The organism is Deltaproteobacteria bacterium (assembly GCA_011773515.1).
In the GTDB taxonomy this organism is placed as follows: domain Bacteria; phylum Desulfobacterota; class Deferrimicrobia; order J040; family J040; genus WVXK01.
In genome coordinates this window covers 51,362-109,032 of sequence record WVXK01000023.1, presented here as the reverse complement: position 1 = coordinate 109,032, position 57,671 = coordinate 51,362, and the positions used below count along the sequence as shown (strand labels likewise).

The following is a 57,671-nucleotide window of genomic DNA, read 5'->3' as shown; positions in this document are numbered from 1 at the left end:
GATATGTATCTTAAACTGAGTGAGGTCACCAGCTTTTCCCACCTGAAAAAAGTCCTCTACTGCTACAGAATTCACGGGGACAACACGTCCGTCCTCGACTATCAACTGCAGTCTGAAAATCACTTACGGGTAGTTCGAGAGGCTCTCGACAGGAGAAGGTTATCATGGGAACACAAAGTAGACCCCACAAATAAGAGGAAAATTGTCCTGTCATAACCGGTCAGGAGGGTCAGATTTAAATACATCGAAATTTTTTGATCATAACGCTGACAAGATTATTCCTTCTTCCTCGTGAGATGATCTTGTTTCACAGGGTGGAGCTTGGCGCATCGTTTCAGAAGACATCAACTGGGGCCTCAGATATTCTTATGAGTCAGGGGTAAATCGGTAAATCCATGAACACGAACGGAAGGGATTCTTAAAATGCGGGGAAGAATCTATCCCCTGTCTGCTGAAGTGGCTATTTACATTGTTTGTGAAAAGGAGTTCTATGGGGTTCAACGGTATCTTCTGAAACCATCCACCTTACCTCTAAGGCTGAGTAAATTATATCTCGATCTGCCCGGATCTGAAAGAAAATAGCGTATCATTCCCATGATATTTTTGAGGGAATCGATGGCTGACTGCCTGAGAAGACTGGCGTTGTTGTAACGCTTCCAATGTTTTTTAACACAGGCTCCATAACCTCTGTTATATCTGTATGCCCGCTCGGCAGCACTGACATCGTAAAGGGTCAGAGGATTATTATGGACCACGAATGTTCCCTGGTGATAATAGCCGTGAAACTCTTTGTAGAGCACCCTGAGAACGTAATCGAGGTCTTCTGCAGCTTCGAACTCTCCACCGAGGCCGAGCTGTACATCGAAAGGTCCGGTATTATCTATGACCTTTCTCCTGTATATCACGCTCGAGGCCGTTGTCAGTAAGTTTGCGTTCCTCTCGGTTATAAATATATCCCTTTCATCTTTGCTGGAAGACGATTCACATTCCAGCAAGGGTAGGCTGATGAAATCTGTGTCCCCATCCTTCTCAAAGCGGGCCACAACTTTTTCAAAGAACGCTTCAGGGATGGTCGCGTCGTCATCGGGGAAAAATATGAGTTCCCCTTTTGAGGCCTCAATCCCCCTGTTTCTGCACAGACTGAGATTGTTACTATCTGACTTGATGATCTGAGTTGCAGGGGCTATTTCAGGAAAAAGATTGATTGTCTGATTAACCTTATCATCTCTGTTCTGATCTATAATGATAATTTCCATATCGGAGCATGTCTGATTTTGAAGTGAGCGGAGTAGATTTTTTAGAAGGGCTTCTCTATTGTATGTTGCAATGACAACTGAAAATTTCATATGGTTTTAGCCGATAAACTTTATTAGAGAATATACACCGGGACCAGGTTTAATGAAAGAAGGGATAAAAAATATCGTTGTCTTTCACCTAGGATGGCTCGGCGATTCCGTAATGACGATCCCAGTTATGGCGCGGCTGAGGCACGAATTTAGAGATGCTAAGATAGTGAGAGTCATAAATAGCAAAATGGAAAGGTTTTTTTCTGGTTGTCCCTATGCAGATAAATTCATCCCTTATGTTCGACAAGGGAATAAAGTAAAAAGTGGCTACAGGCTGCTGAGAGTCATCAGGGAGCTTTCTCCCGATCTCTTCGTGAATCTCCACACGCCCGATTTTCAAAGGCCCTTATCGCAGTATATCCGGGACAATTTTTTCGCATATTTGACGGGGGCGACGATCAGGGCGGCTTACTCTTATTCCATTGATTCCAGGTTTCTCTCCAATCCAATCTCCTATAGCACATTTGGAAAAGAGAGGATGGATCGGGAGATGCTCAAGGTTATCGAGCCAATAACGAAAAATAGGGGTGACGCACCTATTCAATTCTGGCTCGATGCAGCTGACAGAGAGGAGGGTATGGCCAGGATTGAAGATGGTTTTTCCGCGATAGGGCATGCAGCTCCGGAGGAATATTTCTGCGTTTCACCATTTGGAAAAAGAAGCACGAAAGAATGGGAATTCAGGGAAATGGCGGATCTTTGCGAATCCGTGTCCCAACATACGGGATCTACCCCTGTATTTCTGGGGGGGACAAATGATACGGGTAAAATGAAGGCCCTTTCTAAGCACATGAGGGGGAAATATGTAACCTTCGTCGGCCAGACAGATATCAAGACCGCTGCGGCTATTATCGAGAGAGCGAAGGTTATGGTTACGGTAGATTCGGGCCTCATGCATCTCGCAGCACTCCTCGGTGTTCCCGTCGTTGCTATTTTTGGACCCGGAAACCCTGTTCGTTGGCATCCCATCCCCTTGGGTACCGTCAGGATTTTTTCGGGAGGAGCAGACTGTGCTCCCTGCTTCCTCGATGATTGTTCGGATAAGACCTGTTTTGACACAATAGACCGTCCCGAGGTAACGAAATCCGTAATTGATATCATGGAAGGATAGAGGAGGGGCGTTGAGAATCATCTACCTATCAAAGACTAGTATTCTCGGCCCTGCAAGCAGATACCGTATATATCAGTTTAGGGACTGGTTCGAAAAGAGGGGTCATGAAATCAAGATTATTCCTGCTTTTTCCGATTCATATCTCCTCGCTGAAGGAAAAAATGGATTCACGAAATATCTACTGAAGGGAATTCTGGGAATCAAAGCTTTTTTTAAAAGAATAATCGATTTTCGACACGTTATTAACGCTGATATCGTGGCCATTGAGAGGGAATATTTTCCGTGTTTACCGCCGGTGTTCGAAATTTTGATAAGAGTTCTGAAGGGAGGGTATATTCTCGAATTCGATGATGCGATTTTCCTTTCCCGCGGTAGAAGGATGAAATACCCTGCCACGATAAAGATGGCAACTAAGGTGATTATCGGCAACAGATACCTGGAAGATTATGCGAGGAGGTTCAATGAAAAAACAGCCCTTGTTCCAACCTGTGTGGATACGAAAAAATATGTACAGAAGAAAAACCATGCTGTAGATGGAAGGTTGAAAATAGGGTGGATCGGGCTGCCCTATAATTTCCATCATGTCGATATTGTAACGGCTGCGTTCAAGAGAATATTTTCTGAGTATCGTTGTGAGTTGGTGATCGTGTCGGCAAGAAAACCCGCAAACAAAGTGCCTACGACATTTGTGAAATGGGATCTTGATAGTGAGGCCGAGACCCTGAGCTCTTTCGATATCGGCATTATGCCCCTCGTGGATAACCCCTTTTCCCGCGGAAAATGTGGTCTGAAGATACTCCAGTATATGGCCGCGGGTGTTCCCGTCGTAGCATCTCCCGTCGGCGTGAACCGTGAGATAATATCCGACGGGGTCAATGGGTTTCTCGCGAATTCAAATAAGGAGTGGTACGAAAAGTTGAAGGTGCTCATCGAGGATGAAGAGCTGCGCGCGCGATTGGGGAGTGAGGGAAGGAGAACCGTTGAAAAAGGGTACGACCTGGAGAAAATCGGCGACCGGCTTGTCTCGATTTACACGGAGGGGATGAAGTGACCCTGTCGCCGACAATACTGTTCTTTACCTTTATCATATCCTTTCTCGTTTCCTTCTACACCACCCCCGTCGCACGCGATGCGGCAAAGCGTTTCGGTGTGGTGGATGCACCCGATGAACTGCTGAAGACGCATAGAGAAGCGATCCCCTATTTCGGGGGTCTTTCCATTTACCTGTCCTTCCTCATCGGTATTTCTCTCGTATACAGGTTCGACTCCAACATCCTGGGGATACTGCTCGGAGGGAGCATTATCGTTTTGGTCGGCCTGATCGATGATCTCGGCCGTCTCAGCCCGGGTGCAAAGCTGACGGGTGAGTTCATAGCCATATACGTCCTCATCAAATCGGGAATAAGGGTCGAGATAGTCTTTATCCCCGCCTTTCTCCAGGTGCTCTTGACTTTCTTGTGGATGTTACTGTTGATCAACGCCTTCAACATCATAGATGTCATGGATGGGCTATCGGTAGGGATCGGCTCTATTTGCGCCATGTTCATGTTCATCGTCTCAGCGATAAACGGGAACATGGGAATCTGTGTCCTTTCCCTGGCCCTGGCGGGTGCGTGTTTGGGTTTTCTGCCGTATAATTTCAACCCTGCCTCCATATTCATGGGGGATTGTGGAAGCCTGCTGCTCGGCTTTTTACTCGGTGCTTTTTCAATGATAGGTCAGTATGCAACCCATAATTACTTGGCTGTTATCGTGCCCGCTATCATATTCGGCGTACCTCTCTTTGACACGTTCTTTGTGTCCTACATCCGGCTCAGGAGAAGCGAGTCGATATTCAAAGGCAGCAAGGATCACTTTGCCCTCCGCCTGAGAAAATGGAGGCTGAGCGTGAGGCAGACGGTGCTGTTTAGCTACGGAGCATCGATCATATGCGGCATCTTTGGGATTGCGATAATGCTTTCCGGCATCTTTATGGCGCTGTTCTTTCTGTTTTTAAACGCGATGGTATTCGCCGGTACGGCCCTATGGTTGAAAAAGATAGACATGACCCTCTGATGAAGGCAAAACTCGTTCATATCATAACCCTGCTGGAACTCGGCGGGGCCCAGGAAAATACGCTCATCAACTGTGAAATGGCTGACCGGGACCTCTTCGAGGTGCATCTGATTTCCGGAAAAGGGGGCATGCTCGACGGAAGGGCGGAAAGAATCGAAGGGCTCACCTTTTATCAGGTAAAAGAGCTCGTCCGGGAGATCAAACCGCTCTGGGATGCCGTGTCCCTGCTCAAGATTTTCCGCATCTTGAGGAAGCTGAAAAAGATGTCTCCCAAACAACCGGTTATCGTTCATACACACAGCTCGAAAGCAGGCATAGTGGGAAGGGTTGCCGCGGCTATGGCAGGGTGTGAGATTATCATCCATACGGTTCACGGTTTCGGTTTCAACCCCCTCCAATCATCCCTGGCAAGGCGGATCTTTATTATGGTGGAACGGATTGTAGGGCGTATCACCGATTACTTCGTCCTCGTTTCCGAAGACAATGGTAGGCGGGGCATTGGACTCGGGATATTTGACGCGGGCAAGACAGTGCTGATCAGATCCGGTTTCAACACGGAGGAATTTGGAAACCCCTCACGGGAGAGGGGCAGGGAGATTCTGGGTCTCGAGGATGATAAGTTTACCGTGGGGATGGTGGCCTGTTTCAAGCCTCAAAAATCCCCGCTTGATTTTGTGAAGATGGCAAATGTGCTGAAAGAGAAAGGATACGACTTCAGATACGTGATGGTTGGAGATGGTGAAATGGGCTCCGAGATCATGAAAAATATCCTGGACTTGGGTCTCGGGAATAATTTTTTATTGCCGGGGTGGGTGGAAAACATCCGGGATGTGATCGCTGCCTTTGATGCCCTGGTTTTGACCTCACTGTGGGAGGGGCTTCCGAAGGTTATTCCTCAGGCTCTGATTGCCGGCGTTCCTGTCGTTTCCACTGCGGTGGACGGCACGGCAGAGGTGGTCGAGGATGGGGTAAACGGCTTTCTTATCGATGTGCGTTCTCCCTCTGAGGCAGCGGAAAGAATCATCCGTGCGCGTGAAGGTGAGATAAAGAGGGAAGCCCTCGAAAAGGGGAAGGAGGATCTTATCAGCGAGTTTTCAGAGAAGGAGATGGTGAGAAAACACCGGGAACTCTACCGGAAGCTCCTCGAGGCAGGGGCATGGAAAGCCTAACCTCTCTTTTCTTTTTTCTTCTCGGTACGGTGATGGGCAGTTTTTACAACGTGATTATTCACCGGCTGCCTGAGGGCAGGTCGATCGTCAGACCCCCTTCATCGTGCCCGTCGTGTGAAAGCAAGATCCAGGCAAGGGACAACGTTCCAATTCTCAGTTATCTGCTTCTCAAGGGCAGATGCAGGAACTGCGGAGTTCGAATTTCCTCCAGGTACCCCTTTGTGGAACTGTGCACCGGTCTCATTTTTTTTCTCGCCTACCGGTTCGACGGAATAACCTTTCTCCTCCTGAGGGATCTTCTTTTTTACTCCATCCTGTTCGTGGTGACCTTCATCGATATCGACAAGAGAATTATTCCGGACACCCTGAGCCTGGGAGGTCTTGTGGCGGGCTTTTTCATCGTCTCTTTTCTCCTTGGCAAGGGATGGAAATTTTCGGCAACCGGGATAGTCGTTGGGGGTGGAATTCTCTATTTCACGGCACTTATCTACGAAGGAATAACCAAGAGAGAGGGCCTTGGCGGTGGAGATATAAAACTGCTCGGGATGGTTGGTGCGTTTACAGGTTACAAGGGGGCAATTTTAACTATTTTCATCGGGTCGGTGATTGGCACGCTGTTCGGCGTGTACCTCATGGTGAAAGAAAAGGGCGACTTGAAAACGGCCGTTCCTTTTGGCCCTTTCCTGGCCGGGGGAGCGGTTATTTCCGATATCATCCTCCGGAGCTTCGCCATCCAATTTTTTTCCTTCTAGCGCTAATCGAGGATAAGGGAAACGGGATTTCCGTCTTTGTGGATTACCCAGGTATCGAGAGTGCTGTCAGAGTCCAGGTTCCCCTCCGCTTTTCCCGTGAAGTCATGCTGCGATGCCTCAACGGTGATCGTGTAATAGTCATACACTATGGGATCGAAGTCAAGCACGGTGGAATCGTCGGTATAGCTGTCGTGTTCTGAGAAATAAATATACTCGGCCTTGGCAAGCTGTTTCAGTGCAATTTTTGCCTGGACCCTTTTTGCCTTCTTTGTCAGCGCAGAGTACGTGGTCACTGCCAGCGTTGCAAGTATTCCCGTTATCACGAGCACGATCGACAGCTCGATGATGGTGAATCCCTTTTTTGATTTTTCTCCCCGAAATCTCAAGATCATTTTTGGCCCTTCAGCATTGATCGCACCGTATCCAGCTCATCGAGCACTTCCTTATCGGCCTGCGACTCCAGGATGGATCTTTTGATCTTTTCGATCTGTTTTTCAATGTCAGCCGCATCTATAGAAAAAGGGCGGTTCCTTCCTGCCTCCATTTCTTGCGAGAGCTCCTCGAGCAGCGATGCCGTTTCCTTGAAATAATCTTTTTTCCTCAACCGTATTCTTTCCGGGTAGTTTCCGGAAATAATGTTCCTCAGCTCGGAGTTCAATCGCTGAATGGGTCCCGCGATTCTGTGAGAAAAAATTACGGTGTACACCACCGCCGCAAGCATTACGACCAATGCCATCGGCCACACCCTGCTTTTCAGGATCAGAAACTCCTGTGCCGGCTGGATGAGCTCTTCGGCGGGCGCATGGCTCAAGAGTTTGATCGACGATGGAATGAATACGGCACAGGTGGTCAGGAAGATGAAGGCGAGGAAAATAGCAAGAAACCTGACAGTGATCCCCATCTGGATCTCCCTGTCTATGTAAAACTTCTTTCTTCGGTTTTTCCCTCTCTGTGGTTTCATGGCTCCTCCGCTTTAGCTCTTTCTGAGTTCATCGACAAGTCTGGGCGTAAAATACAGTAACGTTTAGATCTTATAAGGTAGGCTGGTTCTGCAACCCCTTTTCCTGCTTGATGCAGGTGAGTCGAATTTGTAGAATACTCTGGAGCAGAACTGTTTATGTTTCGTTTTGGTCTTCTTTCATCAAGGGGGCTATATAGATTTGCCGGGCATTAAGGAAAGCGGAAAGACCCTCGGTATAAGGAAGGGTATCCCTGTTGCCCTCGCCATCATCTTTTCAACGGCTCTTTTGTTCCAGCTCTTGCTTTTCAGTTACGCAACCGGTTTGATGTGGCGGAATTACACGGCCGGGTTCCTTACCCTCCTCACAGAATCACTCAACTCGTCGGTTCATGAGATATTCAGGGCCGAAGGCGATGCGGGAGTTTTGCTCTTTTCGGAACAGATTGGCAGTTCCTATCCGGGTTTTAGAGGCAGGAAAATTCCGGCTGATACCGTGCTCGGGGAAAGCCAAGCGCCATGGCTGAAAGATAGTGAAAAGAGGGCTCTCTTTGCAGGGCGCGCAATCTCGCGCTCCCGGGGGAAAAGAGGTGAGATCCTCATACCCGTTTTCCTGTCGGAGGGGGCAGGGCAGATATACGCCTTTGAATTCGATTTGCAGGGACCCGGAGATTTTAGCAGAGTGGGTTCGATCGTGGGGGCAACATCTTTTCTGTATGTCCTCGTTCTTTTCTTCTTTGCCTATTTTGTTTTCAGAAAAAAAATTGCCCTTCCCCTGTCCGATCTCATCGAGGTGGTTGGGAAAATTGAAGGGGGGGACAGGGACACGCGGGTCAGGGACATGCCGCCAAATGAACTGGGACGGTTTGGGGAAGCCCTGAACAATGCACTTGACCTGCTGGAGGGACATCGAAGGGACCTGGAGGAAATGGTTGATGCCCTGGAGAAAACGAACGAAGAGTTGAAGCTGTCCCGTGCCCAGGTTATCCGGGCTGAAAAAATGGCTACGATAGGGAGGCTTTCCTCGGGGATAGCGCATGAGGTGGGAAATCCCCTCATGGCAATCAAGGGATATGTTGCACACATGTTGAGAAATACCGAGTTAAGCGACGAGCAGAGAGATTGTCTCGGGAGGGTTCATGATGAATCGGGGAGAATCGAAGGGATATTGAGGGAACTCCTTGCCCACTCCCGTATCGGCGTCCGTAAAGTCGAGGAGGCTGATGTCATCGAGATTATCGGGGACATCATTCGATCGCTCTCCTACAGGAAGATTTTCGAAAGAATCACGATTGATAAGAAATTTGATGACGTGCCAAAAGCTTCCATCGACCCCGGCAAGCTCAGGCAGGTTCTCTTGAACCTCTTCATGAACGGGGTAGACGCGATGCCCGGGGGTGGGACGCTGACCATTCGAACCTATCTTGAAAAGAGAGAAGCCGGAAAAGAATCGGTTCAGCAGGTCAGGAGAAGGAGGACCGATCCCCCCGAGATTAACTATGCACGTATGAGGATGAACAGGGGGATTCGCAAGGAGAGATGGGCAGACCGCTTCGTCGTTGTTGAAATTGCTGACACGGGGACAGGAATCAAAGAGGAGGAGAAGGATAAAATCTTCGATCCTTTCTTTACGACGAAGGATCCAGGAAAAGGAACGGGGCTCGGATTATCGGTTACCACGGCCATCCTTGATTCCTACGACGGGTATGTATCTTTCGAGAGCGCCGAAGGGAAGGGATCCCTGTTCCGGGTTTACCTGCCAATATCTGCGAAGCGGTGACCTTGCAGGGAAACTACTTTTTGCTGAATTTTTACGAAGGAAAGCGGGGGGTGAAAATTGAAGTACAAAATTCTTGTCATGGATGATGAGGTGAACGTGCGGGATGTCCTGAAAAGGGTTCTTGAAAAGGAAGGCTTCCAAGTAAGGACTGCGGAGAACGGGAAAGAGGGTCTTGCAATCCTCGAGTCTGATCCCTGCGACCTTGTGCTGGCAGATATAAAAATGCCCGAGATGGACGGAATGGAGTTCCTTGAAAATGCAAAAGAAAGAGGCATAAAGTCTATCATCATAATGATGTCTGCATTTGGAACGATCAAGACCGTTATCAAGGCAGTCAAGAAAGGGGCGTACTACTATGTTTCGAAGCCTTTCGACATAGATGAAATCCTCGTCATCATCAAGAAAGCCCTCGACGAGAGGGCGCTGCGGGAGGAGAACGAGAGACTGAAGAGGGAACTGGAGAGGAAATACTCCTTTGAAGGGATTATCGGGAGAAGCAAACCGATGGAAGAGGTCTTTTCCCTCGTCGAGAAAGGCAGGGATTATGATGTTTCGGTATTGATCACCGGAGAGTCGGGTACGGGGAAGGAGCTGGTGGCGAGAGCGCTCCACTTCAGTGGTGAAAGAAAGAGGGGCGTTTTCGTTCCCGTAAATTGTGCCGCGCTTCCTGAGAACCTTATCGAAACGGAGCTCTTCGGATACAAGAAGGGGGCTTTTACCGATGCCCAGCACGACAAGAAGGGCCTCATCGAGGAGGCGGACGGGGGAACCCTGTTCCTCGATGAAATTCCGGAGCTGTCGATGCCTGTTCAGGCGAAGCTGCTCAGATTTCTTCAGGAGGGGGAAATACGACGTGTGGGGGATACAGAAAGCCGTTCAGTTGACGTAAGGGTGATTGCTGCAACGTCAAAGAAGTTAAATGAGGAGGTTGCGAGGGGCAGTTTCCGGGAAGATCTCTTTTACAGGCTCAACAAGCTAGTAATTCATATGCCCCCACTCAGGGAACGAAAGGAAGATATAATTACCCTGGTCGAACATTTCGTTAACATTTTCTCTCAAAAAGTCGATAAGAAAATAAAAGGATTCTCCGAGGAGGCGTTCAGGTTGATGACCGAATACGATTGGCCGGGAAATGTAAGGGAGCTGGAAAACGTTGTCGAGCGAGCCGTTGTCATGGCAGAAACGGAGATCATAACCCCGAAATATCTGGAGGGTCCTGGCGAACAGATAAAAAAAGAAAGTGTCGTTACTTTTATGGATTTTGATCCTGAAAAGATAACGTTGAAGGAGGCCATTAAAGAGCTTGAGATGGACATGATCAAAAAGGCCCTGAGGAAGACGGAAGGAAGAAAACCCCTTGCGGCAAAAATCCTCGGAATATCGCATCCTGCACTTTTGTATAAAATTAAAGAATATGATATAAATTGATTAAAATTATGTATAAATTACACATCACTTAAAAAAAACTTGACATAAAATCTAAGAAGGTTAAGATTTTCTAAAAAGAAACCGATTAAGGTAAAAAGTGGGGAAAATGAAAAGAGAAATGGAAAGTCAAAAATATAGTGAAAAGAACAACGTAAAGAAGATACGGGAGAGCCAACTCATGAGTAAGGCAGAACTCGCGAGACGGGCGAGCGTGTCGGTGCTCACCATAGACAGGATCGAAAAGGGTATGCGGTGCAGAATGGATACCAAGCGGAAAATAATACTTGCCCTCGGATTGAAGCTCTCCGATAAGAATAAGGTTTTTGGCTTTGATGAAGAAGAATAGGTGGTGAACGATGAATCTATTCGGAAAAAAAGAGCTTGTGGGATTGGACATCGGATCGTCGAGTATCAAGATCATGAAGTTGAAGGAGATGGGAGTTTCGTTTCAGGTTCAGAAATTCGGTGTTTTTCCCCTCTCTCCGGATACCGTCGTCGATGGGGCGATCATGGACCACAGCACGGTGGTGGAAACGATAAAGAACGGCTTTGCCGATCTCGGTATTCGGGACAAATACGTTGCGGCGTCGATTGAAGGACATTCAGTTATCATAAAAAAGGTTGTTCTGCCGACGACAACCCCTGAGGACCTCGAAGAATCAATTCAGTGGGAGGTAGAGCAGTACATACCCTTTGAAGTCAAGGATGTGAAGATAGATTTTCAGGTCATCGGGCCACTGCGGGACGATCCAACCCGGATGGACGTTTTGCTCGTTGCCGCGAAAAACGATCTCGTTGAGGAATACGTGTCGGTGATAAGAGAGGCAGGGCTCGTCCCATCGATAATCGGTGTGGATTCAATAGCCGTTGGGAACGCGTTCGAGGCCTGCTCGGGAATCTCGGACGAGCAACTTCCCATGGTGGTCAATCTGGGCTCCTCCTTCATGAACATCATCATTCTCGATGAGGGCATCCCTCTCTTTACCCGGGATGTGTCGATGGGCGGGTCCATGTACAACAATGAAATTCAGCGGCAGTTTGGCGTTTCATACAGTGTTGCAGAGAATATGAAAAAGGGAGAGGAGCTGGAGGATTTCAACCCGGAGCGGGTGGATGCCGTTGTAAAGAATGTGTCCAGCATCATAGCGACAGAAGTGCAAAGGTCCTACAACTTCTACGCAGCCACGTATCCCGATAAGCTGGTGACGAAGGTTTTCCTGGCAGGAGGGGCTGCCCGGGCCAGGCACCTGAAGGAATTAATTGAGGAAAAGCTCTCCATTTCTGCGGAAATATTTGATCCCCTCGAAGGACTCATGATCGATGAATCATCGGTTAATCCAGATTACGTGAAAAACTTCGGTACGGCGGCAACAGTTGTCACGGGGTTGTCAATGAGAAAACCAGGAGACAAGTAATGATAAAGATCAATCTCATAAGACAGAAGCGCAAAAGGAAGAAGAAGATCAATGTCGACCTTGTCTTCTTTCTCTCAATCATCGCTTTCATACTTCTTTTGTTCTCCTTTCACAAAACAGTTCTCGTCGCAAAGGTGTCCCGTCTCGAGGATGATATAAAGAAAGCCAAGCAGGAAATAGCCCAACTTCAAAAACAGATCGGGGAAGTTGAAAAGTTCAAGCAAAAGAAAAAAGAGCTCCAGAAAAAAGTGAATATCGTGGCAAATCTCCAGAGGGGGAGGAAGGCGCCTGTTATTGTCATGGATACCCTCGCCCGGACAGTTCCTGAAAAGGCGTGGATTTCGAGGCTGAATTATTCTGGACGGTCCATGGAGATACAGGGCTACGCTCTCAACAACTACGTGGTAGCCGACTTCATGAACAATCTCGGGGCCACAGAAAAATTCGGAAAAATAGAGCTCCAGTCAGCCGAGAGGAAGGTAGTGAGGGGCGTCCGGATGATGCTTTTTAAAATCAGAGTGGAATTGAAAGCTTAAATACAAGGGTGAACTATGGCGCTTAGAGACAAGCTATCCTTGAAAGGCGTAGGGACAAAGCAGAAGGCGGTGCTTTACGGTTTGGTGGTTGTGGCAGTTCTCGTCGGCTACTATTACCTTTACTACACGCCGGTAAAAACCCAAATAGATGCCCTCCAGCAGCAGAAAGTGACCCTTGAGGGAAAAATCAAGGAACAGAGAATTATTGCCAAGGATCTCGAGACCTTTAAAAAAGAGGTGGTAAAGCTGGAGGTACAGCTCAATGAGCTGCTCGAACAGCTTCCGAACTCTTCTGAAATACCGAAGCTCTTGAGGAATATATCCGATGTTGGAAAAGAAAGCGGCTTGGATTTCCTGAAATTCGCACCGAAAGGGGAGGTGCCGAGAGAGTTTTATGCGGAAATACCGGTCGATATATCCGTCAACGGAGGTTTCCACGATTTCGGGATGTTCCTTGACCGGGTGAGCAGGCTGTCGAGAATCGTGAATGTATCCGACGTGCTCTTTGACAGGCCGGTTATCTCGAGGGACAAAGCTGTCATGACGATCAACTGCACCGCGAGGACTTTCAGATTCCTTAAGGAGAAAAAGCCTGAAAAATGAAAGGATTATCACGGATGAAATGTAAACGTATGGCAAGTTCGGGGATCTTTGTATTTATTCTGTTGATCGTAGCTTTTTCCCTGACTTTCACCGGCTGTTCTGGGGAGCAGGGGAAGACGCAGAAAGTTTCCCGGGTAGTCAAGAAAGTCCAGAAGCAAGTTAAGGAGCCGAAAACGGAGGAGCCTGTTTCAGAAAAAGAGCCGGTTGAAGACACATTTGCCGGTTATACCGCTACGGGGCTGAAGGACCCGTTTTTGCCCTTTTTGAAGGAAGAGGCCGTTGCGGTAAAGAGGAAAGGAGCCCTTACCCCTCTTGAGAAGTTTGACCTGGGAGAACTGAAAATTGTGGGGGTTCTGATGAAAAGCAATGAGACACTGGCTCTCATCGAAGATAATGAGGGAAAGGGTTACACGGTGAAAAAGGGAGTGAAGGTAGGCAAAAACGGCGGTGTTATTTCGCAGATTACCGACAAAGAAATTGTCGTTATCGAAGAATACTTTGATATAACGGGAAGGAAAGTTACGAGGGAAAAGAGACTAACGCTCCCACTTCCAGGAGGAGAATAGGTATGGATCATAAGAACTTGATGAAAGACCTGGTCAAGAAAGCTTTACTGCTCATCGTCCTTTTAACACTCCTTGTGTTCCTGGGAGTGAAGGTTTATGCGGCTGACGACGCGGGTGGTAAAGATATGCAGGAAAAGGCGGAGACGACACTGCTCAAGGAGATAATGATCGACAAGACCGCTTATTTCACCAATATTCGGGCAAGTATACAGGGGGAATTGAAAAATTACAATGCTTTCAAGATTTCTGATCCCTTTCGCATAATACTGGATTTGTGGGGCGTAAAGAACCTTATCGGGAAGGAACAGATTGCTGTCAACACACCGCAAGTGCAAGGTATCAAGATCGCGGAGCAGGAAGATAAAGTGAGATTAATGATCGAAACGGCCAAAGACCTTCCCCTTCCGTTTCTCGTCACCACCGAAAACGGGGATATCGTCGTTTCAGTGGGGGGTGGCGCAGAGGAAAAGGTTACCAGTCTTGATAGGGGAGTGGAGCCATCTCCCGCCGTTCCTGAAATTACGGGGATAGATCTCGAAGATTTTCCAGAAAAGTCAAACGTGGTGATTAGCTACTCGAAAAAACCTGTCATAGAGAAGAAAGGATCTGATGGGCTCGCAATCGTTACCGTAAAGAAGGTCAAAATCGCCGAAAACCTTCTCCGCCATCTCGATGCGACCAAATTCGACATTCCCGTAAAAATGGTTGATGCAAACAGGGATGGGGATGATGTGTCAGTCAAGGTCGCATACGAGAGGGGACATCAATACGATGTAAACGAGGGGGATGAGAGGCTCGTACTTTCTTTCGCCAAGGAGAAAAAGGTCGAGAAAAAAGGGTACAGAGTGGCCGAGTACAGGGCCGTCAAAAAGAGTGAAATGGAGGCACGGGCGGCTCCCTCCAGCCCCGTTGTTGGAGAAGTTGCCCCCTTCGTGACTATCGATAGCATGGAGCAGAAAGTCTACAGGGGGCAGAGGATTTCCCTCGACTTCAAAGATGCTGATATTCATAACGTGCTGAGGATCATAGCCGAGGTGAGCAACCTGAATATCATTACCTCCGACGAGGTCAAAGGGAAGGTTACGCTGCGGCTGGTCAATATTCCCTGGGACCAGGTTTTGGATATCGTTCTGAAAACCAAAGGCCTCGGCGCGAAGCTCGAAGGGAATGTTCTGAGAATTGCCCCGATCAGCAAATTGAGGGAAGAGGAAAAGGAGGTTCTTCAGAGCATCAAGAATAAGGAGGAACTCGAGGAACTGGTCATCGAAACGATCCCGGTAAACTTCGCTAACGTGAAAGAACTCGAAGATCAGATCAAGGAAGTTATGTCCGCGCGAGGAAAGGCAAAGGTTGATGAGCGGACCAACACCCTGGTCATAAAGGACATACCCAAAAACATTGAGAAGGTAAGAGATCTGGTTAAAAAGCTCGACACACCCACACCCCAGGTTCTCATAGAGGCAAGAATAGTCGAGGTAAGCACCCAGTTTACCAGAGAGCTGGGCGTTCAGTGGGGCGCCGCATACCAGAGCCAGCCTGACGGGATCTTTGTTTCCGGCATTCAGGATGATACGGGGACGCTGTTCCCTGACGCCCAGACACCGAACCCCAATTTCCCCACTTATGCGGTCAACCTTCCGGCAGCGGTGGGCCAGGGCTCTGGTGGGGGTATAGCCTTCGGCATATTGCGGGGCGATTTCAGGCTCGACCTTTCCCTCTCTGCTCTCGAGACAACGGGGAACGGCAAGATCATTTCAAGCCCCAAGATAGTGACGACAACAAATAACGAGGCCATAATACAGCAAGGAGTAAAAATACCCTACTCAACCGTTTCCGCTTCGGGTACACAGACGGAATTTGTCGACGCGGCGCTGAAACTCAAAGTCACACCGCATATCACGCCTGACAAGACGATCGTTATGGAACTCAATGCGGCAAACGATACCCCAGATTTCGGGAACGCCGTAAACGGGGTGCCATCAATATCGAGCCGCGAGGCAGACACACAGGTGCTGATACAAGACGGGGAGACCGCTGTCATAGGCGGCATCCTGCAGATTCAAAGGACCGAAAGTATTGATGCCGTCCCATGGTTTCACAAGATTCCCCTCCTGGGCTGGTTCTTTAAAAAGGAGACGGAGAGAAACGATAATACGGAGCTTCTGATATTTATCACACCAAAGATCATTGAGAACAGTCAGGAGATCTGATTCTTTTGTCTTTTTCACGAAAAGCACCTGGTGCTCGTTCCAGGTGCTTTTTTTTATTCATGAGCTTTTGAGGGAGTGTCCATGGTGAGATTCCTCACAGCCGGCGAGTCCCATGGCAAGGGGGTAACGGTAATCGTCGAGGGATTCCCCAGCGGGGTTCCGGTTGAGAGAAAGTTTGTGGACAGGGAACTCAAAAGGAGAATGTCCGGTTATGGCAGAGGGGGCAGGATGGGTATCGAAGCTGACACTGCCGAATTTACCTCGGGAGTCAGGTTCGGAATGACCCTGGGATCACCCATTTGCATTCACGTAAAGAACAAGGACTTCAAGAACTGGAAAAGGATCATGGCGCCTTTCGGGAAAGGTCCGGGTGACAAAGACATAGTGATCAATCCCCGGCCCGGCCATGCCGACCTCCCGGGAGTTTTGAAGAGAGGAGCAAAAGATGTCAGGGACGTTCTTGAGAGGGCATCGGCCAGAGAGACAGTGGCAAGGGTTGCTGCAGGCGCGCTGGCAAAATTGCTCCTGGCTCAGTTCGATATATGGGTAATGAGCTACGTCACATCTGTGGGGACGGTCAGGTCTCGGAGGAGGGTTTTCAGGGAGGGCTTGCTGGAAAAAGAGCCGGATAGAGATCCCTTGAGGATGATCGATTCAAAAAAGTCCCAAGAGGCGATGGAACTCATTCGTGGATCGGCGAAACGAGGAGACAGCGTCGGTGGTACCTTTGAGGTCCTGGGATTTGGAATACCCCCCGGACTTGGAGACTATACGCAATGGGACAGGCGTCTGGACGGAAAGCTCGCCATGGCTCTCATGTCGATACCGGCAATAAAAGGGATAGAAATAGGAGATGCCTTCGAATCTTCGCGAAGAGGAGGAGGACGCGTACATGACAGGATATTTGCCAAACCGGGAAAACATCTGTTTTTTGAGAGATACAGGCTGCCATTTATGAGAAAGACAAACAATGCAGGCGGGCTGGAAGGGGGGATGACCAACGGGGAAGACCTCATCCTTCGCTGTTACATGAAACCGATACCCACTCTCACCGTTCCTCTGGAATCAGTTTCAATTCGGGATTATTCCCAGACTGCCGCGGTAAAGGAAAGGAGTGATATCTGCGCAGTGCCCGCTGCTTCAGTGATCGGCGAGTCGATGGTTGCCCTGGTCCTCGCCGGGAGCCTGCTGGGAAAATTTGGGGGAGACTTTCTCGAAGACACCATAAAAGGGTATGAGTCGTACCTTGGAAGGATATGCGAGAAAAGTTAAGGGGTCTTGTCATCACAGGTTTCATGGGGACGGGGAAGACGTCTGTGGGAAGGTCGGTGTCACGAAAGCTGAAGATGGAATTCGTGGACTTGGATGGGGAGATAGAAAAAGAGGCGGGTATGAAGATCGTCCATATTTTTTCGAAAATGGGGGAGCCCGCCTTCAGGGATATGGAGAGCAGAATGCTTGGAAAGGTCCTGAAAGTCCCCGGCAGAGTCGTTTCAACCGGCGGAGGAACGATTCTCGATCCTCAAAACCTGAAGTTGATGAAATCATACGGTATGGTAATCTGTTTATGGGCAAGCCCAGCCGAGGTGCAGGAGAGGATCGAAACCTGCGAAGACCGCCCTCTCGTGAAGGGCGAGAACAAACTGGCCAAGATTTCGGAGTTGCTGGAGAAGAGGAAAGCTTACTATCTATCTGCAGACATATCAGTTCAGACTGATGGCAAAAGCATAGAGGAGATATCAGAGGAGATCGCCTCTCACTGGAGGGCAGCTGTTGACCGTTGAAAGAACGATAAATGTAGAGCTGGGAGAAAAATCCTACGACATCTTCACAGGGAACGACCTCGGAAAATTTATCGAAGAGTGGATGTTACGGGTTTATGCGAACAAGAAAGCGTTCCTGATAATCGACGCCGCCTTTTACGAGATCTATAAAGATGATGTGGAACAGATCTTCAAGAATATCGACTGCCACATTTTCCCCCTCGAGGCCTCAGAAGAGAGGAAAAACCACGATAATGCCCGTGCTGTATACGAGTTTCTTCTCGATAAAGAGTGCGACAGGAGGTCGCTGATCGTGTCTTTCGGTGGAGGGGTGACAGGGGACATTGTCGGCTTCTGTGCCGCCACCTTTATGAGAGGTGTAGATTATATCCAGATACCCACGACACTTCTTGCCCAGGTCGACAGCAGTGTTGGCGGGAAAACGGGCATAAATTTCAAGGACGCCAAGAATGTCATCGGGTCATTTTTCCAACCCCGGGCGGTTTTTATCGACATCAAGTACCTGTCGACTCTCGACGACAGAAATTTTCTGGCGGGACTGGCTGAAGTTTTGAAAGTGGGTTTCATCGGGGACGGTGAAATCATCAGATTGCTCAGGGGAAAAAAGCTCGAAGATATCCGTTCACATACACCGCTTTTGATGGATGTCATATCGCGGAGCATTCAATATAAAATTGCCGTCGTCGAGGCAGATGAAAAGGAGTCATGGCAGAGAAAAGTGCTTAATTTCGGGCACACCATCGGCCACGGCATCGAGGAGGCCACGTCCTACACGCGACTGCTCCACGGCGAGGCTGTTGCTGCCGGCATGGCGATTGAAGCTCAGATCAGCCTGACCGTGGGGGCCTGTGCAGAGGAGATACGCAATATCGTGATAGGTGTGCTGGAGAATCTCAGGTACGAGATACTTCCCGAGAATGTCGATTATTCAAACGTGTTTGCCCTGTTCATGAGAGACAAGAAGAGGGCGCTCGATACGTTGGATGTTCCCGTATTGACCGATATAGGAAGGTCTGAAATCCGCACGTTTCAACTGAAGGATTACGAGAAGTATGCTGTCGAGTCCCTGAATTTCCTCCAAAGCTTCATGGAGGCAAAGGTGAGAAGCAAGGTAGAGGGAGAAATATATGAGGATCTGGACGTTCTCGAGTCAAGCGGAAGATTCAACGATGCCGAAAATCTTGTAAAGAGGCTTCTTGACAGGGACCCAACAGATGAGAAGTTGAACCTTACCCTGGCGAGGTTGTATTCGAGGCAGGGAAAAAATGTGGCGGCCCTGAGGATCCTGGATGAGATTATCCAACTCAATCCCGGGAATAAAGAAGCAATAGCAATGCGAAGGGAATATGAGGCGATCGAGGATCGGATGCAACCTGAGGGAGTGGGCGGCGAGGTGGAGACAATCCCTTCCGAGACGATTGTCAAGATAGGGGAGGATGTCTATAAGATAGAGGGTATCGAGGATGATGAATATGGTGAGGGCGAGGGAGAGGAAGAGCTCGGAGAACCATATGTCGTCGCCGAGGAGCCTGCTTTAGAGGTGAGGGAAGAGGCTCTCCCCGCCCCCGAGGAAGTTGCTGAGGATGAAGTTCCGGTTTACACGACCGCAATGGCGGAAGTACTGCTGAGGGAAGGAAAGAGGGATAAATCGCTCGAGGTTCTCGAGAAAATTTTAAAAGATGACCCCGGAAACGAAGGTGCAATCCGTTTGAGGGATAAAATCGATTCTCTTCACAAAAAGGAGGGGATGCTGAATAGATATGCTGAGGCTCTCAATGGTTTTCTCCAAAAAATTGTGGAGGCATACAGATGATTTTTCATGACATTGTAAGCAGGATAGCTGAAGGGGAAAAAAGGGTTCAATTAATCGCCGTGAGCGCGTTTGACGGGCTGATTATAGAGGAATGGAAAAACGGACGGATGAATCTGGACCTTTCTGCGATTGCAGCAGAGATTGCTTTTCTCCTGAAGGAGCTGTCAAGAATATCTGTTGAAAATTCCCTTTCGAGCGTCGAAGAACTCTGTTTCGGGGGAAGCGATTATTACGTGCACGTTCTTGTCATAGAGAATGAATATTTTCTCTTCGTCGTCACGTCCGAAGTTTCCTTGACGGGGAAGACAAGGTTTTATCTCAAATCTGTCGCGCCCGCGCTTCGAGAAACACTCTGACAACGCGCTGCTCTCCATACAGGGAGGATTCAATGAAAATATTGTTCATCAGTGGGCCGAATATTAACCTCACGGGTACGAGGGAAGTAGAGGTTTATGGAGAGACATCCTATGAGAATATGATGCAAAAGGTAACCGGTCTCCTGACAAAGCAGGGCGTTGAGATTGAGTTTTTTCAGTCCAACCACGAAGGGGACATTGTCGATAAGATTCAGTCTGCTCAGGACATTGCTGATGGAATAGTTATCAATCCCGGAGCGTACACCCACACGAGCGTGGCCATAAGGGATGCACTCATTGCAACGGGGGTTTTAGCGGTTGAGGTCCATATCTCGAATGTTTACGCTCGGGAAGAATTTAGAAAAGCTTCGATGATCGAGGATGTGGTGAGAGGCAAAATCTGTGGTTTCGGGTGGTACTCATACTATCTCGGGGCTCTTGCACTGATGAATGCCATAAAAGGGACGTAACGTGTTCGATTATAAAAGCAGACAGGTGCAACTGATCAAAAAGTTGAAAAGGGGAAAGAAAATCCCCTTCCTGATCACATCTCTGACTGACATTCGGTACCTTACCGGTTTTTCAGGGACCGATGCAATCCTTCTGTGTTCAGGAGAGGGTGTACATTTTGGCACCGACGGCAGGTATGCGCTTCAGGCGGGTTCGGAGGTGGTTGCTGATGGGAAGGTTATTTACGAAAGGAAGAGGGACTTCATAAGGAAGGTATTAAAAAAGGGGAAGGATGTCTATTTCGACAGGGAAAGGCTTTCCTACAGCATGTACAATCTCATCCAAAAGTGGGGTTACCGCTTGCAGCCGACAGTCTCTCCTCTTGTGCGGATGAGAATGATCAAGGAGCAGCGGGAGATTGATATCATCGAACAGGCGGTAATAATCTCGTCGACGGCTTTTTTGACATCCCTTAGATATTTGAACAGCGAAACAACAGAAAATACCCTGGCCGCAACAATCGAATTTGAAATGAAGAAGCGGGGAGCCGAGGGTTCATCTTTTCCCCCGATTGTAGCGTTCGGCGATAAATCCGCCATGCCGCATGCAACGCCCGATGCGTCGAAGCTTGATGGGGCGCAGATTATGCTGTTCGATTACGGGTGCAGATTTCAAGGATATTGCTCGGACGAGACAGTAACCCTATTGAGAAAAGATAAGAAGGTTGACAGGGAACTTCGGAGGGTGATGACTGTTGTCGGGCGCGCTAAAGAGGAAGCCTTTAAACAGTTGGCACCGGGCGTCAAATGCAGGGATATCGATCTGACGGTGAGGAGCTTTATCGACAGCAGCGGATATGGAAGGCACTTCGTCCACTCGACAGGTCATGGGGTGGGAATGGAAATACACGAGCCGCCGCACATTTCCCGTTACTCAAAGGATGTGTTGAAACCTGGAATGGTTATTACAATAGAACCGGGTATTTACATTCCTGGAAAAGGTGGTGTAAGATTGGAAGACCTTGTTAAAATCACCGAGAACGGTTTTGAAAAAATATCTTACCTGCCAAAGAATGGCAGAGACTTATTCGCTTAACGAGGGCTCTTAACGTGTACTCGACGTCAGATTTTCGAAGAGGGCTCAAGATAGAGTTTGAGGGCTACCCCTGTGTGATTCTCGAGTTCCTCCATGTCAAGCCGGGAAAGGGGGGGGCCTTTGTCAGGACAAAGCTGAAAAACTTGAGGACCGGAGCCGTGGTGGACCATACGTTCCGCTCCGGTGAAAAGGTTGGCGTCCCGGACCTGGTAGAGAAGGAAATGCAGTTTATGTACGAGATGGAGGAAGACTATTATTTCATGGATACTTCCAGTTACGAGCAGATATTTCTCAACGGCGACCACGTTGGTGATGCCCGGAAATTTTTGAAGGAAGGAATGCTCCTGAAGATACAATTTTACAGGGGAGATCCGATAGGAGTCGAGGTCCCCATTTTCGTTGAGTTGAAAATAGAAAAGACTGCCCCGGGTTTGAAGGGAGACACGGTATCAGGCGGGACGAAACCTGCAGAGCTTGAATCGGGGACGGTTATTCAGGTGCCCCTTTTTCTGAATGAGGGGGACGTCATAAAGGTTGATACGAGAACGGGTGAATACATAGAAAGAGTATAAATGCGAGGGAAATATGAATCTGAAAGAAATCAAGGATCTTATCAATTTAATCAAGGGTTCCGATATCGTTGAGCTCGAGTATAAAAAAGGGCAGAGCTCGGTGAGGTTGAGCAGGAGGAGTGCTGCCCCCTCTCAACAGATTCCGGCAGAAACGGTCGTTCAGGCTCCTCGGGAAGCCACAGCGCCGGAGAAAAAGGAGATACCGAAGGTCGCAGAAAATATAAAGGAAATAGTTTCTCCCATGGTAGGCACTTTTTACCGTGCACCGGCACCGGATGCGGCTCCTTTTGTTGAGGTGGGTTCGATCGTAACGAGGGGGCAGGTCCTGTGTATCATAGAGGCCATGAAGATTATGAATCAGATCGAGTCCGACGCGACGGGGAGGGTGGTGGCAATTCTTGTGGAGAATGGGGAAGCCGTTGAGTTTGGCCATCCAATGTTTCACATAGCCGTCGACTGAGAGGAAATCGGATACTATGATACGAAAAGTGCTCATAGCAAACCGGGGAGAAATTGCTCTCAGGATTATTCGAACGTGCAAAGAGAGCGGCATTCAGAGCGTCCTGGTATATTCCACGGCCGACAGAGACAGTCTTCCGGTACAGATGGCCGACCAGGCGATATGTATCGGACCACCGGAGAGCAAAGATAGTTATCTGAACGTTCCCTCCCTTTTGTCTGCTATCGAGGTCACCGATGCAGATGCAGTACACCCCGGTTATGGATTTCTTGCAGAAAACGCTGCATTTGCAGAGATTTGTGAGAACTACGGGGTCAACTTTATTGGACCCCCCTCGTCCGTAATTCGCTTGATGGGAAACAAGATTGAGGCCAGAAAGGCTGTGGCCTCTGCGGATGTTCCCATATTGCCGGGCAGTGAGGGGCCGGTAGTGGAAGAAGAGGAAGGCCTCGAAGTAGCCAAGAAAATTGGATTTCCCGTGATAATAAAAGCCGCGGCAGGCGGGGGCGGACGGGGTATGAAGATCGTTCATTCCTCGGCAACGTTCATCAACGCATTTTTGACGGCACAATCAGAGGCCCTTGCGGCTTTTGGCCTCCCCGATGTGTACATAGAGAAGTATTTTGAAAATGCAAGGCATGTGGAGGTACAGGTTCTGGCAGATTCATCGGGAAACACAATTCATCTCGGTGACCGCGATTGTTCGGTCCAGAGGCGACATCAAAAGCTTCTCGAGGAAGCCATGGCTCCCGGAATCCCCGCACGGGTGAGAAAAAAGATGCATTCCTCCGCAGTTGAGGTCGCGGAGGCCGTGGGGTATGTAAGCGCTGGAACGGTAGAGTTCCTCTATGTTCCGGGAAAAAACTTTTACTTTCTCGAGATGAACACGAGGATACAGGTCGAGCATCCGGTAACGGAAATGATTACGGGTGTTGACCTGATCAAAGAGCAGCTGAAAATAGCTGACGGGAAGAAACTCAAAATAAAACAGGATGACGTCCAGTTCCGGGGCCACGCAATCGAGTGCAGGATAAACGCAGAGGACCCGAAAAAATTCATGCCGTCCCCCGGTTTGGTAAAAACCTGTTATCTGCCGGGCGGATATGGTGTGAGAGTCGATTCGGCGGTGATCAATGGATATATCATCCCTGCCACCTATGATTCTCTCATAGCAAAGGTGATAAGCTGGGGAGAGGACAGAAAAGAAGCTATTGCAAGAATGAGACGGGCCCTTGATGAGATTGTGTTCGAAGGGGTGCAGACAACCGTTTCCTTTCATAAAAAAATCCTCAACGATCCGGATTTTGTCGAGGGAAAATTGAGCACCAGGTTTATCGAAAAGTTCGGGGGTAGCTGAAGTGATCAGGTGGTTATACGATTTTGGTCTGTCGCCTGAAGAAAATGTGCACAAGGATTTTTCTCTTTTCGAGTCATTCGACGGATTAGACGTGCCTTTTCTGGTCAGGGTCCATACGTTCAGTCATTACTGTGCGACTTTGGGTTATCTTTCTCCTCTGAATGACTTCACGTTACCATTATCAACGAATGAGGGAATTTCCCTTTTGAGACGCGTGTCGGGAGGTTCAATAGCTTTCCATGGTGAAGATCTCTGTTTGTCGTTTTTCCTCAGGACAAAAGTATCCCCTGTTTGCGTGTATCACTCCTGTGTTACGAAAATCAGATCCATTATCACGACTGTTATCGAGAAGGGGAGCGGCATCTCCCTGAGCGAGGGAAAACCAGCAGATCATAGCAATGCTCGTGGTGGTTATTGCATCGAAAGCGGGGACAAATTTGATGTTTTTCTGGAGGGGATAAAATTCGCGGGGTTTGCAGGTCGCGTGCGAAGGAACAGGCTTCTCATACATCTCCAGATAAATTCATCGGGATGGAAACCTGCTGTGCTCAACCATCTGTTGGAAAGAGGCCATACGGTGCCCGATGGGCACTCGACTGTGAAAAAGTTTGTTTTTTCGGAAAGTTTCTTAGAAAATATTAAAGATGAAATCCAACGGGAATTTTCAGCGTTTCTTTTCCAAGAGGGATCGTATTCAGAATGTCTGACGGGATAGGTGAACGGGATTGAGTATATTTGACAATATCAAGAAGAGATTCAAGCCGGTTGACGAAATAAAGGAGCTCAGAGAGAAGATAAACAGTTCTCCTCACAATCCCACATTGCATCAGAAGCTTGCTGAACGTCTCATAAAAAAAGGGGAATACTCGGAGGCAATTTCAGAGTATTATACTGCCGCGGCGCTTTTTGAGAAGGGAGGGTTCGGGTTAAAATCTATAGCCGTTTTGAAACAGTGCCTGAAGATAGACCCCTCCAACCTGGAAACCGAGAAGCAGTTGATCTCAGCTCTAATGAGCAACGGTCTTACCGGTGATGCCATTTATGAATTCAAGAAAATTATGGATGATAAGGGTTTTTTCCACGATCAAGAGTCGAGGCTGGATTTTATAAAGTTTTGCATCGAAGTTTTCGGCGATATTCCGGAAATTCATACCTTCGTTATCAGAGATTGTCTTGCAGAGAAAAACAGCCTGGGAATAATTTCCTCTATCGAAAAAACGGTTCCAAACATTTTATCCAACAGGCAGCTGGAGAACTTTCATTCCTTCCTGGAAGGGGTAGCCGAGCAGCAGGATGACACATCGAGCATATGGGAGGTCTACGCTCTTTCATTGTTATCATCGGGGTTCAGGGAAAAAGGGTTATCGGTACTTGGAAAAATAGAAGATGACGCCGATCTGGAGGACGGCACGAAAAAGGTGATTGAAGAGGTGAAGCATTACTTTGAGGAGAAAGAGTCGGATGCGAATTTTCCGAGATATTTCTCAACGGTTTTGGAATACCTGGAGACCTTGAGGCATGAGGAGGAGGAGCGTGAGAAGCTCGAGCCCGTAAAGGAAGAAGATGAAAAACCGTCTGAGGAGAAAGAGGAAGACATAGGAGAAGTTCTCAATAAGCTGAGAGAGAAAGTGGATACGGAAATAGGTGATGAGGATTTGAATGCACGCTATAACCTGGGCATTGCCTTCAAAGAGATGGGTCTTTTCGACGAATCCATAAGAGAGTTTGTTATTGCAAGCAGAGATCCCGATCTATATTTTCCCTCCATGCTGTTGCTCAAGGATTGTTATGAGAGCATAGAGAAATTCGAAGATGCCATTTCAATTTTAGATGAGCTGATGGAGAAAGGGGAGAAGGACGAGCGGGCGCAGCTTGATCTCATTTACCAGAAGGCTTCTATTCTCGATCGAACGGGGCAGGGCGAGGAAGCGAAGAAGATGTATATGCAGATATATGAGGTCGATGAGACCTTTCGGGATGTGGCAGAAAGGTTGAAAAACAGCTGACGTGAAGCGAGATTGTTTTTTTGCTGCTTCTGTGGTATAAACCAAAATGGGCGGGCGTAATTCAGTGGTAGAATGCAAGCTTCCCAAGCTTGACGTCGCGGGTTCGACTCCCGTCGCCCGCTCCAGACTTATCAACCTCTCTCTCAGACACTTTTACCTGGCGGTCGCTCCTGACCGGGCAAAGCTGTAATGTCGAGATTGCAAAAGATACTTCTCCTCGGCCTCATTACCCTGACCGGCATTATACTGATACTTTTTATTCTCCTTTTTCTTCAAAGAGAGACTCTTTTTGCCAGACTGGTCTATTCCGCGAACCGGTATCTCCATTCAAGCGGATATTCTCTGAGTTATGAAGAAGCAAGAATCGAATTGTTACCACCGAGGTTATACCTTGAGGGAGTTCTCGTTACAGACCTGGAATCGGGCAATCCCGTTTTTGCTGCTAATAAATCCTATCTGTCTGTGAAGCCCTTGAATTTGATTATTCCCGGAGCATCGCCCCTGAGTCTAAAGCTCGAACAGTTCCGGGGAGTAGCAGAAAGGAAAATCCTGGACCTGATCGCCGGTTCACCGGAGCGACGGGGTGAAAAAAAGAGAAAAAGAGCAACGATTCCAACTCTCACACTGACGGATGGTTATTTTGAGTTTATCGGCCCCTGGAAAAACATCAACCAGGCAAAGCTTTCTGTAAAGTCACTCTATTACAGCGGCAATATCTGGGAAGGGTTGGGGGTTATCTACACATCCGGAAAAGAGGGGATTGCGGCCACCATCAATCGAGGAGGCAAGGATTACCCCGTCAAGATATCATCACTGCATGTAAACTCCCACATTTTGACCGATAAAGTTGACATTAAAAAATTGCGACTGGAGTCACCTTATGGCAATCTGTCGGTCCGTGGTCGCTATGACATGAACAGGGATGAACTGGAAGGTCACATAACGGGCGATATAGATCCAGAAAAGATCGTGCAGGATTATCAACTGGGGAATTTTGATAACATTGTCCGCAGCGGCAGGGTTTCCTTTTCCGGCAGGGCTCTGTTGAGCAAGGGAAGGATCAGTTTTTCCGTCGATACGGAATTTTTTGATTTGTCTGTCAGAGGAATCGAGTGCACCGCCTTCGCAAGGTGTATTTACGACAACGGGAGGTTCTCGGTAAGCAAACTTTCCCTGCGTGCGCCCTTCGGAAAATTGACCGGAGATGTGCAATTTGACATAACGAGCTTCCAGGGTAAAGGAGAGTTCGAAATAATCGATTTTTATCCCGGCAATTTGACGGACATCTTATTCAAGGATTCATTAATTGGCGCAGAGGGGAAAGGGAAAGGGCGTATTGTTCTCTCAGCACCTGAAAAGGGAACGGTGATACTTCAGTCGGCACTCCAGATGGAGGGAGGATTCAGTCTGGTGCTGAGAGAGATGGAGGAGAGGATTACCTGGGCCGAACCCGTTGCACTCAACAACCTTTCTGTGATAACCGATATTTTTCAAAATCCCAGTATCGATGTGCGGGAACTTACCATTGCTGATGAAGAAAACGTGATCTCACTGAAGGGAAGCCTCGACATGAAAGAGAGGATTGCCGGTATCAAGGGGGATATCGACATCACGAGGGTAAAATCACTCGGCTTGAGAGGTATTTTTGCGAGGTCAGGTGCCATCAGGGGTGATTTTTCCATTTCCGGAAATCTTTCCAACCCGCTCATAGAGTCGAGTTTTTCCCTCAGAGAATTCTCATTCAGGGAGCTTCCGCCGGGAAATATTTTTTTAAAAGCTTCGGGAGTTCTGGGAGGGAGCATATCGGTTATCGCAGATTACACGTCGACTATTGGGAGCATGTTGTTTGCCGGCACTTACTTCCCCGACAAGGAACTGTACTTTACGGGAAGCCTCAAAGCTGAAAATGTTGATGTTGGGGCCTTTACTTCGGATAATTTTCTGGAAAAAGAAATACACGACTCATTGGTAAAGCGCTTTTCCATTGTATTTCCCGTTGCGGGGAATGTCTCCTTCGATGGAAATCTCCTACTCGGCAAGGATACCGTCAATGCCAGGGGAGAGTTGTCATCGGATCAACTTCGCTCTTCCAGGATGAATTTGCAGGAAGTGAGAGGGAATGTCGGGTACGATGACGGCCTGCTTACCATAAGGGATATTTCCTTCAAGGCCTTCGGGGGGGGATTTCGGGCTCGGGGGAGCGTCGGGAAAGACCAGGTAGAGTTGCTCGGCAATTTTTCCGATATCGACCCGGTTACCCTGAACAGATTGATTTCCGATGAAACAGAGTTGGTAAAAGGAGAGACTCTCGATGGGGCATTTATTTTCAAATATAGCGGCGATGAGGTAGAGTTGCTGGATTTCCACCTTTCATCCGAGCGGATATCTATCCAGGATGCAGACCTTACCGGTCTCATTTTGGATGGGACGAAGAAGGGGCATGTTCTCTCTTTTTCACTTTCCACCTCCAATAAGCTCGTGAATCTCGATTTGGATTATGACCTCGAGGTACAGAATATTGTTTGCAACATAGCTTTCGATAACTTCCCGATAAAGTTCTCGGATAAACCATATGATGAAAGGCTGGGATTCTTCGGCATCAATATTTCCGGTTCCGCAGCGGTCGGTGTGAAAAGCATCTTTGATATTTCGGAATCGCCATGGGACATTTTTTTCAAAGCCAAATCGCTGAAAATGGATTTCAAAGCCACTCCCGTTTTCTCTCGATATGAGAGGGACCTGCCTGAATATCACGTGGAGGGGCAGAAGCGTGATGGAGGTGTGGTATGGGAGATAAGGTCCGCAAAATCAGGGCAACCTCTTATCGCCCGTGTAGAGAAGAGAAAAGATGGTCTGTTTTTATCAATCGGAGGACAGGTCAGTTCCGGTTTGTTTCCCCTGGTATTGCCATCGAGCATACTTGCCGAAGTCGAATCTGATCTTTTGATTGAATTTGAAGGCCCCCTTGTTTCTTTTCCGAAAGGGGGAACGGGCAGGGCTGTGCTGAGCAATTTAAATCTCGCGTTTCCCGGGGAGAATGTTACGGGTGAAAAGATCGTTGTCCGTTTCGAGGAAGAGAAGTTCATATTTGACGGTGCGTCTCTATCAGCCAACAACAATGTGTTCTCCCTCTCGGGGAGGGTTGGGTTGAACGGTTTCGCTGACCTCCTATTAACGGGTGAGTACGATGCCGGTCTCGTCCACACAATCGTCTCGGGCGTATTCGAAAAAATAAACGGCAAGGTTGCGGGTGGAATTCAGATAAGGGGCACGTTCCCGGATGTGGAGGTGTCGGGTCAGGGGTTAGGTAAGGATTTATTCATCAAATTCGTTGGATTCAAGCACCCCCTGGAGGATGTAACAGCAGGACTGACGTTCTTCAAGGACAGGATACTGTTCGACTCGATCAGCGCCACTTTGGGGGGTGGAGAGCTCGAGGGTTCGGGTGAGGTAAACATCCGAAAGGATGTCCCGGTAAATCTTTCGTTTAACGCGGATTTCTATGGCGTCAACCTTGCATATCCGTCGGAGTTGCCCTCGAGGCTCGACGGAGCAATCGAGTTGCTGGGACCGGTAACCGGGTTGTTTTTGCGCGGAGAGATCTACGTTGACAGGGCTGTCTACACGGAGCCGATATATCCGGAGGAAATTCTCGTTGATGTGAAAAAGAACATTGAAAAGTTCAATGCCCCCGTTGGAAAAGCCTTTGCAATAAATCTGGATATAGAATGTATTTCCGACGGGACTATATTTATCAAGAATAATATTGCAGAAGCTATTGCCGGAGGAAGCTTCCGTTTGCTCGGGGACACTACCCGGCCGGTAATTATAGGCACCTTCGAAGCTATCGAGGGAGAGGTCGAGTTCAGGGGAACAGAGTATACCATCGAAAGGCTTATCGTGGATTTCGACAACCCCCTCTCCAACAACCCAAACATCGATGCCTTTTCGCGGGCAGAAAAGGGAGAGTACACTATTTTTGTGGAAGTCACGGGAAGGCTCGATGACTATCTGGTTGAGCTCTATTCTGAACCTCCTCTCTCCAAGAATGATATCGTAAGCCTCCTTTCTCTTGGCGTCACCACAGAGGAGTATGCTGAGAACGGATCGTCGGTTACAACGGCAGGTCTCGCAACCGTTGCCCTTTCTCCCCTCAAGACTCAGATAGAGGAGGGGATCAGGACGTTTACCGGCTTCGAGAGATTTTCGGTTGAGTCGAACTACTCGCCTATTACGGGCGTGGTAGAGCCTACGGTCGTAATTGGAAAAACACTGGGAGACAGTTTTTCGATCGATTTTTCCACATCCCTTGTGGGATCGGGAAGAACGAATGTTATAGGCGAATTCCGTCTCATCAAGGATCTCTATTTCAGGGGTGACTGGACGGGCGGGGGCACCGCCAGTGAGGGAGACGTGGGGGGTGAGTTACGGGTCAAGAAACGTTTTCACGGCCTCACGGAATTAGGTGAAAAACTGTTCGGCGGTGAGCGCTGGTGAGGTGGAAGAAGGTTCGACTTCTCATACCAGCTGTTTCCACATTCATGTTGTTTTTTTCCGGCCACCCTGCTCTCTCTTCTGAGAACATACTGGGTAAGAGGGCGAGAAGCATTAAATTCGCCGTAGATTCCCCCTTTGAAATTTCCTATCTGGAACTGGGAACGCTCATCGCGGTCAGGCAGGGCCAAATCATAACGGAAGAGAACCTGAGAAAATCACTGAGCGGTTTGAACTCAAAGGGTATCTTCAAGAGGATATCTGTATTTGGTGAATCCGAAGGGGATGAGGCTGATATGGTTTTTTTCCTCGAGCCATCCGTTTCGATTGCATCGATACAGGTAAAGGGGGTGAAATATTTCTCCGGGAAAGAAGTCATCGCAAAATTGAGGCTGAGGGAAGGAAAGCTGCTCACGAAAGTAGAGACGGAGGATCTGAAGAGGAGTCTGGAAAACCTCTACAGGGAGAATGGATTTTATAATACGAAGGCAGATGTCAAGGTTGCCTGCAGCATGCAAGACGGAAGAGGACAGGTTGCTATCCAGGTCGACGAAGGTGACAGGCCGATATTGAACTTTGCTGATATTCGCGGAAACGAAAACATGAGTGATGAGGAGGTGATGGAGAGGCTCGGCATTATAACTGGCCAGTCGGTAAACCTCAAAAAAATCCGGGAGAAAGTGGGCAGGCTCATAAACGCATACAAGAAACGTGGTTTTCTCCTGGTGAGAATAAGCGAGCCGGAGCTGATCAAAGGTGAAGGCGGGATCAAGCTTGCGGTCAACATTGATGAGGGAGAGCGATATGTCATCGAGTTCGTGGGCAACAGAAACTATAGCGCGGCAAAATTGAAACGTGTTTCGGGTATTTTTACCGAAACGGTAAATTATGAGGGTGGGATCATCGAGGCCCTGAAGGATAATATCAGTTCGTTCTACATAGACAAGGCATATCCCTTTGTTCGGGTGGACGTCGACTTTTCAAAAGATCAGAGGAGGATCACCGTTCGAATCGAGGAAGGGAAAAAGGGGGTTATTGATAGTATCGATTTCAGCGGCAACAAAAACGTGGGCCGGAAAGACTTGATCGATGTAATGGACACATCGGAGCGCGGCTTTTTTTCCTTTCTTACCGGCTCGGGAATTTACAGGGAGGAAACAATCAACAGTGATCTGGAGAATTTGAGGGGATACTACCAGTCGAAGGGTTTTCCAAATGCAAGGTTTTCCATAGGTGAGGTAAGAAGCATCGAGGAGGGAAAGTTAAATCTCCAGATTGACGTGCGGGAGGGAAGCCGGTATATCGTCAAAAATATCGAAATGAAAGGAGTATCTTTTTTTGCAACCCGGGAGGTCTGGCGGGTACTGAAGAACCGTCCTGAAGTTCCGATCGATTACGTGGCCGCATTTGCCGATGCCTGGAAAATTCAGAAAATGTATTTTGATGCGGGATTTCATGACTGCAAGGTAACGGTATCGTTTAAAACCGACGAAGAGGCGCTTCATATCGATATCGTCTATACGATTACCGAGGGGAACCAGTTCACCCTCGGAAATATCGTGATAACAGGAAACGTAAAAGTATCTTCAGACGTGGTTCTCAGGGAACTTCCCGTCCTGATCGGGGATGTTATCGGCGAATCTGCACTGATAGATTTTCAGCAGCGTCTTTACAGGACGGGGCTTTTCAGGAGCGTGAAGACAAGGAAAATAATGAATCGGGAGGACAAAAAGATCAATCTCCTCATGGAGATTGAGGAAGCGGACGCCCTCGTCCTGGAAGCCGGTGCCGGCTGGGGCACCGATACGGGATACAGGGGAAGCGCAGGAGCCACGCACAAGAATATCGATGGCCTGGGGCGTAAAATCAGCGGCAATCTCATTGTTTCCGAAAAGGAGAGCAAATTTACCCTGGACTTAACGGAACCCTGGTTTCTCGGTTTGAACATAGAGGGAGGGATTAATTTCACGATCCAGAACACCGAAGAAGAGAGTTTCACACTGGAAAAAATTTCTCTCGGTGGCTCTCTCACGAGAAAATTCTGGGAAAGGTCCTCAACTGCTTTTGAGATAACCTTCAACAGGGAACGGACAAAAGATGTTTCTCCGGGTGCCATAATATCTCCCGAGGACGTAAGGGATGACAGATCGATCCTCTTCAGGTCAATTTTCGTTCTCGACCAGAGAGATGACCCATTCAATCCCCGTGGCGGCACGTTTAATTCGCTCGTTGGTGAGCTGTCACCGGACGTCATCGGCTCCCAGCTGGAATATTTCAAGATTACGGCTCAATCGGTGGGGTACTTCAAGCTGAAAAAACGCATCATATTTACGCTTTCGGGAAGGGGAGGTTTTGGAGAGTCACTTGACGGGGGCGAGTTGCCAATAGATAAAAGGTTTTTTCTCGGAGGGAGAACCACGGTAAGGGGGTTTGAGGAAGAAAGGCTGGGCCCGATAGGTGTAGATGGTTCTCCTGTGGGAGGGGATTCCATGATAAACCTGAATTCCGAGGCAAGATACTATTTGACGGACAGCCTGATATTTGCCCTGTTCTTTGATGCCGGAAGCGTCTGGCTCAGAAACATCGATGCGTTCGGATTCGATTTGCGGGAAACAGCAGGTTACTCGATTAAATACGTAACGCCGGTGGGTCCCGTGTCGTTTGACCATGGATTCAAGCTTGACAAAAAAAGGGGTGAATCAAAATCTGAGATTCATTTTACGATAGGGGCGGCCTTTTGATGGAATGCAGTCAGGCGACTGCTTGAATTTCCTCTTCCCTTTTTGTGACTACCGTTCCCGCGATCCGGTCGCCGAGTCTCTGCCTGTTGGGATGCATTATGGCAAACATCCCCTCCACGATGATTGCAACCGGCACGAGAAAATAGAAGATGAAGAGGATATTTCGGAATGAGGAATCGACGAAGCCTATTTTGCGTCCATCGACATGGGAGACTTTTAGGCCCAGAATTTTCTTCCCGATGCTCTGACCGCTGAAAAGTCCGTCTCTGAAAAGAATGTAAATCATGGCGATGAAATGACCGAGCCCCCCGAGCCCATAGAAAATGGCGATGTAAACAATCATGTCGATGATGAATGCAAGAAGCCTCGTGGTCATTTCGGCAGAATGTATGGTGTCCTGCATGGCCCTATCCGATCTTGTTTATCAGTGGGTAAATATACTCGAAATAGTTGTTTGAGGTCAATACATAAAAGCGATAATTCATCGACGATGATCAAATGGACACCCGTGGTCAAAGGTTATAATTATTCTATTACGGATTGACAAAAGGCTCCCTTTCAGTGAATAAATGAGGTGATGTGAAACGCATCATGTTGCAGGCAGGGAACATGTATCTTTTCATCTTCATACTGAACTCGCTTCTCTTCTTACTGCTGATGTATGTGTATTTCAGGTATTCCCGTCTCAGGAAAACGGTAAAGGGGCACATTGGAAGGATTCACGGGAAGGATATCACGGGGCGTGAAGCTCAGGGTGAAAAAGATGCCCTCGAGGAAAGTCTGCTCAAGATTGAAAGGAATATCGACGAGATAGATGTCGTTATCGATGAGAACAGGAAGCTGAAAGAGGAAGCGGGGAAAATAACAAAAGAATTAACGGAAACGAAAGAACACCTGACGTATAAAATTTCAGAGTTACACGCTCTTTTCGAAATATTGGCCTCAATAAGCCTGCTCACCGAGAGCGGAAACCTGTACGAATCTATCCCTGAATCGATGAAGCGGTACCTCGGTATCGAGGAGGTGGCAATTTTCCTGTTTGTTGACGAGAAAGATGGGCTTGTTTCGGTGAGCTACTCAAAGGGCCTCGAGGCGATTTTCAAGGATCGTGTGATAAAGAAGAACGAAGGGATTGTGGGCAGGGTCTACAGCACGGGCGAATCCCTTTATATTCCCGACATAAAGCAGACGTCGGAACAGATTCAGATGAGAAAGCACTTAAGAGACATCCGTTCGGTTATCGCCGTTCCTCTCAAAAAAAGGGACAGGACGATTGGGGTCTTTTACATCAGTCATAAGGACGAGAATGCTTTCGATCCAGAAACTCTCGGAACGGTGAAGACGCTCGTTCGCACCATATCTATCGCCATCGAGAATACAGAGCTGTACCAGTATGCCAAGATGATGGCGGAGAGAGACTCGCTCACTTTGCTTTACAACCATGGAACGTTTCACTCCCGGCTCGATTATGAACTCGAACGGGCGGCACGGTACCGCCGTAACCTCACACTTATCATGCTCGACATAGATGCTTTCAAACTCGTGAACGACAATTTCGGCCACGTTACGGGAGACAGGATCCTGAAAATGGTTGCAGGTGTTATAAATGCCCATACACGTAAAACGGATATCGCTGCACGCTACGGGGGGGATGAGTTTGCTATTCTGCTCCCCGAAACGGACCATGACGCGGCTTTTCAAATAGCCAGGCGAATCTGTTCGGGTCTAAAAAATTTACAGGTCGACACCGGCAGGGGGGGAGACATCACCGTTACGGCCAGTTTCGGCATAGCCTCTTGCACACACGACTCATCGGATAGAAATAATATTGTTCATATTGCTGACTCCCTCATGTACACTGCGAAGAACGCGGGATACGGGGAGATTGTGACGAAAGTTATATAATCAGCGAAGATGGGTATCCCTTTGACCCAGGCCAAAAGAAATAAGCACACCTATATTTCCTCGGAAGTCCCATCAACCGAAGAGATTGATAATATCAAGAAAGCGAGAACAAGAGTGGTTCTCGTCATTAAAACGAGATGGGCCATTCTGGGGATATTGCTTCTCTATGGCTTGTATGCGACCTTTTTCTATACGCTGGAAGGACTGTCTGAACTCTCGCCAATTGAAAAAGCGGTTCCCGTTGCCGCGTTTATCATTGCCGTGGCGTATAATGCCTTTTGCCACTATTCTTACCGATGGTTCATGAATTTCCGTTACCTGAACCTGATCCAGATAATGATTGACCTCGTCTTTGTTACCATCATTGTCCATTTCAGCGGAGGGGTTGTTTCCTGGTTCTGGGTAATGTATTTCGTCCTCATCGTTGAAGCAGTATTTCTCGGGGAGAGGATTTACGATGCCTGGACGGTGGGTATCGGTGCATCGATCCTTTACGGGTGTCTCCTGGTTGCCGAGTTTTCCGGGATTATCCCTTCGGTGCAGATGCCTTTTGTCAACAATCTCCTGCAACAAAACTTCCAGTACGGGATGATCAAGTGGGCATGGGTTTCGGTGGTATGCCTGTCGGTGTCGGGGATTGGGTATTACATGATGAGGGAATTGAGAGGAGAAGAAGAGATAATGAGGAAAATGAATATCGTCGATCATCTAACCGGACTCTATAAAGGCTGGCACTTAGACATTCGTCTCAACTCCGAGATTCAAAGGGCAAAGAGGTATGGAAGAATATTTTCCCTCCTCATTCTCGATGTCGATGATTTCAAAAAGCTCAACGATACCTATGGCTACGAGGCTGGTGACATCCTCCTTGCCGGTGTTGCTGAATTGATCAAAAAAAATATCAGGAGAAGCGATTCCATCCGGAAGTATGATATAGATATCCCCTGCCGGATGGAAGGAGGGAGGTTTGCGGTTATTCTTCCGGAAGCATCATCGGTTCAGGCGGGGGTTATTGCTGAGAGACTCCGAACTGGTATCGAGTCTTGCGATTTCGAGGGGAAAAGTGCTACGGTGAGTGCCGCGATCGCTTCGTTTCCGGACCACGGCACAGATATGAATTCCCTCAAAAAAGCGGCAAGCGACGCGATGTCCCACGCCAAAAAAAAGGGGAAAAACAGGGTTATCCTGGCGAATGCTTGAATGGGATAGGGTGGGAGAAGCTGCCAAACGAACCGGTTCCTACTTTGCATTGTCAGCGTCGCCATGGTATGGAGAATATGAAGGTAGATCAGAGGTTGATCTCCTGGTGCCGGCTCTATCCCTTCGGCGGGTTTATCCCCGGTGTTTCCCATGAGGTTGAAAATAATCTGAGTGTTGCCCTGGGATATTCCGAGCTCGCAAGAAGTAATCCAATGGATGAACTAAGCTGGCTTAAATTACTTAATAATAATAGTTAAATGCACAGGCAAGATATCCCGGATAAAGAAAAAACATTCCTGTTTTGCCGGGGGACAGGAAGAGGATACACTGTTTGAAATAAAAGAGACCATACATGAAATCATAACATTTGCGGGGTACCAGCTAAGAAAGAATGGTGTCGGACTAAAAATAGGCCTTCCCGATGAGGAGCTGTTCTTGCACGGCAGGCGGAAAGATTTTGCCCTCATGTTGCTCAATGTCATGGTCAATGCCTCCGAATCGATGGCTGATGGGGTTGGGTGCCAGACTCTTGCAGTCAGCCGTGATACAGATGGTACAATAGAAATAACCGTCTCGGATGTGGGGGTGGGCGTACGAGCCGAACTATGAGAGATGATCTTCAAGGCCGGGTTTACAACGAAGGGGGAAAGTTACAGGCTCGGTCTCGGCTTGCCCGACTCACGCCAGTTAGCCAAACAATTCGGGGCGTCGATATATGTCAGTTGAGAATCTAAGAAGGGTGCGCAGTTTACAATCGCGATCCTTAAAAACCGGTGAGCAAAGACAATAGCAGGTTGGTAAACAGGACATGAGCAAACAAGACTATCCTTCCTACAGGTCGTTTGGAAAGGATGAACTTTCCCTGAGGGGACAGATGCTTTATCAGCGACTGACGAGTTGCTCCCTCTGCCCCCGGGATTGCCGCGTCAATCGATTGGAGGGTGAACTGGGTTTTTGCAGGACGGGAGAGAGCGCAATTGTATCTTCTTTTGGTCCCCATTTCGGGGAAGAGTCCCCTCTGGTTGGCAGACATGGGTCCGGAACGGTATTTTTTGCCAATTGCAACCTCGGATGTATATTCTGCCAGAATTACGACATATCCCACCTTGGTAGGGGAACCCCGGTGGACGCGTCCGAACTGGCTTCCATATTCCTGAAGATACAGAACTATGGATGTCACAATCTCAACCTGGTAACGCCCACACACGTTATTCCCCAGGTAATAAATGCTCTTGAAATCGCTCTGGAAAAAGGTTTTTCCCTTCCCGTTGTCTATAATTGCGGCGGTTATGAGTATGTTGAGTCGATCAGGGTGCTCGATGGAATCATCGATATATACATGCCCGATTTCAAGTTCATGGACGACGACATAGCCTTCAACCTGACAGGTGCCAGAGATTATTCGACACATGCCAGAGAATCGGTAAAGGAGATGCACAGGCAGGTAGGGGATCTGAAACTGAGCAGGGAAGGCATCGCATTGAAGGGACTCTTGGTAAGGCATCTTCTCCTGCCAGAATTTCTTTCCGGGACAGAAAAAGTGCTCGAATTTATATCAGATGAGATAAGCCCGAACACCTATCTTAACCTTATGGATCAATATTATCCCTGTTACCTTGCGAGAAGCCATGAAAATTTGTCGAGGCGCATAACCCCCGAAGAATGGAGAAGGGCTGTTGGCCTCGCCAGAAGTTTGGGCCTTGCAAGACTAGACGGGGAAGTGTGAAAAAGGCCAGCCTCTTTTCTCACAGCGGAAAATTCACTGTTGATTTTAATTTTTATTCGTTTAATATAGTAAAAAAAATATGAGGACTGGCATGGCAGATCTCATTCGCCTGGATGAAATTGTGAAGAAGCTGAAGGAGAAGAAGAGGAGAGAAGGTGAGTTCAGGTATGTATATAGAAAGTCCGCCCTCGAAATGACCGAAGTTGAGAAGGGTGAGCTAATAGATGACATAGACGAGATTACCACCTGCCTCATAGAGGAAGTGGAGGAACTGAAGAAAAAAATGATTGACATGGAAAAACTCAACACCGCGTATATCGACCTGATGAGAAAACTTGTCGAGCTGATCGTGATATCGGACGAGAAAGAGAGCGACCGGGTCCTCGTCCAGATACGCGAGTGGATAGCAGAGGAGAAGAGGAAGTCAGAAAATTAAAAAGTCCCCCCGCCCACATTCCAGCTAAAAACCAGAATGTTTGGCCAAAGACACAAGCAAGATTTGTTTATCCGGAAGCTGTTTCAAGAATTTGGTGCCGAAGGCGGGACTCGAACCCGCACGGGGACAATTCCCCACCAGACCCTGAATCTGGCGTGTCTGCCAGTTCCACCACTTCGGCACAATTAAACCCGGATTATCTATAATAATAGCATGACCATCATTGTCAATTTGTTTGTTTTGATACGAGGGGAGACTTTTTAACTGATGGCGGTGGATTTGGACCAGAGAAAAGAAAACATCCATTAAAGACAGGTTTGCAGACGCTGAGGATCGAATGAGGAGAAGCAGAAAAAAAAGAAGTGGCAGGCGGGCGGCGAGGGAAAGAATGAAGAGGGGGATTTTTCAGGCCTTGAAACGGGTTGAAGGAAAAACCCTTGCAGTGAAAGAACTCTCAGAAATTATGGGCGACGACCATTTGACGCCGGAAATAATCGGGTCCCTTGTTGCTGAGCTGATAGATGAAGGGAAGGTGAGGCGTGCGGGAAAGGGGAGGCTTGCAGCAGTGTCGCCTTCCGTGCGTTTCGAGGGGAGGTTACAGATGCACCCTTCCGGTTTTGGTTTCGTGACCGTTGACGGTCTCGACAAAGATGTCTTTATCCCGAAAGGGAAGATTGGCAATGCCTTTCACAATGACCTCGTGGAAGTGAAGGTGGACAGGGCCCGCATGGCCACGCGGGTTTCAGGGCGGATAACAGAGGTAATAGAGAGGGGAATGAAAAAGGTCGTAGGCAGGTATTCTCGCGGCAGGGGCGGGCCGGTACTGAAGGTTGAGGACAAGAAGTTCTCCTACCACTTCGATGTTTTTTCCACCTCCGTAAAGGGTGTCAGGGAAGGAGACGTGGTTGAAGGGGTGATTGAGGGAAAGGCCAAACGGGGTCACAAAAGGGGTGTCAGGGTCGTGAGGAAAATCGGACAGGTTCCCGATGTAGAAGCGATTACCCTGTCGACTATACATCTTTACGGGATGGAAAGGGATTTTGACAGCAAGGCGCTGCGGCAAACCTCATCCCTCCCTGCCCGTGTTCGCTCAAAAACGCGTGGAAGAGTCGACCTCACCGGTTGCCCCTTTGTAACGATCGACGGCATTACCGCCCGCGATTTCGACGATGCCGTGTGTCTGGTAAAGGATGGCGAGAATTTCCGGCTTCTTGTTTCGATCGCAGATGTGAGCGAATACGTCAAGTATGATACACCCCTTGACAGGGAAGCAATGAACCGGGGGGTGAGCGTCTACTTTCCCGACAGGGTTATACCGATGCTGCCCGAGAGATTGAGCTCAGACTTGTGCAGTCTCAGGGAAAAGGTCAACAGGCTGACAGTGACCGTTGATGCTCGAATAAACAGGCAGGGAGAAGTCGTGGCCGTTGATTTTTATCCCTCGGTAATCCGGAGCAGGAAAAGACTCACCTATGAATACGTGCAGAGCTTTCTGGACAACACGGAAGGAACCCACCTTCACGATGAACTCGGGGAGATGCTCGTTATGATGAAGGGGCTCGCAGAGGTGCTATACAGAAAACGGGTCAGGGAGGGCTCACTGGATTTCGATCTTCCCGAATCCCAGGTGCTCATTTCCCTTGTCGGGGACATCGAAAAGGTAGTGGAGGAAGAGCGTCTTTTTTCGCACAGGATAATAGAGGAATTTATGCTTCTTGCAAATGTGCTGGTTGCAGAGTACCTTGACGGGAAAAATTTGAAGATCCTCTACAGGGTGCATGAGCGCCCCGATCCCGTCAAGATGAAACAGTTTTTTAAATTTTCTTCAAATTTCGACAGAGATCTCTCAATCCAAATGACCGTAAATGATGCTTCCATCCAGAAAATGCTCGATTATGTAAGAGATAAAACATACGGGAAGATATTTAACCGTGTTTTGCTGAGAAGCTTTAAGCTGGCACGATATTCGCCGGTGAACCAGGGGCACTTCGGTCTTGGGTTCGAAAAATACACCCACTTTACATCCCCTATCAGAAGGTATCCGGACCTTATGGTCCACCGCGTCCTGAAGTATGCACTCGGGGAAACGTCATGCGAAGATTACCCTGCCAGCATCGCGGGAAATCTTGATCAGATTGCCGATTTCCTGTCAAAAAGGGAGAAGGAATCGGAACAGGCGGAAAGAGACGTGATCGATAAATTGAAGGCTCTTTATATGGTCGGTCGAGTGGGGGAGCGGTTTAACGGGTTGATCACTTCGGTGCACCCCTTCGGGTTTTTTATCGATTTAGAAGATGTTTTTGTCGAAGGGCTCGTTCATATCGGCGATCTGCCGGATGATATATATTTCATGGATGGGGCAGGGTTCTCGCTCAAAGGACGATATTTCGGAAAAACTTTTTCAGTGGGAAACAGGGTGACCATCGTGGTAAAAGAGAGTGATCCTCTCAAAGGGAGGGTCGATTTCCTTTTGGTTGAAAAAGGTGTTCAAAAAAAATAAAATGAGACGAAAATAGGATGAATTTCGGGGGAAAAATGAAAGCCAAAATTCTCATAGCAGAGGATAGCTTAACGATACAAAGAGTATTTGAACTCGCTTTTCTTCGGAGCGGATACCAGGTTACCTACATCGATAGGGGAGAAGACTTGAAAGGCATGGCCCGTGAGCTGAATCCGGAACTCATCATCTGTGACCTGACCCTTCCTGATGTTGATGGGTACGAGGCGGTGTCGGAACTAAAGAAGGAACAGAGCCTGTCATCGATACCGATTATTCTCCTGGCCGGCTCGATCGAGCCCTTCGATGAGGATCTTTTCCGGAGTTCCGGTGCCGATGGGGTTATTTTCAAGCCCTTCGATTCTCAGGAACTACTCGACAAAGTGGGGGAGCTGTTGAGGGATAAAGTGGAGGCTGCAGAAGAGGAAAAAACAGAAAGACGGGAAGCCGTCGAGGAAGGGTGGGATTTTTCTGACGTGTTTGAAGAGGTGGAGCTCGATGGTGCAGGCGTGGAAAAGAGCCCATCGGAGGAGCCCTTTGTCACCGAACTGATTACCGAATCTGATTTGCCCGATGTGGAGAGCTTTGAGGACTATGACATCGGAGAGGATGAGCTGGGAAAAGAAGAATTCTTTGAGGAAAAGCCGTTGGATGAAGTGAGGGCCGCCGGGGATGAGGAAGAAAGGGATGAAGAGGCCCGGGAATATGAATTCGATGAAGTCATGGGTGGTCTGGAGATGGAGGTGCAGCAGGAACTCAGCGGTGAAGGAGAGGTTGTTATGGAGGCCGGGGAAGAAAGAATGGCCCCGGTTGAAGACTTTGCTGATCTCAGCGATGCTGACCCATACGTGCGGGAAGCTGCTGAAAATGATGATGGAGAGAAACCCCTTCCCGAACCTGTCTCTCCGGGTGGGGAGGAAGAGGAAGTGACGAAGATGGATGAAGAGGACAAGATGATGGAAGAAATTGTTCGAGACGTGGACGAGTTTCCAATTTCATCTGGCTATGATCTCGAAGCACACGGGATTTTAAAGAAAGCAGCCCCACAGAAGGCAGAACCGATCGGTTCCCGTGAAAAATATGAGGAGAAATTGAGAGAAGCGTTTTCCTCGGACGAGTTCAGCGGCGAACTCAAGAATCTCGTTTCCGGCACCACGGAAAAAATTCTCTGGGAAGTGCTCCCCGAGATCATGGAAAACCTGAAGAGCGAAATAATCTCTGTGATCAAAGAGGTTTCAGCATCCGTCGTTCCGGAAGTGGCCGGCCAAATAATCCAGGAAGAGATAAAGCGAATCAGGGAAGAAATCGAGCACACAGATTAAAATCTTTGCGCCTGATTAAATCCAGCAAAACGAAGAGGTGTTAGCGGCGATGGCAAATTCCGCATTCGAGAAAGTTTACGACCCTGCTGCCGTGGAAGAGAAATGGGGGAAGTTCTGGTTGGCCGAGGAGCTGTTCAGGGCCAGGGTCGATTCAGAAAAAAGTGCTTTCTCAATCGTCATTCCTCCGCCGAATGTTACCGGCTCACTTCATATGGGCCATGCCCTCAACGTCACGCTGCAGGATATACTCGTGAGATATAAGAATATGAAGGGTTTCAACACGCTCTGGCTTCCCGGTACCGACCACGCGGGGATTGCCACCCAGAACGTTGTCGAGAAGCTGCTGGCAGATGAGGGATTGGATAGGGAGACGATGGGGAGGGAAAAGTTCCTTGAGAGAGTGTGGCAGTGGAAGGAGCAAAGCGGCGACACCATCACCAACCAGCTGAAGCGCCTCGGGGCCTCCTGTGACTGGTCGAGAGAGCGATTCACGATGGATCAGGGATTATCACGTGCCGTGAGGCACGCTTTCGTGCTGCTCTTTAAAAAGGGACTCATATACCGGTCCAATTACATGACGAGCTGGTGTCCACGATGTCATACAGCTCTGTCGGACCTTGAAGTGGATTTCAAGACGGTGCACGGAAAGCTCTATTACATAAGGTATCCGGGAGAACAGGGGGCAGATGTGCTCGTTGCCACGACGAGGCCGGAAACGATGCTCGGAGACACGGCAGTTGCTGTCAATCCTTCTGACGAGAGGTTTGCAGGATGGGATGGAAAGAAGGTAAGTCTTCCCCTGACGGGAAGAACAATCCCCATCATCTCGGATAAGATGGTAGATCCTGAATTCGGAACGGGGGCAGTTAAAATTACCCCCGCTCATGATTTTAACGATTTTGAGGTTGCCAGAATTCATAACCTTCCATTTGTCAAGGTGATCAACGAAAATGGCAGCATGTCAGAGGATGCGGGCGAAAGTTACAGAGGGCTCGACAGAATAGAGTGCAGAAAGGCCGTCATAAAAGACCTCGAGGCGAGAGGGCTTCTTGACAGGGTAGAAGATTACACGCACAACGTGGGATGCTGTTATCGTTGCGAGACTGTCGTTGAACCCACGGTGAGCCTGCAATGGTTTGTGCGGGTGGCTCCTCTTGCCGAAAGGGCGATTGATGCAGTGAAGAGAGACCGGACCTCCATCATCCCGGAGATGTGGGAGAAGACATATTTCGAATGGATGTACAACATAAAAGACTGGTGTATATCCCGGCAGATTTGGTGGGGCCACAGAATTCCCGCATGGCATTGCCAAGAGTGCGGGGCAGTCACGGTGGAGCTTGAGGATCCTGAGAGGTGCGGGCAGTGCAAAAGTATGCGTTTGACCCAGGAGGAGGACGTTCTCGATACCTGGTTCAGTTCTGCCCTCTGGCCCTTTTCGACCCTCGGATGGCCCGACAGGACGAGGGAACTGGAAGTTTACTATCCCACGAGCGTTCTCGTGACGGCTTTTGACATCCTCTTTTTCTGGGTTGCCAGGATGATGATGATGGGCCTCGAGTTCATGGATGATGTTCCCTTCAGGCATGTGTTCATCCACGCCCTCGTGAGGGACGTCGAGGGGTACAAGATGAGCAAGACGCGGGGTAACGTGATCGACCCTCTTGAAGTCATGGAAAAGTATGGAACCGATGCCTTCAGGTTTACGCTAACGGCTCTCGCAGCACAGGGAAGGGATATCAAGATGTCGGAGGAGCGGATCGAAGGGTATCGTAATTTTATCAATAAGTTGTGGAATACGGCACGCTTTATTCACTTGAACCTCGGTGGGTTCAAGGGAGGGGAGCCGGAACCTGATTGCGTTGAAGACCTCTGGATCTTGAGTCGTCTGGGCAAGACGGCTCGAGGGGTGACGGAAGCTTTCGACGAATACAGATTCAATGAGGCGGCGGGTTTGATCTATCAGTTCCTTTGGCATGAATACTGTGACTGGTACGTAGAGATATCCAAACCGTACCTCACCGGGGATATGGGCGACCGGGAAAGGGAGAGAAAGCAGAAAATCCTCGTCTTTGTTTTCGAGACAGTATTGAAGCTCGCTCATCCGATAATTCCATTCGTTACGGAGGAGATCTGGCACTCCCTGCCGGGCGAAAGGGGCAGCCTGCTCCTGGAAAAGTTTCCGGAATTCGATGAAAGTACCGCTGATGAGGAGTCAGAGGCGGAAATAAACTACCTGATTTCTCTCATACGGGCCGTTCGACATCTTCGGAGAGAACTGAACATCCCTCCGGGATACTTTGCCAAGGTGAGGTTACGAGGGGGCATGCTCGAGAAGGTTAAAAAAATGGAGACAGTCGTTAAACGCCTGGCAAGGCTTGAAAGTATAGATTATCTGCCTGACGGTGCTGTCGTGAGAAACGAGGCCTCATCGGTTGCAGAGGATACAGACATCTTTCTTCCCATCAAGGGGGTACTTGATTTCAAGGCAGAGAGGGAAAGGATTGAGAAAGCCATCGCAAAGCTTATGAGGGAGAGGAAAGGACTCGTTGATAAACTGTCAAACAGTGAGTTCGTCATGAAAGCACCGGAGGGGCTCGTCAATACGACCAGGGCAAGAGAAGAAGAGATCGGCAGAAAACTCGAACGCCTCAACATCAACCTCCAGCTTTTTACGGAGTAGCGTGTATCCGTTTAACCTGAGAAAAATTGTCGAAGCGGCCCTGAACGAGGATCTCGTCTTTCATGACCCCGTCGCTTCGTCCCTCGAGAAGAGCAGGGTCGAGTGCGCCATGCTCGCAAAAGGGGATCTGGTGTTCTGCGGCAAGGACATCGTGATGCAGGTATTTCACACCTTGGATGGTGACATCACCCTGGAGTTTTATTACGAAGATGGTGATGTGGTAGCTTCCGGAAGCAGGCTTGGCGTCGTGAAAGGATTTTCCGGCGGGATCTTGAGGGGTGAGCGAGTAGCGCTGAACTTTACCCAGCGCCTATCGGGAATTGCAACGATCACCAGAAAGTTTGTTGAAAAAATAGAGGGAACGGGTGTCAAGATCTGCGATACCAGAAAAACGACCCCCCTGCTCAGGTATCTCGAAAAGTATGCGGTAAGGTGCGGTGGAGGCGTAAATCACCGCTTTTCCTTATCCGACGGGGTTTTAATCAAGGACAACGCAATAAAGGTTTTCGGGTCGATAAATGAGGCAGTTTCGAGAGTGAAGGAGAAAACGCACCACCTGTTGAAAATCCAGGTAGAGGTGGAAAATCTCGATGAACTCCGGGAGGCCCTAAAAAGCGGTGTCGATGCCGTATTGCTCGACAATATGTCCCGCGAAGAGGTTACGAAGGCGGTATCCCTGGCCAAGGGGAAGGTAATCCTCGAGGTGTCAGGGAATATTACTCTCGAAAACGTGAGGGCATACGCCGAGACGGGAGTGGATATCATATCATCAGGGGCTCTGACTCATTCTGCCCCCTCGGTAGATATCTCACTCGAAGTTTGCAAATGAAAAGAAAAATTTTCTGCCTCATCACAATCTGCATCATTCTCTCTTTCCATTTTGATTACGCACATTGCCGCTACGTACTGGTAGATAGAAGCCTCGCATTTGTCGGGGAAATGGTGATCCTCGAGTCGGACCTAGAGAAATACGCCTGCTATGTTGCCCTGAGAAGTGAAAAACCGGCGGAAAGTTTTCGGGAACGGGACCTGCTTGTGAAAATGATCGACGAAATCGTGCTCGTCCAGGAGGCAACGAAGATGGGGATTGCAGAGGACAGGGCAGATGGCGTGAACGAACAAAATGAAAAATTAAAGATGATGATCGATACGCAAAGCAGATGGTGTAAGTCCGTCACTTTAGACGAAAGGTACATTGCAGACATGGCATACAATGAAAGTGTGGTAGAGAAGTTCATCAAGACCAGGATCGAGGTTTTCATAAGGATTGCAGAAAAGGATGTGTACCAGTATTACCTCGCCAAACATGGCGGGGACGAAGAGGGTTATAATGATGATGTAAAGGACAGAATCAGAGAGGAATTAAAAACGATGCTCGTGAACAAAGAGCTTTCAGATTACCTGAATAGGATCAAAAAAAGGATAGAAATTGTCATCCCCGAGGAGTGAGTCTTGGAGGGCCACTTTGAATTAAAAGTTGTTGACTTATTTTCCTCTGCCCACAGCTTGAGAGGGTATGAGGGCAATTGCGAGAGGATTCACGGTCATAACTGGAAGGTGGAAGTCGTTGTTTCCTCTTCGAAGGTCGATGAACGGGGCCTGTGTATCGATTTTCGTGACCTGAAGAGATTTCTCAAGGATGTCCTGGGCGGCTTGGACCATAAAAACCTGAATGAAGTGGAGCCGTTTAACAGGGTAAATCCGTCTTCTGAAAATCTTGCCGCGTTTATTTTTGCAGAGCTGAAAAAAATGATACCCGATGATGTGTCTTTGAAAAGGGTAACCGTTTGGGAATCGGAATCTGCAAGCGCTTCCTACATTGCAGATTGAGAACGACTCAGGCGGACTGTCTGCTCTTGCCTCAGGCTATTTCTTTGTTCAAATCTTCGACAATGGCCTGTAGATCTATGTTGTGGACTTTTGCACCGTCTTCGAGGTTTTCATATTCCTTCAGGTGGCACGTGGCGCAATCGATGCCGTATCGATCGAAGATTTTCAGGGTCTGGGGATATGTCCGTATGATCTCCTCGATTTTCATGTCCTTCGTAATCATCGTCGCCTCCTGCTTACCATCATAACATTGTTTCGGGTTTCTTTTTGCCGCATCAAACAAGATCGATAAAACGTATCTCCGGCAGTTCATCAATTTCGCCAATCTTCAAGGAAAACTCAAAAAATTTATGAAGCCCTTTCATCTCCAGGTCGAGGTCGTAGGATAGGTTCGTCCAGTAATCGTTTAAAAAGCCCCACGGCAAATCGTTCTTTGTGAGCATTTTTTCGTTCCTGTTGCGGATGAGGTTGGCCGAGATTTTCTTGGCATCGAGGAGTTTTCTGGAAAAATTTTTTACCATGCTTTTTCTCATCTGGTAAGATTTGCCGTTTACTATCCAGAGGGCAAACACAAAAGGAAGGCCGGTGTTTTCCCTCCATATCGCCCCAAGATCGTACTGGTAGGGGTTTTTCATTGGAGTTTTATTGATGGATTCCCGTATGGCATCGTCTCCAATCAAAAGGTAGGGCGTTTTTTTCTTGGTCGCTTCGTTAAACGTGGTATCTGCGGTAATTATCTCCGCACGGGTCCCGAAGAACTCCTGGAAAATTATCTTGAGGAGGGTTACCGACGTCTCTGAGGCTGGTGTTACCGATACAGAAAAATCGCTATTCTCCTCTATTTTGAAGGGGGAAAACAGGATTACGCTTTTCACTCTTTTCCTCGAAGAGACAGAAATATCAGGTACGAGATAATACTGCCGGTAGTTTCTCGCATATTCGATTGAGGAACTCGGACTCAGGTCGAGCAGGTCCTGCCGTAGCATTTCATTAAGGTCGCTGGGATGCCCGTTGATAAACTCGATATTTCTGTTGTCGAAGTAGCGTCTGAGGGCCGTAAAGAGAGGAAAGAGATTGAGGTAAGGAATTTCACCTACTTTAAGCTTTTCTGACACCCTGTAGCGCTCCTGTTCGGGTTTTCGAGCTGTTCTCTTTTTCCCCGATTGTTTCGACTTCCGTGTCCGGACATGCAATCGAAGATAAACATCTCTCATCAGGGGAGACTTGCCGAGGGAAAGGCGAAAGGGGTCCCGTCCGCTGCAACTCGTCCATTTTGCTCTTTCCTGTTTTTTGTTATCTTTCCACGGGCTGAGTCCCGGAGATAATTTTCCCGATGCGAATAAAAGTATATAATAATAAAACCGCCAGTTGGGGGAAAAATCAACGGGGAGAATGGTTATTTGGACGCGCTTGAATTGATGCAGGCAAGAAAGGTCTACCGCCAGAAAAACAGAGTATGCGTGCTGACCGGAGCGGGAGTGTCTTCGGAGTCGGGGGTTCCTACATTCCGGGGAGAAGATGGTCTCTGGAGAAACTATAATCCCATGGAACTGGCGACGTTCGAGGCTTTCAAGAGAGATCCTCTCCTGGTCTGGGAGTGGTATCAGTGGAGGCGCCAGCTGATAAGAAAGTGCGAGCCGAATCCGTCTCATCGCGCGATCTTCCAGATGGAAAATGATAAGGAGCACTTTCTCCTCATCACGCAGAATGTAGACGGACTTCACAAAAGGGCAGGGTCGAGCAAAGTTGTAGAAATTCATGGAAATATCTGGGATGTGAAATGTATCACCTGTGATCATGTTTTCACGATGGATCACGACTTTGAAAATCTTCCCCCGGTCTGCGATGATTGCGGCAGTTTCCTGCGGCCAAACGTTGTCTGGTTTGGTGAAACCATTCCGCGGGAGTCACTCGAAAAATCCATGGATGCTCTGTCCTCGTGCGACCTCCTCATCGTTGCGGGAACATCGGGTTATGTTCAGCCGGCTGCCTCCTTTGCCCAGATTGCCTTGAGGAACAGAGCGACGGTAATCGAAGTCAACATAGAAAAGACTCCGAATGCTGCCCTGGTCGATCATTTCTTTGTCGGAAAATCTGGAGAGATACTCCCCTCCCTGATAGCAGAGCAATGACAGAAAAGTATATAGCCGATGCAACACTCGGGAGGCTGGCAAGGTGGCTCAGGCTCCTCGGTGTCGATGTAGAATCGTTCGGAGAGGGGGACTTTCAGGCGTTTGTCGAGAGAGCCCGGTTGACGACACGGAAGATAGTAACGAGACGGAGAGTCAAATTGCCCCAATCAGCGGTCGTCATTCTTCCGGACAGGATCGAGGAGCAGGTGAAATCATTTTTTCTCTCCGAAAAACTCGAATACGAAGAGGAAAAGTTCTTTTCCCGTTGCTCGCTGTGTAACAGAACCCTTGAGAAGATCGGGAGGGACGCTGCAGCTTCGCGGGGCGTTCCCGAGTATGTGCTTTCCACGCAAGAGGACTTTTTAACGTGTAATGGGTGCGGACGTGTGTATTGGCCGGGCTCCCACAGGGAACGCTTTACAGAAATTTTGAAGTCCCTGAATCTATCGGCCAGAAAAGAGCCAGATGATAAGGATAATCGGCGGGAACTTTAGGGGAAGGAAAATCAAGGTTCCCGGGGGAACCCAGGTGAGACCGACCTCAGACCGGGTGAGGGAGGCCATTTTTTCCATGATAGAAAAGAGGGTTCCCGGGGCAAGGGTTTTGGATCTCTTTGCCGGGACCGGCTCACTCGGGATAGAGGCGGTTTCCCGGGGCGCGGCTCATTGCGTGTTTGTGGAAAAATCACGGAGGATAGCATCGGTACTGCACGATAACCTCTCCGTGCTGGGTGTTGAAAGCGCATTTTTCGAGGTTGTCATATCAGATGCTTTCCATTATCTTAATAGGGCATCTAAAATGGGAATCGAGTTCGATATAATCTTCATTGATCCACCATACAAGAGCGGGATTGGAGCAAAACTGCTGGATACGTTTGCGTTGTTTCCCATAGTTGCAGATCACGGGTTGATTCTGTATGAGTTCAAGAGGGGAGAAGATGTCAGAGTTCCCCGGGGTTTTCACCGGGAGAGGCAAAAAAACTACGGCGATACGTCGATCATGACGTGCATCAGAAAAGAGGGATAGAAATGGACAATATCGGCATATACCCGGGGACATTCGATCCCCCGACCAACGGTCATTTTGATCTCATAGAGAGAAGCTCTAAAATATTCGGTAAGGTCATCGTGGCGGTTGCAACGAATCCGAGCAAAAAAACCCTTATAACGATAAAGAAGCGGGTATCCCTGCTCAAGGAGATGGTGAAGCACCTGGAAAATGTCGAGGTATCCTCTTTTTCTGGTCTTCTCGTCGATTATGCCCGTTCTGTCGGCGCCACCGTTATCGTCCGGGGACTCCGTGCGGTCTCGGACTTCGAGTATGAGTTTCAGATGGCCCACATGAACAAGAAGCTCTATCCCGATCTGGACACGGTATTCATGATGACCGGAGAGAAATATTTTTACGTGAGCTCGAACATCATCAAAGAGATCGTTAGCCTGGGAGGGGATGTCAAGGACCTGGTCCACGAGTGTGTTGAAACTGAGCTCAAAAAAATTTACCGGATAAAATGATAACCGCCTATCATAGACCGATACTCTGGAGAAAGGAGTCAAATGTATGAAGCTGGCGAAAAGACTTGCGATGGTGAAGCCATCCCCGACTCTGGCTATAACGGCAAAAGCAAAAGCGATGAGAGCCGAAGGTGTGGATGTGATCGGTTTTGGCGCAGGAGAGCCCGATTTTGATACGCCTGCTCACATAAAAGACGCCGCGAAAGACGCTCTCGATAGAGGCATGACGAAGTATGCTCCCGTCCCCGGGACCGATGATCTCCGTGATGCCATTGCTGAAAAACTGAGGGCCGATAACGGGCTCGAGTATGGGAGGGAAAATATAATAGTCTCCTGCGGAGCGAAGCATTCCATATACAATATCGCTCAGGCCCTCTTTGAAGACGGAGATGAGGTCGTCATTCCCGCCCCCTACTGGGTATCCTATCCACCCATAGCCTATCTGGCGGGAGCGACTCCCGTGATCGTAGACACCGATGATTCATCCGAATTCAAGATTACCCCCGGTCAACTGAGAAGCGCCATCAATGAACGCACAAAGGCCTTCGTGCTGAACAGCCCTTCGAATCCGACGGGCACTGCCTACACGGAAGCCGAGCTCAGGGCTCTTGCCGAGGTTATCGTCGAAAAAGACATATACGTCATATCAGATGAGATCTACGAGAAGATCGTGTACGACGGGTTTGTGTTTACCAGTATCGGTTCCCTCGGCGATGAGATATTCAACAAGACGATCGTGGTAAACGGCCTGTCGAAAACATACTCCATGACCGGCTGGCGAATAGGGTATACGGCAGGACCGATCGAACTTGTGAAGGCAATGACGGCGATCCAGTCCCAGTCGACCTCAAATCCCACATCTTTCTGTTTGGATGCGTCCACCACGGCATTAACGGGTCCGCAGGAAGTTGTCCACATGATGCTCGCTGAGTTTGACAGGAGGAGGAGGTACATCGTTGATCGCTTGAACTCGATCCAGGGAGTTTCCTGTATTTTGCCGAAGGGAGCTTTCTACGTTTTTCCCAACTTTTCGGGAATATACGGAAAAAGCGCGAACGGTAGGGTTATTGAAAATTCTACCGACTTTGGTTCTTACCTGCTTGAGTCGGTCAAAGTGGCCGTTATTCCCGGCATTGGATTCGGAAACGATAATTGTGCCCGGCTTTCCTACGCTACGTCCATGGAAAACATCGAACGTGGCCTGGACAGGATAGAGGAGGCCTGCCGAAGGCTTTCCTGAGGGCCGCTTTAACCTTCAGGGGCATTGTACAGCCCCTGTGGATAGATGCTATTGCCTCTCATGCTTTCCGGGAGGCGCGCGGTTCCGGTTTGTAGCCTGTCTTTTTGAACCGAAAATAGTCCCTGATAATTCCTTCGTGATCAAAAGCCAGGGGGAGGGGAAGGTTTTCCTCCGTATATATCCCCGCTTCCTGTGCATCATCTCCGGCTTTGATAATTCCCGACCCTTTTCCAACGTAAACGACTGAAAGTGTATGAAACCGGGGGTCTCGACCCGGCATTGAATAAACACCCAGAAGGTCGGTGAGACTCACGTCAAGACCGGTTTCCTCTGCTGCTTCCCTGAGCGCTGCCTCCTCCGCCGTTTCGCCTGTTTCGATGAACCCACCCGGGATTGCCCATCCATGGGGAGGATTTTTTCTCTTTACGAGGATAATTCCGCGATCCATCTCTATGATCACATCTGCGGCAGGAAAGGGATTCCTCTGCGAAGTGTTTTCTTTCATGAACTTGATGCTCCTCTGCGGTTTCAAAAATATGGTATAAGAAACATAATACTATCACAAAAGCCATACCAAGGAGAGTCGCGAACATGAAGGCTGTTGTCATGGCAGGAGGTTTCGGAACCCGGTTGCGCCCTCTCACGGAGAACGTTCCCAAACCGATGGTCCCCGTGGCGAACCTGCCCATGATGGAGCATGTTATTAGTCTGCTGAAAAAGAGCGGCATTACCGACCTTATTGTGCTGCTGTTTTTTCAGCCTGAAAAAATTACCGGTTATTTCCAGGATGGATCGAGTTTCGGGGTCGGCATCGAGTACGTGACCCCCGAAGCTGACTACGGAACCGCCGGTGCAGTCAAACAGGCCGCTCATCTGCTCGATGACGATGAGAACTTTGTCGTCATCAGTGCCGATATCATTACCGACATAGATATTTCAAGCGCCGTTGCATTTCACCGGGAAAAAAAATCTCTTGCCACGATAGTTCTGACAAGGGTTGAAAACCCCCTCGAATACGGTATCGTCATCATCAATGAAAACGGGGGGGTGGTGAAATTTCTCGAGAAGCCATCGTGGGGGGAAGTGTTCAGCGACACGATAAACACGGGGATATACATTCTCAACAGAAAAGTGCTCGACCATATTCCGGTGAGAGAGGAATTTGATTTCAGCAAACAGCTGTTTCCGAATATCCTGTCATCCAGCCTGCCGCTCTTCGGTCATGTTTCCGGGGGCTACTGGAAGGACGTGGGAAACCTCGATGAGTACATGAATGTACACAAGGACATATTTACAAAACAGGTCGTCATTGATTTTCCCGGGAAAGAGATTAAGAAAGGGGTGTTCGTCGGAAAGGGGACGAGGATAGACTTTACCGCCAATATCGAGAATTCGGTTATCGGAAGAAATGTGAGGATAGGACAGAACGTTTCCGTTATCGATTCCGTATTGGGTGATGCCTGCAGGGTGGAGGATGACTCGGTCGTCAACTCATCCGTTGTATGGGATGATGTCGCCTTGGGAAGAGGGGTAAAAATAACCAGTGCAACCATCGGCAACGAGGCCGTTATCGGCTCGGGGGCTACTATCAGTGACAGGGCTGTTATCTCCAGGGGCTGCACCATAGGGAGAAATGCGCTGGTGAGAGAAAAGGTTAAAATTTATCCGGGCAAAACGGTGGAGGACGGCTCCGTAGTTTCTTCCAGCCTCATATGGGGCGAAAAATGGGGAAGGTCCATATTCGGCGCCTTTGGCATCTACGGACTTGCCAATTTTGAAATTTCCCCCGAGTTTGCGGCAAAAGTTGGCGCCTCGTTTGCGGCGTCATTTGGAAGGGAAGTGACGATCTCAACGAGCAGGGACTCTCACAAAGTTTCCCGGATGATAAATAGAGCGATCATGACGGGCGCGCTTTCCGTGGGGTGCAATATCAACGACTATGGCGTAACACCCCTTCCCGTCGTGCGTTACATAACCAGGAGCAACAAAGAGGAGTTCGGCGGCATACACACCAGGCGTTCCCCTTACAATCCGGCATTTGTGGACATAAAGTTCTTTGACGAGAATGGCCTCGATCAGAAGACGGCTGTGGAGAGGAACATCGAGCGGCTCTTCTTCAGGGAGGATTTTCCCCGGGCCGATATGGAAAATACAGGCGAAATATCATTTCCCGGCGGATCGATAGATTTTTACATCAGCGGGTTTCTGCGCTCAATTGACCAGGATGCGATTCAGGGAGGAAACTTTACGATCGTCATTGACTATTCCTACGGCGCTTCCTCTCTCATCTTTCCCCGTATCCTTGGCAAGATGGGTGTTGAAACGGTTGTTTTAAACGCCATACTCGACAGCGAAAAGCTCACGAGGTCAAAGGGTGAGTTCGACAGGGCGCTCCAAAATCTCGGGAGAATAGTCCGATCCCTCGATGCTGACCTGGGGTTCCTTCTCGATGCGGGGGGGGAAAAGATATTTATCTGTGACGAAAAAGGTGAAATTGTCGATGATATGACAGCGCTCCTGGTCTACGCATACCTCAGTGCTTCGCAGAATCCGGGAACGTCTATCGCAGTACCGGTCACCGCTTCGAGGAATGTCGAGATCGTGGCAAACAGGTTCAAAGTTGATGTCAAGAGGGGGGGAGCAATGCCCCGCTCCCTGATGGAGCTGGCGAGGCAGGAAAAGTATGCTCTCGTTGCTGACAACGAGGGCGGCCTTATTTTTCCCTCCTTCCATCCCGCCTTTGACGGCATGTTCAGCATGGCGAAGCTCCTCGAATTTCTCGCGAAGGAGAAGGTGACCCTCTCAGAAGTTGAGAAAGAGCTGCCTGCTACCCACTTGAGGGGCAGAAATGTCCCGGTGTCGTGGGAAAAGAAAGGTTGGGTGATGAGGAAGCTCGTTGAGCTCTCAGAGGGAAAAGATGCGGAGCTTATAGACGGCGTTAAAGTTTACAAAGACGATGGTGATTGGGTCCTGATCATCCCGAGCCAGGACGAGGCCTACTTCAGGATATATGCCGAGTCCGAAAGCGAAAAAAAGGTCAGCACCCTGCTATCGGAATACTCGCGCATCATAGAACAGTGGAAGGAGACGTGATTTGAAGCTCAGCCAAGACCCGAAGGTTGTCATCGAGCGTCTGGAGGTGAGCCCCTTTTTTGAAAACACCTACATTTTCGGCAGGAGGGATGAGGGGAAGTGCCTGGTCATCGATCCGGGCGATGATCCGGAAAAAATATTGAGAACGGCAAACTTTCACGGCCTGGAGGTGGAGTGCGTTCTCCTGACACACGGCCACCTGGATCATGTGATAGGCTGCCGGGAAATCAGGACCCGGGTTGGTTGTAAAGTGGGCATTCACAGGCTCGACGAAGAGATGTTTATCAATTCCAGCAGACAGGGAATCGTCCTCGGGTATCCTGCGCAGGATCAGACAGCCCCTGACTTCTATTTCGATGAAGGCGATGAACTCGAGCTGGCGGGGTTTCAGATTAAAGTTTTCCATACACCCGGCCATACCCCGGGGAGCGTATGTTTTTACACCGGTGATGTTCTCTTTTCGGGGGACCTTCTCTTTGCCGGTTCGATCGGAAGGACCGACCTGCCGGGCGGCTCCTACGAGATGCTCATGAATTCAGTCATACAAAAAGTGTTCACTTTGAGCGATGAGACGATTGTCTATCCGGGTCACGGGCCAAAGACAACAGTGGGTTTTGAGAAGAGGCACAACCCATTTTTCATATGAGGCAGGGGGTGGAATCGTTGAAAGGAAAGTCGATCGTTGTGGGGATAACCGGTGGAATCTCCGCGTACCGTGCCTGTGATATCGTGAGGATCCTCGTGCAGGATGGGGCAACGGTGCATGTGATCATGACCAAGGCGGCGATGGAATTCATCACCCCCCTCACTTTGCAAACACTTTCTCAGAATCCGGTAATTACCGACCTTTTCGATCTGATCTCAGAATCCCGCATCGGCCACATTTCGCTCGCCCAGGGGGCAGACCTGGTTCTCGTCGCCCCCGCAACGGCGAATATAATAGGCAAATTTGCCGCCGGAATAGCCGACGACATGCTCTCGACCCTGTACCTTGCAACCGAGGCTCCCATCGTTGTGGCTCCTGCAATGAACGAAAAGATGTATGCCGCCGCCGTGGTCAGGGAAAACATAGGGAAACTTCGCGATCGGGGGGTGATGGTAATAGATCCCGGATGGGGTGAGCTTGCCTGCGGTGACGTGGGCTGGGGAAGGCTTGCCCCGGTAGAGCAGATTGTGGAAGCCGCCAGAGCCGCGCTGTCTTCAAAGATATTGCAGGGAAAAAAGGTTCTTGTCACGGCGGGGCCCACTGCCGAGCCTATCGATCCCGTGAGGGACATTACAAACAGGTCCTCGGGTAAGATGGGCTTTGCCCTGGCGAAGATTGCAAGGAGGCTCGGTGCCGAAGTGGTGCTCGTATCCGGACCCGTTTCCCTAGAAGACCCCTATTTCATTAAGACCTTGCGGGTAAAAACGGGGGAGGAGATGCACGGCGCTGTAATGGAGAACCTGGAGTCCACCGACCTGTTGATAAAGGCCGCTGCGGTGGCGGATTTCAGGCCTTCCCAGAAGGCGAAGGAGAAGATCAAGAAAGATACGTTCGGGGGGACCGTTCACCTCGAGCGGAATATAGATATTCTGGCATCGGTTGGTGTAAAGAGCCCGAGACCTTTTCTCGTCGGCTTTGCTGCCGAAACCGAGGATGTTCGTGAAAACGCCCTCAGGAAAATGGAGGAAAAAAACATCGATGCCATCGTGACCAATGACGTTTCGAGGGCGGATATCGGCTTCTCATCCGATTATAACGAGGTAACTGTTATCTTCAGGGATGGGACGGAACAGGCTGTCCCGAAGAATGAAAAGGATAAGGTTGCCCTCCAGATTCTCGAGATGATCGCCGGGAGGCTTTCAGGAAGATGACCGACAAGGCGAGGTTGAACATCATTGCCAGGTACCTGGACCTTATCGGGATCGATCATGTGGCGGTTCCTTCAGCAGCAGACTCTGTCGATGTTGCCTGCGGGAGCGTAGCTTTTGATGTGCTCCACAAGGATAAAGAGCTGGTGAAGCTGATAGATTTCATCGGAGACTGCAGGAGATGCAGGCTTTGTGAGGGAAGAAGGAATATCGTTTTTGGGACGGGAAACCCGAACGCCCCGGTAATCTTTGTCGGGGAGGGTCCGGGAGTCGAAGAAGATAGGCGTGGAGAGCCATTTGTCGGCGCTGCAGGGAAGCGGTTGAATGTGTGGATTAAAAAGCTCGGGCTGGAAAGAGAAGAGGTGTACATAGCCAACATCGTGAAGTGCAGGCCGCCGGGAAACAGGACACCCAGACCCGATGAGGCCGCCACCTGTCTCCCTTTCCTTGAGCGGCAGATCGAAATAATAGCCCCGAAGCTCATAGTCACCCTCGGAGGCCCCGCGCTGAACTATCTTCTCGGTAAAAACGAGCGGATCACGAGGGTTCGAGGCACACCGCTCGTGTACGGGAACATCCCGCTCATCCCCACGTACCACCCGGCATATATTCTGAGAAACCCCCAGAAGGAAAAGGAGGTCTTTCTTGACCTTGAGGGGATAAGGGAATTTTTAAATCCCCGGATATAAACAGCAGTTTCTCCTGCCCGGGATCGTTCTTAAATTTACTCACGTTAAACGTAAAAATGGTATCATTTAATCATCGTTCATCGGTTGAAAGCGCCTTGTTTTTTGCGGCCAAATGGAAAAAGAGGATAGATTTTTCGTTTTTTGTAAGCACCTGATAAGCGGGATTGTTTTCCACAAAGGAGGAGCATGATTTGCAAACCATTAACCGTAAGAGGCGGGTTTTCTCCGGCCTCGTATTGACGCTTCTCATTTCTGCCCTGGTCGTTGGTCTGGTGGTTGCAAAAGAGCCATTTACGAGTGAAATAGTCGTAATTAAGTTTTCCGCCTCGATTAATCCCGCAATTGCAGACTTCATATCTTCCTCGATCGAAGATGCAGAGACCAGGAAGGCTAATGCAATCGTGATTCAGATCGACACACCGGGGGGACTGGATCTGGCGATGAGGGACATTATCAAGAGGATTCTCAGCGCAGAAGTGCCGGTGATTGTTTTTGT

The 57,671-nt window shown here is 48.9% G+C and carries 54 protein-coding genes and 2 tRNA genes (1 of these 56 cut by a window edge); 47 read left to right on the top strand and 9 right to left on the bottom strand.

The annotated features are described in order from the left end of the window. On the top strand, positions 1-216 hold the 3' portion of the coding sequence (locus tag GTN70_03155) for a glycosyltransferase (protein ID NIO15990.1). Its footprint begins 1,854 nt before the window's first position; the window shows 216 of its 2,070 coding nt (coding positions 1,855-2,070); its start codon lies off the left edge, out of view; the stop codon is at positions 214-216. Between the two features lie 281 nt (positions 217-497). Here GTN70_03155 and GTN70_03150 read toward each other — a convergent pair whose 3' ends face one another. Beyond that, positions 498-1,346, bottom strand: a complete 849-nt coding sequence (locus GTN70_03150; protein NIO15989.1) for a glycosyltransferase — start codon at positions 1,344-1,346, stop codon at positions 498-500. Between the two features lie 52 nt (positions 1,347-1,398). On the opposite strand from GTN70_03150, the gene GTN70_03145 reads away from it, so the two are divergent. The 5 genes from GTN70_03145 to GTN70_03125 are packed head-to-tail and all read left to right on the top strand — an operon-like array spanning position 1,399 to position 6,433. After that, positions 1,399-2,457, top strand: coding sequence for a hypothetical protein (locus tag GTN70_03145; protein NIO15988.1), 1,059 nt, complete (start codon positions 1,399-1,401; stop codon positions 2,455-2,457). A gap of 10 nt (positions 2,458-2,467) precedes the next feature. Further along, on the top strand, positions 2,468-3,508 hold the full coding sequence (locus GTN70_03140; protein ID NIO15987.1) for a glycosyltransferase: 1,041 nt from the start codon (positions 2,468-2,470) through the stop codon (positions 3,506-3,508). Continuing rightward, entirely contained in the window at positions 3,505-4,512 is a 1,008-nt protein-coding gene (locus GTN70_03135; protein ID NIO15986.1) for a hypothetical protein, read from the top strand. The genes GTN70_03140 and GTN70_03135 overlap by 4 nt, the downstream gene beginning before the upstream one ends. Continuing rightward, positions 4,512-5,681, top strand: coding sequence for a glycosyltransferase (locus GTN70_03130; GenBank protein ID NIO15985.1), 1,170 nt, complete (start codon positions 4,512-4,514; stop codon positions 5,679-5,681). Before GTN70_03135 ends, GTN70_03130 begins: the two co-directional genes overlap by 1 nt. Then, positions 5,669-6,433 carry a prepilin peptidase gene (locus GTN70_03125; protein NIO15984.1) on the top strand — a complete coding sequence of 255 codons (765 nt, stop codon included), beginning with the start codon at positions 5,669-5,671 and terminating at the stop codon, positions 6,431-6,433. The genes GTN70_03130 and GTN70_03125 overlap by 13 nt, the downstream gene beginning before the upstream one ends. Before the next feature lie 2 nt (positions 6,434-6,435). Here GTN70_03125 and GTN70_03120 read toward each other — a convergent pair whose 3' ends face one another. Next, positions 6,436-6,825, bottom strand: a complete 390-nt coding sequence (locus GTN70_03120) for a prepilin-type N-terminal cleavage/methylation domain-containing protein (protein ID NIO15983.1) — start codon at positions 6,823-6,825, stop codon at positions 6,436-6,438. Then, positions 6,822-7,394: a hypothetical protein gene (locus GTN70_03115; GenBank protein ID NIO15982.1), complete on the bottom strand. Its 573-nt coding sequence runs from the start codon at positions 7,392-7,394 to the stop codon at positions 6,822-6,824. The genes GTN70_03120 and GTN70_03115 overlap by 4 nt, the downstream gene beginning before the upstream one ends. A 199-nt stretch (positions 7,395-7,593) precedes the next feature. Here GTN70_03115 and GTN70_03110 point away from each other — a divergent pair, with 199 nt between their 5' ends. The 22 genes from GTN70_03110 (at position 7,594) to bamA (ending at position 33,057) form a co-directional block, all read left to right on the top strand. After that, positions 7,594-9,171: a hypothetical protein gene (locus GTN70_03110; protein NIO15981.1), complete on the top strand. Its 1,578-nt coding sequence runs from the start codon at positions 7,594-7,596 to the stop codon at positions 9,169-9,171. Positions 9,172-9,228: 57 nt separating this feature from the next. After that, entirely contained in the window at positions 9,229-10,599 is a 1,371-nt protein-coding gene (locus tag GTN70_03105; GenBank protein NIO15980.1) for a response regulator, read from the top strand. A gap of 106 nt (positions 10,600-10,705) precedes the next feature. Further along, complete coding sequence (locus GTN70_03100; protein NIO15979.1) at positions 10,706-10,945, top strand: helix-turn-helix domain-containing protein; 240 nt, start codon at positions 10,706-10,708, stop codon at positions 10,943-10,945. Positions 10,946-10,955: 10 nt separating this feature from the next. Then, positions 10,956-12,014, top strand: coding sequence for a type IV pilus assembly protein PilM (gene pilM / locus GTN70_03095; GenBank protein ID NIO15978.1), 1,059 nt, complete (start codon positions 10,956-10,958; stop codon positions 12,012-12,014). Beyond that, positions 12,014-12,550: a hypothetical protein gene (locus tag GTN70_03090; GenBank protein NIO15977.1), complete on the top strand. Its 537-nt coding sequence runs from the start codon at positions 12,014-12,016 to the stop codon at positions 12,548-12,550. Before pilM ends, GTN70_03090 begins: the two co-directional genes overlap by 1 nt. A 15-nt stretch (positions 12,551-12,565) precedes the next feature. After that, positions 12,566-13,153: a type 4a pilus biogenesis protein PilO gene (gene pilO / locus GTN70_03085; protein NIO15976.1), complete on the top strand. Its 588-nt coding sequence runs from the start codon at positions 12,566-12,568 to the stop codon at positions 13,151-13,153. A gap of 14 nt (positions 13,154-13,167) precedes the next feature. Beyond that, the gene (locus GTN70_03080; protein ID NIO15975.1) at positions 13,168-13,719 is read left to right on the top strand and encodes a hypothetical protein; all 552 of its coding nucleotides are present in this window, start codon (positions 13,168-13,170) and stop codon (positions 13,717-13,719) included. Between the two features lie 2 nt (positions 13,720-13,721). Next, positions 13,722-15,929, top strand: a complete 2,208-nt coding sequence (gene pilQ / locus GTN70_03075; GenBank protein ID NIO15974.1) for a type IV pilus secretin PilQ — start codon at positions 13,722-13,724, stop codon at positions 15,927-15,929. An 81-nt stretch (positions 15,930-16,010) separates the two neighbouring features. After that, entirely contained in the window at positions 16,011-17,201 is a 1,191-nt protein-coding gene (gene aroC / locus GTN70_03070; GenBank protein ID NIO15973.1) for a chorismate synthase, read from the top strand. Then, positions 17,186-17,713 (top strand): shikimate kinase, encoded by a 528-nt coding sequence (locus GTN70_03065; GenBank protein NIO15972.1) that lies wholly within the window; start codon positions 17,186-17,188, stop codon positions 17,711-17,713. The genes aroC and GTN70_03065 overlap by 16 nt, the downstream gene beginning before the upstream one ends. Beyond that, complete coding sequence (aroB, locus tag GTN70_03060; protein NIO15971.1) at positions 17,703-19,526, top strand: 3-dehydroquinate synthase; 1,824 nt, start codon at positions 17,703-17,705, stop codon at positions 19,524-19,526. The genes GTN70_03065 and aroB overlap by 11 nt, the downstream gene beginning before the upstream one ends. Further along, complete coding sequence (locus GTN70_03055) at positions 19,523-19,882, top strand: hypothetical protein (GenBank protein NIO15970.1); 360 nt, start codon at positions 19,523-19,525, stop codon at positions 19,880-19,882. The genes aroB and GTN70_03055 overlap by 4 nt, the downstream gene beginning before the upstream one ends. A 32-nt stretch (positions 19,883-19,914) precedes the next feature. Next, positions 19,915-20,352, top strand: a complete 438-nt coding sequence (aroQ, locus tag GTN70_03050; GenBank protein NIO15969.1) for a type II 3-dehydroquinate dehydratase — start codon at positions 19,915-19,917, stop codon at positions 20,350-20,352. Position 20,353: 1 nt separating this feature from the next. Then, entirely contained in the window at positions 20,354-21,427 is a 1,074-nt protein-coding gene (locus GTN70_03045) for a M24 family metallopeptidase (GenBank protein NIO15968.1), read from the top strand. A 14-nt stretch (positions 21,428-21,441) separates the two neighbouring features. Next, positions 21,442-21,999, top strand: a complete 558-nt coding sequence (gene efp, locus GTN70_03040) for an elongation factor P (protein NIO15967.1) — start codon at positions 21,442-21,444, stop codon at positions 21,997-21,999. Between the two features lie 13 nt (positions 22,000-22,012). Further along, the gene (gene accB, locus GTN70_03035) at positions 22,013-22,459 is read left to right on the top strand and encodes an acetyl-CoA carboxylase biotin carboxyl carrier protein (protein NIO15966.1); all 447 of its coding nucleotides are present in this window, start codon (positions 22,013-22,015) and stop codon (positions 22,457-22,459) included. A gap of 16 nt (positions 22,460-22,475) precedes the next feature. Beyond that, complete coding sequence (gene accC, locus GTN70_03030) at positions 22,476-23,816, top strand: acetyl-CoA carboxylase biotin carboxylase subunit (protein ID NIO15965.1); 1,341 nt, start codon at positions 22,476-22,478, stop codon at positions 23,814-23,816. A 1-nt stretch (position 23,817) separates the two neighbouring features. Next, on the top strand, positions 23,818-24,531 hold the full coding sequence (locus GTN70_03025; GenBank protein ID NIO15964.1) for a hypothetical protein: 714 nt from the start codon (positions 23,818-23,820) through the stop codon (positions 24,529-24,531). Positions 24,532-24,541: 10 nt separating this feature from the next. Continuing rightward, positions 24,542-25,822 (top strand): hypothetical protein, encoded by a 1,281-nt coding sequence (locus tag GTN70_03020; GenBank protein NIO15963.1) that lies wholly within the window; start codon positions 24,542-24,544, stop codon positions 25,820-25,822. 50 nt (positions 25,823-25,872) lie between these two features. Then, a tRNA-Gly gene (locus tag GTN70_03015) sits at positions 25,873-25,947 on the top strand. Between the two features lie 64 nt (positions 25,948-26,011). Further along, positions 26,012-30,319, top strand: a complete 4,308-nt coding sequence (locus tag GTN70_03010) for a hypothetical protein (GenBank protein NIO15962.1) — start codon at positions 26,012-26,014, stop codon at positions 30,317-30,319. Continuing rightward, a complete protein-coding gene (bamA, locus tag GTN70_03005; GenBank protein NIO15961.1) occupies positions 30,316-33,057 on the top strand; it encodes an outer membrane protein assembly factor BamA in 2,742 nt (913 codons plus the stop codon). The genes GTN70_03010 and bamA overlap by 4 nt, the downstream gene beginning before the upstream one ends. Positions 33,058-33,067: 10 nt before the next feature. Here the strand turns inward: bamA and GTN70_03000 are convergent, their stop codons facing one another. Beyond that, positions 33,068-33,460 carry a hypothetical protein gene (locus tag GTN70_03000; GenBank protein NIO15960.1) on the bottom strand — a complete coding sequence of 131 codons (393 nt, stop codon included), beginning with the start codon at positions 33,458-33,460 and terminating at the stop codon, positions 33,068-33,070. A 176-nt stretch (positions 33,461-33,636) separates the two neighbouring features. Here GTN70_03000 and GTN70_02995 point away from each other — a divergent pair, with 176 nt between their 5' ends. The 4 genes from GTN70_02995 to GTN70_02980 all read left to right on the top strand — a co-directional run bounded on the left by GTN70_02995 (position 33,637) and on the right by GTN70_02980 (position 38,324). After that, complete coding sequence (locus GTN70_02995; GenBank protein NIO15959.1) at positions 33,637-34,962, top strand: diguanylate cyclase; 1,326 nt, start codon at positions 33,637-33,639, stop codon at positions 34,960-34,962. 21 nt (positions 34,963-34,983) lie between these two features. Next, positions 34,984-36,162, top strand: coding sequence for a diguanylate cyclase (locus GTN70_02990; GenBank protein NIO15958.1), 1,179 nt, complete (start codon positions 34,984-34,986; stop codon positions 36,160-36,162). A gap of 808 nt (positions 36,163-36,970) precedes the next feature. Further along, complete coding sequence (locus tag GTN70_02985; protein NIO15957.1) at positions 36,971-37,888, top strand: radical SAM protein; 918 nt, start codon at positions 36,971-36,973, stop codon at positions 37,886-37,888. Positions 37,889-37,979: 91 nt separating this feature from the next. Further along, positions 37,980-38,324, top strand: a complete 345-nt coding sequence (locus GTN70_02980) for a hypothetical protein (GenBank protein NIO15956.1) — start codon at positions 37,980-37,982, stop codon at positions 38,322-38,324. Positions 38,325-38,416: 92 nt separating this feature from the next. Here the strand turns inward: GTN70_02980 and GTN70_02975 are convergent. Next, positions 38,417-38,505: transfer RNA gene (locus tag GTN70_02975), tRNA-Leu, on the bottom strand. 156 nt (positions 38,506-38,661) lie between these two features. On the opposite strand from GTN70_02975, the gene rnr reads away from it, so the two are divergent. Genes rnr through queD form a run of 6 tightly spaced genes read left to right on the top strand, consistent with a single transcriptional unit; the run spans position 38,662 to position 46,653 of the window. After that, positions 38,662-40,824 (top strand): ribonuclease R, encoded by a 2,163-nt coding sequence (gene rnr / locus GTN70_02970; protein NIO15955.1) that lies wholly within the window; start codon positions 38,662-38,664, stop codon positions 40,822-40,824. Positions 40,825-40,859: 35 nt separating this feature from the next. Further along, positions 40,860-42,143 carry a response regulator gene (locus GTN70_02965; GenBank protein NIO15954.1) on the top strand — a complete coding sequence of 428 codons (1,284 nt, stop codon included), beginning with the start codon at positions 40,860-40,862 and terminating at the stop codon, positions 42,141-42,143. Between the two features lie 49 nt (positions 42,144-42,192). Then, positions 42,193-44,823: a valine--tRNA ligase gene (locus GTN70_02960; GenBank protein NIO15953.1), complete on the top strand. Its 2,631-nt coding sequence runs from the start codon at positions 42,193-42,195 to the stop codon at positions 44,821-44,823. Position 44,824: 1 nt separating this feature from the next. Beyond that, the gene (gene nadC / locus GTN70_02955; GenBank protein ID NIO15952.1) at positions 44,825-45,652 is read left to right on the top strand and encodes a carboxylating nicotinate-nucleotide diphosphorylase; all 828 of its coding nucleotides are present in this window, start codon (positions 44,825-44,827) and stop codon (positions 45,650-45,652) included. Beyond that, positions 45,649-46,272, top strand: a complete 624-nt coding sequence (locus GTN70_02950) for a hypothetical protein (protein NIO15951.1) — start codon at positions 45,649-45,651, stop codon at positions 46,270-46,272. Before nadC ends, GTN70_02950 begins: the two co-directional genes overlap by 4 nt. A 3-nt stretch (positions 46,273-46,275) precedes the next feature. Then, positions 46,276-46,653 (top strand): 6-carboxytetrahydropterin synthase QueD, encoded by a 378-nt coding sequence (gene queD / locus GTN70_02945; GenBank protein ID NIO15950.1) that lies wholly within the window; start codon positions 46,276-46,278, stop codon positions 46,651-46,653. 31 nt (positions 46,654-46,684) lie between these two features. On the opposite strand, the gene GTN70_02940 is transcribed toward queD, so the two are convergent. Both GTN70_02940 and GTN70_02935 read right to left on the bottom strand, forming a co-directional pair. Then, entirely contained in the window at positions 46,685-46,876 is a 192-nt protein-coding gene (locus GTN70_02940) for a DUF1858 domain-containing protein (GenBank protein NIO15949.1), read from the bottom strand. 52 nt (positions 46,877-46,928) lie between these two features. Beyond that, entirely contained in the window at positions 46,929-47,768 is an 840-nt protein-coding gene (locus GTN70_02935; protein NIO15948.1) for a hypothetical protein, read from the bottom strand. Between the two features lie 303 nt (positions 47,769-48,071). On the opposite strand from GTN70_02935, the gene GTN70_02930 reads away from it, so the two are divergent. Genes GTN70_02930 through GTN70_02910 form a run of 5 tightly spaced genes read left to right on the top strand, consistent with a single transcriptional unit; the run spans position 48,072 to position 51,539 of the window. Next, positions 48,072-48,785, top strand: a complete 714-nt coding sequence (locus GTN70_02930) for an NAD-dependent protein deacylase (protein ID NIO15947.1) — start codon at positions 48,072-48,074, stop codon at positions 48,783-48,785. After that, positions 48,782-49,279: a hypothetical protein gene (locus GTN70_02925; protein NIO15946.1), complete on the top strand. Its 498-nt coding sequence runs from the start codon at positions 48,782-48,784 to the stop codon at positions 49,277-49,279. The genes GTN70_02930 and GTN70_02925 overlap by 4 nt, the downstream gene beginning before the upstream one ends. Beyond that, complete coding sequence (gene rsmD, locus GTN70_02920) at positions 49,251-49,811, top strand: 16S rRNA (guanine(966)-N(2))-methyltransferase RsmD (protein NIO15945.1); 561 nt, start codon at positions 49,251-49,253, stop codon at positions 49,809-49,811. The genes GTN70_02925 and rsmD overlap by 29 nt, the downstream gene beginning before the upstream one ends. A 2-nt stretch (positions 49,812-49,813) precedes the next feature. Beyond that, positions 49,814-50,299, top strand: coding sequence for a pantetheine-phosphate adenylyltransferase (gene coaD / locus GTN70_02915; GenBank protein ID NIO15944.1), 486 nt, complete (start codon positions 49,814-49,816; stop codon positions 50,297-50,299). A gap of 46 nt (positions 50,300-50,345) precedes the next feature. Further along, positions 50,346-51,539, top strand: a complete 1,194-nt coding sequence (locus tag GTN70_02910) for an aminotransferase class I/II-fold pyridoxal phosphate-dependent enzyme (protein ID NIO15943.1) — start codon at positions 50,346-50,348, stop codon at positions 51,537-51,539. A 58-nt stretch (positions 51,540-51,597) separates the two neighbouring features. Here GTN70_02910 and GTN70_02905 read toward each other — a convergent pair whose 3' ends face one another. Continuing rightward, positions 51,598-52,044 carry an NUDIX domain-containing protein gene (locus tag GTN70_02905; GenBank protein NIO15942.1) on the bottom strand — a complete coding sequence of 149 codons (447 nt, stop codon included), beginning with the start codon at positions 52,042-52,044 and terminating at the stop codon, positions 51,598-51,600. 86 nt (positions 52,045-52,130) lie between these two features. Here GTN70_02905 and GTN70_02900 point away from each other — a divergent pair, with 86 nt between their 5' ends. From GTN70_02900 to GTN70_02885, 4 genes are read left to right on the top strand one after another with little or no spacing between them, the layout of a single operon-like run. Beyond that, entirely contained in the window at positions 52,131-54,632 is a 2,502-nt protein-coding gene (locus tag GTN70_02900; protein NIO15941.1) for an NTP transferase domain-containing protein, read from the top strand. Position 54,633: 1 nt separating this feature from the next. Further along, the gene (locus tag GTN70_02895; GenBank protein NIO15940.1) at positions 54,634-55,278 is read left to right on the top strand and encodes an MBL fold metallo-hydrolase; all 645 of its coding nucleotides are present in this window, start codon (positions 54,634-54,636) and stop codon (positions 55,276-55,278) included. Next, entirely contained in the window at positions 55,275-56,489 is a 1,215-nt protein-coding gene (gene coaBC / locus GTN70_02890; GenBank protein ID NIO15939.1) for a bifunctional phosphopantothenoylcysteine decarboxylase/phosphopantothenate--cysteine ligase CoaBC, read from the top strand. Before GTN70_02895 ends, coaBC begins: the two co-directional genes overlap by 4 nt. After that, a complete protein-coding gene (locus GTN70_02885; GenBank protein ID NIO15938.1) occupies positions 56,486-57,175 on the top strand; it encodes a uracil-DNA glycosylase in 690 nt (229 codons plus the stop codon). Before coaBC ends, GTN70_02885 begins: the two co-directional genes overlap by 4 nt. A gap of 70 nt (positions 57,176-57,245) precedes the next feature. On the opposite strand, the gene GTN70_02880 is transcribed toward GTN70_02885, so the two are convergent. Beyond that, the gene (locus tag GTN70_02880) at positions 57,246-57,530 is read right to left on the bottom strand and encodes a hypothetical protein (GenBank protein NIO15937.1); all 285 of its coding nucleotides are present in this window, start codon (positions 57,528-57,530) and stop codon (positions 57,246-57,248) included. Between the last annotated feature and the right edge of the window lie 141 nt (positions 57,531-57,671).

Bases quoted from the DNA above. Each gene is read 5' to 3' on its own strand.
- GTN70_02900 (NIO15941.1), top strand. From the start codon at position 52,131: ATGAAGGCTGTTGTCATGGCAGGAGGTTTCGGAACCCGGTTGCGCCCT.
- pilM (NIO15978.1), top strand. From the start codon at position 10,956: ATGAATCTATTCGGAAAAAAAGAGCTTGTGGGATTGGACATCGGATCG.
- GTN70_02950 (NIO15951.1), top strand. From the start codon at position 45,649: ATGAAAAGAAAAATTTTCTGCCTCATCACAATCTGCATCATTCTCTCT.
- GTN70_03115 (NIO15982.1), bottom strand. From the start codon at position 7,394: ATGAAACCACAGAGAGGGAAAAACCGAAGAAAGAAGTTTTACATAGAC.
- GTN70_02980 (NIO15956.1), top strand. From the start codon at position 37,980: ATGGCAGATCTCATTCGCCTGGATGAAATTGTGAAGAAGCTGAAGGAG.
- GTN70_02985 (NIO15957.1), top strand. From the start codon at position 36,971: ATGAGCAAACAAGACTATCCTTCCTACAGGTCGTTTGGAAAGGATGAA.
- rnr (NIO15955.1), top strand. From the start codon at position 38,662: ATGAGGAGAAGCAGAAAAAAAAGAAGTGGCAGGCGGGCGGCGAGGGAA.
- GTN70_02960 (NIO15953.1), top strand. From the start codon at position 42,193: ATGGCAAATTCCGCATTCGAGAAAGTTTACGACCCTGCTGCCGTGGAA.
- GTN70_03100 (NIO15979.1), top strand. From the start codon at position 10,706: ATGAAAAGAGAAATGGAAAGTCAAAAATATAGTGAAAAGAACAACGTA.
- pilO (NIO15976.1), top strand. From the start codon at position 12,566: ATGGCGCTTAGAGACAAGCTATCCTTGAAAGGCGTAGGGACAAAGCAG.
- GTN70_02940 (NIO15949.1), bottom strand. From the start codon at position 46,876: ATGATTACGAAGGACATGAAAATCGAGGAGATCATACGGACATATCCC.
- GTN70_02925 (NIO15946.1), top strand. From the start codon at position 48,782: ATGACAGAAAAGTATATAGCCGATGCAACACTCGGGAGGCTGGCAAGG.
- aroC (NIO15973.1), top strand. From the start codon at position 16,011: ATGGTGAGATTCCTCACAGCCGGCGAGTCCCATGGCAAGGGGGTAACG.
- GTN70_03145 (NIO15988.1), top strand. From the start codon at position 1,399: ATGAAAGAAGGGATAAAAAATATCGTTGTCTTTCACCTAGGATGGCTC.
- GTN70_02910 (NIO15943.1), top strand. From the start codon at position 50,346: ATGAAGCTGGCGAAAAGACTTGCGATGGTGAAGCCATCCCCGACTCTG.
- GTN70_03065 (NIO15972.1), top strand. From the start codon at position 17,186: ATGCGAGAAAAGTTAAGGGGTCTTGTCATCACAGGTTTCATGGGGACG.
- coaBC (NIO15939.1), top strand. From the start codon at position 55,275: ATGAGGCAGGGGGTGGAATCGTTGAAAGGAAAGTCGATCGTTGTGGGG.
- GTN70_02965 (NIO15954.1), top strand. From the start codon at position 40,860: ATGAAAGCCAAAATTCTCATAGCAGAGGATAGCTTAACGATACAAAGA.
- accC (NIO15965.1), top strand. From the start codon at position 22,476: ATGATACGAAAAGTGCTCATAGCAAACCGGGGAGAAATTGCTCTCAGG.
- GTN70_03055 (NIO15970.1), top strand. From the start codon at position 19,523: ATGATTTTTCATGACATTGTAAGCAGGATAGCTGAAGGGGAAAAAAGG.
- pilQ (NIO15974.1), top strand. From the start codon at position 13,722: ATGGATCATAAGAACTTGATGAAAGACCTGGTCAAGAAAGCTTTACTG.
- GTN70_03125 (NIO15984.1), top strand. From the start codon at position 5,669: ATGGAAAGCCTAACCTCTCTTTTCTTTTTTCTTCTCGGTACGGTGATG.
- GTN70_03010 (NIO15962.1), top strand. From the start codon at position 26,012: ATGTCGAGATTGCAAAAGATACTTCTCCTCGGCCTCATTACCCTGACC.
- GTN70_03150 (NIO15989.1), bottom strand. From the start codon at position 1,346: ATGAAATTTTCAGTTGTCATTGCAACATACAATAGAGAAGCCCTTCTA.
- GTN70_03120 (NIO15983.1), bottom strand. From the start codon at position 6,825: ATGATCTTGAGATTTCGGGGAGAAAAATCAAAAAAGGGATTCACCATC.
- GTN70_02885 (NIO15938.1), top strand. From the start codon at position 56,486: ATGACCGACAAGGCGAGGTTGAACATCATTGCCAGGTACCTGGACCTT.
- GTN70_03130 (NIO15985.1), top strand. From the start codon at position 4,512: ATGAAGGCAAAACTCGTTCATATCATAACCCTGCTGGAACTCGGCGGG.
- GTN70_03080 (NIO15975.1), top strand. From the start codon at position 13,168: ATGAAATGTAAACGTATGGCAAGTTCGGGGATCTTTGTATTTATTCTG.
- aroQ (NIO15969.1), top strand. From the start codon at position 19,915: ATGAAAATATTGTTCATCAGTGGGCCGAATATTAACCTCACGGGTACG.
- rsmD (NIO15945.1), top strand. From the start codon at position 49,251: ATGATAAGGATAATCGGCGGGAACTTTAGGGGAAGGAAAATCAAGGTT.
- GTN70_03000 (NIO15960.1), bottom strand. From the start codon at position 33,460: ATGCAGGACACCATACATTCTGCCGAAATGACCACGAGGCTTCTTGCA.
- GTN70_02880 (NIO15937.1), bottom strand. From the start codon at position 57,530: ATGAAGTCTGCAATTGCGGGATTAATCGAGGCGGAAAACTTAATTACG.
- coaD (NIO15944.1), top strand. From the start codon at position 49,814: ATGGACAATATCGGCATATACCCGGGGACATTCGATCCCCCGACCAAC.
- accB (NIO15966.1), top strand. From the start codon at position 22,013: ATGAATCTGAAAGAAATCAAGGATCTTATCAATTTAATCAAGGGTTCC.
- GTN70_02905 (NIO15942.1), bottom strand. From the start codon at position 52,044: ATGAAAGAAAACACTTCGCAGAGGAATCCCTTTCCTGCCGCAGATGTG.
- GTN70_02930 (NIO15947.1), top strand. From the start codon at position 48,072: ATGCAGGCAAGAAAGGTCTACCGCCAGAAAAACAGAGTATGCGTGCTG.
- GTN70_03090 (NIO15977.1), top strand. From the start codon at position 12,014: ATGATAAAGATCAATCTCATAAGACAGAAGCGCAAAAGGAAGAAGAAG.